This window comes from Bombella mellum (genome assembly GCF_014048465.1).
GTDB lineage: Bacteria > Pseudomonadota > Alphaproteobacteria > Acetobacterales > Acetobacteraceae > Bombella > Bombella mellum.
The window spans coordinates 344,065-390,284 of record NZ_PDLY01000002.1 but is presented as its reverse complement, the minus strand read 5'-3'; the positions used below and the strand labels follow the sequence as shown (position 1 = coordinate 390,284).

48 protein-coding genes, 5 tRNA genes and 1 rRNA gene are annotated in these 46,220 nt (G+C 59.4%); 44 read left to right on the top strand and 10 right to left on the bottom strand.

What is annotated here, in order from left to right; translation table 11 throughout:
- The 14 genes from rrf (at nt 1) to CPA56_RS04835 (ending at nt 12,404) form a co-directional block, all read left to right on the top strand.
- A 5S ribosomal RNA gene (gene rrf / locus CPA56_RS04900) occupies nt 1-114 on the top strand.
- Nucleotides 115-152: 38 nt separating this feature from the next.
- Nucleotides 153-229: transfer RNA gene (locus CPA56_RS04895), tRNA-Met, on the top strand.
- 786 nt (nt 230-1,015) lie between these two features.
- Nucleotides 1,016-1,771 (top strand): lytic transglycosylase domain-containing protein, encoded by a 756-nt coding sequence (locus CPA56_RS04890; protein ID WP_229707403.1) that lies wholly within the window; start codon nt 1,016-1,018, stop codon nt 1,769-1,771.
- A 10-nt stretch (nt 1,772-1,781) separates the two neighbouring features.
- Nucleotides 1,782-2,108 carry a pilin major subunit VirB2 gene (gene virB2, locus CPA56_RS04885; protein WP_182040900.1) on the top strand — a complete coding sequence of 109 codons (327 nt, stop codon included), beginning with the start codon at nt 1,782-1,784 and terminating at the stop codon, nt 2,106-2,108.
- Between the two features lie 3 nt (nt 2,109-2,111).
- Nucleotides 2,112-2,435, top strand: a complete 324-nt coding sequence (locus CPA56_RS04880; RefSeq protein WP_077395798.1) for a type IV secretion system protein VirB3 — start codon at nt 2,112-2,114, stop codon at nt 2,433-2,435.
- Nucleotides 2,435-4,807: a VirB4 family type IV secretion/conjugal transfer ATPase gene (locus CPA56_RS04875; protein WP_182040899.1), complete on the top strand. Its 2,373-nt coding sequence runs from the start codon at nt 2,435-2,437 to the stop codon at nt 4,805-4,807. Before CPA56_RS04880 ends, CPA56_RS04875 begins: the two co-directional genes overlap by 1 nt.
- A 10-nt stretch (nt 4,808-4,817) precedes the next feature.
- Nucleotides 4,818-5,504, top strand: a complete 687-nt coding sequence (locus tag CPA56_RS04870) for a type IV secretion system protein (RefSeq protein WP_326831294.1) — start codon at nt 4,818-4,820, stop codon at nt 5,502-5,504.
- A 121-nt stretch (nt 5,505-5,625) separates the two neighbouring features.
- Nucleotides 5,626-6,546: a type IV secretion system protein gene (locus CPA56_RS04865; protein ID WP_182040898.1), complete on the top strand. Its 921-nt coding sequence runs from the start codon at nt 5,626-5,628 to the stop codon at nt 6,544-6,546.
- Nucleotides 6,547-6,587: 41 nt separating this feature from the next.
- Nucleotides 6,588-6,755, top strand: a complete 168-nt coding sequence (locus CPA56_RS09605; RefSeq protein ID WP_182040897.1) for a type IV secretion system lipoprotein VirB7 — start codon at nt 6,588-6,590, stop codon at nt 6,753-6,755.
- Nucleotides 6,755-7,447 carry a type IV secretion system protein VirB8 gene (locus tag CPA56_RS04855; protein WP_182040896.1) on the top strand — a complete coding sequence of 231 codons (693 nt, stop codon included), beginning with the start codon at nt 6,755-6,757 and terminating at the stop codon, nt 7,445-7,447. Before CPA56_RS09605 ends, CPA56_RS04855 begins: the two co-directional genes overlap by 1 nt.
- Complete coding sequence (locus CPA56_RS04850; RefSeq protein WP_182040895.1) at nt 7,444-8,361, top strand: TrbG/VirB9 family P-type conjugative transfer protein; 918 nt, start codon at nt 7,444-7,446, stop codon at nt 8,359-8,361. The genes CPA56_RS04855 and CPA56_RS04850 overlap by 4 nt, the downstream gene beginning before the upstream one ends.
- Nucleotides 8,358-9,527 (top strand): type IV secretion system protein VirB10, encoded by a 1,170-nt coding sequence (gene virB10, locus CPA56_RS04845; protein WP_182040894.1) that lies wholly within the window; start codon nt 8,358-8,360, stop codon nt 9,525-9,527. The genes CPA56_RS04850 and virB10 overlap by 4 nt, the downstream gene beginning before the upstream one ends.
- Complete coding sequence (virB11, locus tag CPA56_RS04840) at nt 9,517-10,557, top strand: P-type DNA transfer ATPase VirB11 (RefSeq protein WP_182040927.1); 1,041 nt, start codon at nt 9,517-9,519, stop codon at nt 10,555-10,557. Before virB10 ends, virB11 begins: the two co-directional genes overlap by 11 nt.
- Before the next feature lie 14 nt (nt 10,558-10,571).
- On the top strand, nt 10,572-12,404 hold the full coding sequence (locus tag CPA56_RS04835; protein WP_182040893.1) for a type IV secretory system conjugative DNA transfer family protein: 1,833 nt from the start codon (nt 10,572-10,574) through the stop codon (nt 12,402-12,404).
- Between the two features lie 98 nt (nt 12,405-12,502).
- On the opposite strand, the gene CPA56_RS04830 is transcribed toward CPA56_RS04835, so the two are convergent.
- Both CPA56_RS04830 and CPA56_RS04825 read right to left on the bottom strand, forming a co-directional pair.
- Nucleotides 12,503-13,195: a hypothetical protein gene (locus tag CPA56_RS04830; RefSeq protein WP_182040892.1), complete on the bottom strand. Its 693-nt coding sequence runs from the start codon at nt 13,193-13,195 to the stop codon at nt 12,503-12,505.
- Nucleotides 13,156-14,190 (bottom strand): pesticin C-terminus-like muramidase, encoded by a 1,035-nt coding sequence (locus tag CPA56_RS04825; RefSeq protein WP_182040891.1) that lies wholly within the window; start codon nt 14,188-14,190, stop codon nt 13,156-13,158. The genes CPA56_RS04830 and CPA56_RS04825 overlap by 40 nt, the downstream gene beginning before the upstream one ends.
- A gap of 493 nt (nt 14,191-14,683) precedes the next feature.
- Between CPA56_RS04825 and CPA56_RS04820 the strand changes: the two genes are divergently transcribed.
- From CPA56_RS04820 to CPA56_RS04785, 8 genes are all read left to right on the top strand, one after another.
- Nucleotides 14,684-15,142 (top strand): hypothetical protein, encoded by a 459-nt coding sequence (locus tag CPA56_RS04820; protein WP_182040890.1) that lies wholly within the window; start codon nt 14,684-14,686, stop codon nt 15,140-15,142.
- A 110-nt stretch (nt 15,143-15,252) separates the two neighbouring features.
- Nucleotides 15,253-16,413: a homoserine O-acetyltransferase MetX gene (gene metX, locus CPA56_RS04815; protein ID WP_182040889.1), complete on the top strand. Its 1,161-nt coding sequence runs from the start codon at nt 15,253-15,255 to the stop codon at nt 16,411-16,413.
- On the top strand, nt 16,403-17,008 hold the full coding sequence (metW, locus tag CPA56_RS04810; protein WP_182040888.1) for a methionine biosynthesis protein MetW: 606 nt from the start codon (nt 16,403-16,405) through the stop codon (nt 17,006-17,008). The genes metX and metW overlap by 11 nt, the downstream gene beginning before the upstream one ends.
- 273 nt (nt 17,009-17,281) lie before the next feature.
- Nucleotides 17,282-18,598, top strand: a complete 1,317-nt coding sequence (locus CPA56_RS04805) for a DEAD/DEAH box helicase (RefSeq protein WP_182040887.1) — start codon at nt 17,282-17,284, stop codon at nt 18,596-18,598.
- Between the two features lie 113 nt (nt 18,599-18,711).
- On the top strand, nt 18,712-19,269 hold the full coding sequence (locus CPA56_RS04800; protein ID WP_182040886.1) for a DsbA family protein: 558 nt from the start codon (nt 18,712-18,714) through the stop codon (nt 19,267-19,269).
- A gap of 121 nt (nt 19,270-19,390) precedes the next feature.
- Complete coding sequence (locus CPA56_RS04795) at nt 19,391-19,894, top strand: 5-fold beta-flower protein (protein ID WP_182040885.1); 504 nt, start codon at nt 19,391-19,393, stop codon at nt 19,892-19,894.
- Nucleotides 19,895-19,929: 35 nt separating this feature from the next.
- Nucleotides 19,930-20,406: a 4-fold beta flower protein gene (locus tag CPA56_RS04790; protein WP_182040884.1), complete on the top strand. Its 477-nt coding sequence runs from the start codon at nt 19,930-19,932 to the stop codon at nt 20,404-20,406.
- A gap of 142 nt (nt 20,407-20,548) precedes the next feature.
- Nucleotides 20,549-20,812: a hypothetical protein gene (locus CPA56_RS04785; RefSeq protein ID WP_182040883.1), complete on the top strand. Its 264-nt coding sequence runs from the start codon at nt 20,549-20,551 to the stop codon at nt 20,810-20,812.
- Between the two features lie 211 nt (nt 20,813-21,023).
- On the opposite strand, the gene CPA56_RS04780 is transcribed toward CPA56_RS04785, so the two are convergent.
- The 3 genes from CPA56_RS04780 to CPA56_RS04770 form a co-directional block, all read right to left on the bottom strand.
- A tRNA-Ser gene (locus tag CPA56_RS04780) sits at nt 21,024-21,113 on the bottom strand.
- 551 nt (nt 21,114-21,664) lie between these two features.
- Nucleotides 21,665-22,975 carry a DUF2130 domain-containing protein gene (locus tag CPA56_RS04775; RefSeq protein ID WP_182040882.1) on the bottom strand — a complete coding sequence of 437 codons (1,311 nt, stop codon included), beginning with the start codon at nt 22,973-22,975 and terminating at the stop codon, nt 21,665-21,667.
- Between the two features lie 67 nt (nt 22,976-23,042).
- Nucleotides 23,043-23,795, bottom strand: a complete 753-nt coding sequence (locus CPA56_RS04770; RefSeq protein ID WP_229707402.1) for an NAD(P)H-dependent oxidoreductase — start codon at nt 23,793-23,795, stop codon at nt 23,043-23,045.
- A 213-nt stretch (nt 23,796-24,008) separates the two neighbouring features.
- Here CPA56_RS04770 and ffh point away from each other — a divergent pair, with 213 nt between their 5' ends.
- The 10 genes from ffh (at nt 24,009) to CPA56_RS04720 (ending at nt 33,244) form a co-directional block, all read left to right on the top strand.
- Nucleotides 24,009-25,430 (top strand): signal recognition particle protein, encoded by a 1,422-nt coding sequence (gene ffh, locus CPA56_RS04765; protein WP_182040881.1) that lies wholly within the window; start codon nt 24,009-24,011, stop codon nt 25,428-25,430.
- 54 nt (nt 25,431-25,484) lie between these two features.
- The gene (gene rpsP, locus CPA56_RS04760) at nt 25,485-25,838 is read left to right on the top strand and encodes a 30S ribosomal protein S16 (protein WP_043559767.1); all 354 of its coding nucleotides are present in this window, start codon (nt 25,485-25,487) and stop codon (nt 25,836-25,838) included.
- A 25-nt stretch (nt 25,839-25,863) separates the two neighbouring features.
- Nucleotides 25,864-26,406, top strand: a complete 543-nt coding sequence (gene rimM, locus CPA56_RS04755) for a ribosome maturation factor RimM (RefSeq protein WP_182040880.1) — start codon at nt 25,864-25,866, stop codon at nt 26,404-26,406.
- On the top strand, nt 26,403-27,107 hold the full coding sequence (gene trmD / locus CPA56_RS04750; protein ID WP_182040879.1) for a tRNA (guanosine(37)-N1)-methyltransferase TrmD: 705 nt from the start codon (nt 26,403-26,405) through the stop codon (nt 27,105-27,107). Before rimM ends, trmD begins: the two co-directional genes overlap by 4 nt.
- 23 nt (nt 27,108-27,130) lie before the next feature.
- Nucleotides 27,131-27,508, top strand: a complete 378-nt coding sequence (rplS, locus tag CPA56_RS04745; protein WP_182040878.1) for a 50S ribosomal protein L19 — start codon at nt 27,131-27,133, stop codon at nt 27,506-27,508.
- Nucleotides 27,509-27,538: 30 nt separating this feature from the next.
- Entirely contained in the window at nt 27,539-28,981 is a 1,443-nt protein-coding gene (gene leuC, locus CPA56_RS04740) for a 3-isopropylmalate dehydratase large subunit (protein ID WP_182040877.1), read from the top strand.
- Between the two features lie 2 nt (nt 28,982-28,983).
- Nucleotides 28,984-29,646, top strand: coding sequence for a 3-isopropylmalate dehydratase small subunit (gene leuD, locus CPA56_RS04735; protein WP_182040876.1), 663 nt, complete (start codon nt 28,984-28,986; stop codon nt 29,644-29,646).
- Nucleotides 29,643-30,752, top strand: coding sequence for a 3-isopropylmalate dehydrogenase (gene leuB, locus CPA56_RS04730; protein ID WP_182040875.1), 1,110 nt, complete (start codon nt 29,643-29,645; stop codon nt 30,750-30,752). The genes leuD and leuB overlap by 4 nt, the downstream gene beginning before the upstream one ends.
- 84 nt (nt 30,753-30,836) lie before the next feature.
- A complete protein-coding gene (locus CPA56_RS04725) occupies nt 30,837-32,039 on the top strand; it encodes a pyridoxal phosphate-dependent aminotransferase (protein ID WP_182040874.1) in 1,203 nt (400 codons plus the stop codon).
- Nucleotides 32,039-33,244: a pyridoxal phosphate-dependent aminotransferase gene (locus tag CPA56_RS04720; RefSeq protein ID WP_182040873.1), complete on the top strand. Its 1,206-nt coding sequence runs from the start codon at nt 32,039-32,041 to the stop codon at nt 33,242-33,244. The genes CPA56_RS04725 and CPA56_RS04720 overlap by 1 nt, the downstream gene beginning before the upstream one ends.
- A gap of 49 nt (nt 33,245-33,293) precedes the next feature.
- Here the strand turns inward: CPA56_RS04720 and CPA56_RS04715 are convergent, their stop codons facing one another.
- Nucleotides 33,294-33,809, bottom strand: coding sequence for a thioredoxin family protein (locus CPA56_RS04715; protein WP_182040872.1), 516 nt, complete (start codon nt 33,807-33,809; stop codon nt 33,294-33,296).
- 166 nt (nt 33,810-33,975) lie between these two features.
- Between CPA56_RS04715 and CPA56_RS04710 the strand changes: the two genes are divergently transcribed.
- Nucleotides 33,976-34,293 carry a hypothetical protein gene (locus tag CPA56_RS04710; protein WP_182040871.1) on the top strand — a complete coding sequence of 106 codons (318 nt, stop codon included), beginning with the start codon at nt 33,976-33,978 and terminating at the stop codon, nt 34,291-34,293.
- On the opposite strand, the gene CPA56_RS04705 is transcribed toward CPA56_RS04710, so the two are convergent.
- Complete coding sequence (locus CPA56_RS04705) at nt 34,290-34,718, bottom strand: DUF423 domain-containing protein (RefSeq protein ID WP_182040870.1); 429 nt, start codon at nt 34,716-34,718, stop codon at nt 34,290-34,292. The two genes, CPA56_RS04710 and CPA56_RS04705, sit on opposite strands and share 4 nt — an antisense overlap.
- A gap of 77 nt (nt 34,719-34,795) precedes the next feature.
- On the opposite strand from CPA56_RS04705, the gene CPA56_RS04700 reads away from it, so the two are divergent.
- From CPA56_RS04700 to CPA56_RS04690, 3 genes are all read left to right on the top strand, one after another.
- Nucleotides 34,796-35,350, top strand: coding sequence for a DUF4142 domain-containing protein (locus CPA56_RS04700; protein WP_182040869.1), 555 nt, complete (start codon nt 34,796-34,798; stop codon nt 35,348-35,350).
- Nucleotides 35,351-35,660: 310 nt separating this feature from the next.
- Nucleotides 35,661-36,203: an Atg14 domain-containing protein gene (locus tag CPA56_RS04695; protein WP_182040868.1), complete on the top strand. Its 543-nt coding sequence runs from the start codon at nt 35,661-35,663 to the stop codon at nt 36,201-36,203.
- A gap of 72 nt (nt 36,204-36,275) precedes the next feature.
- Complete coding sequence (locus CPA56_RS04690; RefSeq protein ID WP_182040867.1) at nt 36,276-37,379, top strand: glycosyltransferase family protein; 1,104 nt, start codon at nt 36,276-36,278, stop codon at nt 37,377-37,379.
- Between the two features lie 13 nt (nt 37,380-37,392).
- On the opposite strand, the gene CPA56_RS04685 is transcribed toward CPA56_RS04690, so the two are convergent.
- The gene (locus CPA56_RS04685; RefSeq protein ID WP_182040866.1) at nt 37,393-38,829 is read right to left on the bottom strand and encodes a glycosyltransferase family 2 protein; all 1,437 of its coding nucleotides are present in this window, start codon (nt 38,827-38,829) and stop codon (nt 37,393-37,395) included.
- 59 nt (nt 38,830-38,888) lie between these two features.
- Complete coding sequence (locus CPA56_RS04680; RefSeq protein ID WP_182040865.1) at nt 38,889-39,785, bottom strand: glycosyltransferase family 8 protein; 897 nt, start codon at nt 39,783-39,785, stop codon at nt 38,889-38,891.
- Nucleotides 39,786-39,870: 85 nt separating this feature from the next.
- Between CPA56_RS04680 and CPA56_RS04675 the strand changes: the two genes are divergently transcribed.
- Nucleotides 39,871-41,790, top strand: a complete 1,920-nt coding sequence (locus CPA56_RS04675; protein ID WP_182040864.1) for a glycosyltransferase family 2 protein — start codon at nt 39,871-39,873, stop codon at nt 41,788-41,790.
- Nucleotides 41,791-41,863: 73 nt separating this feature from the next.
- On the opposite strand, the gene CPA56_RS04670 is transcribed toward CPA56_RS04675, so the two are convergent.
- Nucleotides 41,864-42,466, bottom strand: coding sequence for a hypothetical protein (locus CPA56_RS04670; RefSeq protein ID WP_182040863.1), 603 nt, complete (start codon nt 42,464-42,466; stop codon nt 41,864-41,866).
- Between the two features lie 165 nt (nt 42,467-42,631).
- Here CPA56_RS04670 and ispH point away from each other — a divergent pair, with 165 nt between their 5' ends.
- The 7 genes from ispH to CPA56_RS04635 all read left to right on the top strand — a co-directional run bounded on the left by ispH (nt 42,632) and on the right by CPA56_RS04635 (nt 46,209).
- Complete coding sequence (ispH, locus tag CPA56_RS04665) at nt 42,632-43,654, top strand: 4-hydroxy-3-methylbut-2-enyl diphosphate reductase (protein WP_182040862.1); 1,023 nt, start codon at nt 42,632-42,634, stop codon at nt 43,652-43,654.
- A 6-nt stretch (nt 43,655-43,660) separates the two neighbouring features.
- The gene (locus CPA56_RS04660; RefSeq protein WP_182040861.1) at nt 43,661-44,611 is read left to right on the top strand and encodes a homoserine kinase; all 951 of its coding nucleotides are present in this window, start codon (nt 43,661-43,663) and stop codon (nt 44,609-44,611) included.
- Nucleotides 44,604-45,083, top strand: coding sequence for a ribonuclease HI (rnhA, locus tag CPA56_RS04655; protein WP_182040860.1), 480 nt, complete (start codon nt 44,604-44,606; stop codon nt 45,081-45,083). The genes CPA56_RS04660 and rnhA overlap by 8 nt, the downstream gene beginning before the upstream one ends.
- Before the next feature lie 58 nt (nt 45,084-45,141).
- A tRNA-Asn gene (locus CPA56_RS04650) sits at nt 45,142-45,217 on the top strand.
- A gap of 143 nt (nt 45,218-45,360) precedes the next feature.
- Nucleotides 45,361-45,436, top strand: a tRNA-Asn gene (locus CPA56_RS04645).
- Nucleotides 45,437-45,535: 99 nt separating this feature from the next.
- Nucleotides 45,536-46,051, top strand: a complete 516-nt coding sequence (gpt, locus tag CPA56_RS04640) for a xanthine phosphoribosyltransferase (protein ID WP_182040859.1) — start codon at nt 45,536-45,538, stop codon at nt 46,049-46,051.
- 81 nt (nt 46,052-46,132) lie between these two features.
- Nucleotides 46,133-46,209, top strand: a tRNA-Pro gene (locus tag CPA56_RS04635).
- Nucleotides 46,210-46,220: the final 11 nt, after the last annotated feature.

Sequence of the window (46,220 nt, the reverse complement as noted above, 5' to 3'; positions counted from 1 at the left end):
CTGGTGGCCATGGCGGAGGATCCATACCCGATCCCATCCCGAACTCGGCCGTTAAAGCCTCCAGCGCCTATGATACTGCTCCTTAAGGAGCGGAAAAGTCGGTCGCCGCCAGGTCCCCTCGCTCACCCACCCCCATAAAAACCACCCACCAACGCGGGGTGGAGCAGCCCGGTAGCTCGTCAGGCTCATAACCTGAAGGTCGTAGGTTCAAATCCTACCCCCGCATCCATCCATATACTCCCCCTCAAATATAAATCAGGTCGTCAGGCTCGAGCCAGAAATAAGGCTGCGTGGCATCACTCCACATATTCTCTAACCTATGCTATCCTCCCCACGTAGACCGATGGTGTTGAGAATGCCGTGGTTTCCCTACCGATTTGTCTATGGTAGCCTCTGAAGACCATCTGTTTCTGTTTATGACGTAAATCCTTTCCCTTGAGGGGAAAGTGTCAAGAAGGGATGGTTTTTATGAAAATGAGAAAGGTCATATGTGTGACCTTTCTCTATTATGCTTTTGTATCTCTTGTTATGGCTAAACCCTTTGTAAAAGAGTAAAGAGTTTCTTGATGAGGGAAAGACTCATCCTGTTCAGGTTAGTTTCAATGCGTCTACAACAAGATACAGGCTTTTCCATAGTCCTCTGATTTTATTGTCATATTCAAAAGTATTTTCTGAAAATAGATAGAATTTTCTTATAAAAACAAAGTAAATTTACAGATTTATCTTCCATTTCAACATAGAAAAATAACAGAATATTTATTTTTTCCTGATAGTTACCTTCCAAGGCAAATTCATCGTGTAATGCCATGCAAGGGGTTCTGACGTCTTGATGGAACCATCTTCAGTTTTGAAGAAGCAGACGGTTTCAGCCGGTTCCCAGGCTGCTCTTCCCATCCTTGTGGGGTGGGAAGCTGTGGGGAAGGCGGATGGCGTTCGTCGACCTTTTTCAGACCGGTCGTCATATGATGGGATGACTGCCCAAGCGGGACGTCTGACTTGGAGCGGGGCATTCAGGATGGTCGGCTTCGTCTTCATGGCTGGTGTGCTGTCATGGAAAGTGGGTGAAGCTGCTGCCCAACCACTGGCCATCAAGGATTTCGGGCAGCTTGCCTTGCGTTGTGGACCAAATGTGGCCCCTGTCACGCTTGCGTCGATTGCGCAGACGGAATCTGGTTTCGAGCCTTTCTTGCTGCATGACAATGATACGCAGAAAGTCTTCAGGGCGGCCGATGATCGGCAGGCTGCTGAAATGGCATCGACCCTGATCGCATCGGGTCATTCGGTCGATCTTGGCCTCATGCAGATCAATTCTCACAATCTTCCACGTTTTGGTCTGCAGGTCCGTGACGTTTTTGATCCATGCGTGTCGATAGGTGTGGCCTCCATCATTCTCTCGGATGCCTATGTGGGCGGCCAGACACATGAGGAGCAGCAGGCGGCCCTGCGTGTGACGATCTCCCGGTACAATACGGGGGATGCCCAACGTGGCTTCACAAATGGTTATGTGAAGAAAGTCGAGGCTTCTGCACGCAGGATGGTGCCCGCTCTTGATGTTGGTTCAGTGCCGGGTGAGGTGAAGGTCTCTTCACCAGCCCCGCAGGTTTCGGCTGCCGTCGATCCGGACGCTCCCCCTTCGTGGGATGTGTGGGGCAGCCCCGAATACAGCCCTGCATCTGATGCGAAAAAAAATGCGGACCAGCCGCGTGCATCTGATGCTGCGTTGTTTGTTCAGGCCACGGACAGTCCTGTGGTCTTCTCTTCTCTTCATTAAGGAACAAGACATGTTGACACTGTCAAAAGGCGTCGTGCTTCGTGAAAGGTCCATCCGGGCAGTCAGGTCCGCATGGGTGATGGGCCTTGTCGCTCTTCCGTCTGTCGCACGTGCAGCAGGCGTTTCGGGCGGTCTCTCTCCGGAAACGATGATCAACAACATCTGCTCATTCATCCTTGGAGCATTCGGGCAGAGCCTTGCCATCCTCGGCATCATTGCCGTCGGCCTCATGTGGATGTTCGGGCGTGCTTCGCTGATGGCCGTTTCGGGCGTTGTCGGAGGAATCATCATCATGTTCGGTGCTTCCTCTCTCGGGAAGATGCTCACGGGAGGCTGAGGCGTGGAAAAACTGGACGAAGACACTCTGTTCCTGGCCGCCACCCGGCCAGCACTGGTGGCGGGCGTGCCGCTGCCGCTGGCTGGGCTGTTTCTGATGATTGCCGGTTTCATCATCGTTTTTCTCAAGAACCCTCTTTATGAGGTCCTGATGGTGCCGCTGTGGTTCGGAGCAAAAGTGCTCGTCTCCCGTGATTATAACGCCGTCAATGTTGCCTATATTGCGATCAGGACGTCCGGGCGTGCGATCGACAGGTCGGTCTGGGGTGGGGCCTCGGTCAGCCCCAATCCCGTCAGGGTTCCGAAGCGTGGAAGAGGGATCGTCTGATGTTCGGAAGGTCCGGAGTTGTCGAGCGGTCTGGTGAAATCTACCTGCCTTATGTGGGGCATATCGCCAAGGATGTCGTGCTGCTGCGTGACGGGTCTGTCATGGCCATGGGGCATGTGCAGGGCGTGCCCTTCGAGCTGGAAGAAATATCGGTAAGGAATGGGCGCAAACGTAATCTCAATACGGTCCTGCGCAACATTGCTGATGACAATGTCACCGTCTACACGCATCTCATCCGGCATCCGGATGTGCCGGAGCTGCCTGACACCCAGTTCCGTTCGGAGTTTTCCCGTAACCTGCATCGAGCTTTCAACGAGCGTGTGCTGAAGGACCGTCTTTATCGGAATGATTATTTCTTTTCGGTGATCGTCTCTCCCCGGAATGTCCTGGGCAAGATGGGCAGCAAGATGATGCGCCTCGGCAAGAAGGCACCAGACGAGGGGAGCGGCGCAGTCGTAAGACAGCTTGAGGACATCTGGCAGGTCGTGTCATCTGCGCTGGACAGGTATGGAGTCCGCCGCCTTGGACTGCGGGAGGCCAACGATGTGGTGTTCACGGAAATTGGCGAGGCCCTGCGCCTCATCATCTCGGCCTGCTGGATGCCCGTCCCACTGGTCTCCGGGTCTCTTGGAGCTTCGCTCTATACGGATCGGGTCATCTGCGGAAAGCGGGGATTTGAGATAAGGTCGCTCGACCACAGCAAGGTGGGTGGCATTTTCTCCTTCCGTGAGTATCCGGCCAAAACCCGGCCGGGAATGCTCAATACGCTTCTGAGCGTCGAGTTTCCCATAGTGATCAGCCAGTCCTTCGGGTTTCTGACACGGGCGCAGGCCGATGAAAGACTGACGCTGAAGACCAACCAGATGGCGAGTTCCGGTGACAAGGCGTCCAGTCAGATGGATCAGCTGACGGACGCCGTGGACAGGCTCATTTCCAACGAGTTCGTTTTTGGAACGCATCATTTCTCGCTTGCCGTGTATGCGGACAATCTGGCCGATCTGGGTGAAAGAAGTGCCCGGGCACGGGCCCGTCTTACCGATGCCGGGGCCGTGGTCGTGCAGGAGATCATGGCACTGGAGGCGGCCTTCTGGTCGCAGCTGCCGGGCAACTGGGAGTTTAGGACGCGGGCCGGAAGCATAAACAGCACCAACTTTGCCAGCCTTTCCACGTTTGACAACTTCCCGGCCGGTGCTAGGGCAGGGCATTGGGGAACCGCCATTGCCCGGTTCAGGACTGATGGTGCGACGCCGTATGACTACGTCCCGCATGTGAAGGATGTCGGGATGACGGCCATTTTCGGTCCGATCGGTTCCGGAAAGACCACCATTCTCATGTACATCATGGCGATGATGGAACAGGCCCTTTCCACCGTGAATGGTGCCGTCGTGTTCTTCGACAAGGATCGAGGCGGACAGCTCCTCGTGCTGGCGACGGGGGGCACATATCTCGTGCTGAAACGGGGCGTGCCCTGTGGCCTTGCCCCGATGCGTGGCCTGAGCGGGGACGCAGACGATGTCGAGTTCCTGCGGCAGTGGATTACCGGTCTCATCGAAAGTGATGGCAAGGGCGGCATATCGTCGGAGGATGCCAAGCGGCTTCAGCGTGGCATTGCCCGTCAGATGAGCTATCCGGTTGAGATGCGGTCTCTGGCAGGGGTGCGTCAGTTCCTCATGCATGGTCCGGCGGAGGGAGCCGGGGCACGGCTGGAACGGTGGTGCCGTGGGGGAGCCCTGGGGTGGCTGTTCGATGGCGATGAGGACAGTGTGGACCTGTCCAGTGCCATCACGGGTTTTGACCTGACCGCTTTCCTTGATCATGAGGAGATATGTGCCCCTACGGCAGCGTATCTGCTCTACAGGATCGAGAAGGTGGTGGATGGCCGCCGGTTCCTCATGAGCTGTGACGAGTTCAGGGCCTATCTTCTGGATCCGAAGTTTGCGGCGGTCATCGACAAGTTCCTGCTGACGGTCCGGAAGAATAACGGAATGCTGATTCTGGCAACGCAGCAGCCGGAGCATGTGCTGGAATCAAAGCTGGGGGCGTCTCTGGTGGCGCAGTGCATGACCAAGATCCTGTACCCGTCTCCGACGGCAGACAGGATGGCCTACATGACGGGGCTGAGCTGCACGGAAGGTGAGTATGCTGCCATCCGTGAGGGGATGGTGGGAGACCCCAAACGCTTCCTCATGAAGCGTGAGAATGGCAGCGTCATATGCGAGTTCGACCTGTCCTCCATGCCGGAATATATCGCCGTGCTTTCGGGGCGGGCGAACAGGGCCAACTTTGCCGAGCAGCTGCGCATGAAATACGGCAACGATCCAGGCCAGTGGCTTGAGCATTTCATGAGCCGTTATCACGAGGCCAGAGACTGAGGAGAATAAGGTGGTGGGAAAGATTGTCAGTCTGGCTGCGGTCATGCTGGCCACGGTCATGGTTCTGACCGTCAGCGTGCGTCCTGCAAGAGCACAGATCATGGTGATGGATAATGGCAGTATTACACAGAGTATCGCCAATACGGCCAGGGAGGTTTTTCAGCTGACCCAGCAGTATAACATGTTCAAAAATGTGCCGGATGTGTTCAATGGCATGCTCAGCGATTTCAAGCGGCGAATCCTGCAGCATCCGCTCCCGAGTGCTGAGGAGATTGTTGATCAGATTACTGCGGATACCGGCAAGCTGAGTCAGTATGCCCAGCATTTTGCAGGTCTGAATCGCTATGTGGTGTCAGATCAGGACAAGGACCCGATCAGCCAGTTTCTGCGGCAGGGGACAGCGTCTCTTGCCAATATTCGGGGGCTTGCGATGCAGAACCTGACGTCACTCGACGAGCGGCTGAACAGCCTGAATGAGATGCAGGAGACATTGCGTGGCGCCACAGATATCACACAAGTTGCGGCCATAAATGGGCGGATTGCCGTCGAATCTCAGGCCGTTCAGGCGCAGATGGCGGAGGCGCAGAACCTGCAGACGCTGTCCCAGGCGCAGATGGCAAATCAGCAGATGCAGGAGAGGCTGGAGGGGCGTGCCGATGAGCTCAAGGCGGCCGACTGGTGGAAGAGGGGGAACTAACCACCAGGGAAAGGAACATGATGCCGCATATGGCGCAGGCAGGGTGTGCCTGGGCTAAGGGGGCGATGGGGCCGGACGGTGAGAAGGTTTCGTCTGGGGGCGTCGGGGGAGTGAATGGTCGATGAGGATATACGCAAGAGACGTTTTTGAAGCTGTCAGTGATCAGATCGTGGTGGATTTCGACAACAGGATGAATTCGCTCGTCAGCAACATGCTGGGGGCACTTGCTGCACCTTTCAGTGCGTTGATTGTCCTGTGGGTGATCGTGACGGGCATTCTTGTCATGCGAGGGGACATAGACGTGCGGCGTGGCATCACGCGGATCATTCGTGTCGCCCTCGTGTCGGCCTTCATCCTGGAGGCCGGTGTGTACAACACTTACGTCGTCCAGTTCTTCCGTAATGGACTGCCAAACTGGATTGCTTCCACCATCACGTCCGGTCAGGCCCTGAGCACCCCGGAGCTGCTGGATGACATCATGGCCAAACTCTCGGGAACTTCGGCTGCGATCAAGGCCCTTCTCTCCATCTGGCAGGTTTCCGACCATCAGAGGCTGGCCATAATTGATACCTGCAATGGTCTCATGCTCGGTGAGGTCTTCACCATCTATCTCTGCGCACAGGTGGTGATGGATGTCGTGTTGACCATCGGACCGTTCGTGATTGCTGGTTTCCTTTTCGAGGCAACGCGTGGTTTTGCGGAAAAATGGATCGGGCAGATGGTCGGCCTGATTCTCCTGTCGGCCATGGTGGACATCTCCGTGAAGGTCTTTGCGGATGGCATCAACGCTTACCTCTACAAGATCGCTCTGGACGAGTTCCTCAGTCAGGGACTGGGAGCGGTTGCGATCGGAGCCATGTTCAATGCGACGATTTTCGTGACGATCTGCGCTGCCATCGTCAATCTTCTTCCTGCCGTCGCCGCCATCATCGGTGGTGGGATAGAAGTCAGGTCGGCTGGGTCAGCAATGAGCAGTGTTGTTGGAGGTCCGTCTTCAGGAAGCAGGACGGCGAACAATATTGCCCGCAGGATGTTTAAGTAAAGAAAACTGGATACTTGTAGATCGGGAAGGGAGTTATCCTGATGTTGAACATCAGAACAGGGTCTGTCGTTTTCATGCTGCTGGCTCTGGCGGCCTGCAGCGGACATGATCCGGTTTCGAAATGTAAGGGGCCCGTTTTCCAGCTCAATACGGGACATTGGAAAGCACAGCCGGCAGATCTGACGAAACAGGAAAAGGTGAGCCGCTGATGAGCAAGGACCTGTTTGTTCCGCCCGTCCCGAAAGAGAGGCTCGCCGAATATTATGAAAAGGTCGAGACGTTTCAGGAGGCACGTGCACGGGCCGTCACCCGCATCAACAAGTTTCTTGTTGTCGGCCTGACACTCTCGATGCTGGCCAATCTTGGTCTGGTCTGGTCCGTGGTGGCTCTTTTCCCGCTGGAGAAGCTTGTTCCGATGCCGCTCTGGGTCCGCCCGGATGGTACCGTGGACAGCGAGATCTCCATGTCACGCCTGCCGAAGACCATGGATGATGCGGTCGTCAATGCTGCCGTCTGGCAGTACGTGCGGCTCCGTGAAGGATACACCTATGCGACCGCCCAGTATGCCTATGACACCGTATCGCTCATGAGCACGGATGCGGTGCGGGATGCCTACCAGAACTGGTTCAATTTCCCCAACCCGAGAAGCCCCCAGGTCACGGTGGGGCAGAGGGGCCAGATTGATGTCGAGGAGCTGTCGATGGCACCGATTGGCGGAAACGTCATTCAGGTGCGTTTCCGGCGGCGGGTGTCGATGGAGGGTGCCAAACCGGTGGAAACGACCTGGATCGCGACGGTGCAGATCATGAAGGTGCAGGACATCCCCCCCAAGGCCCGCCTGAGCAACCCGGGTGGTGTGATCATCTCGTCCTATCAGTCGTCAGAGGATGGCGTACAATGAAGAGTCTTGCTGTTGTTGTTCTGGGTCTTGTGGCTGGCCTGTCTGTCGTCCCGGCCCATGCGGAGCAGGACCCGCTGCCCAGCCGTCATGATACCAGAATGCGGTACGTGCCGTATGTCCCGGATCAGGTGGTGCATCTTTCGACGTCGGTCGGTGCGACGCTGGTCGTCGGCTTTGGGGCGCATGAGACCGTTGACCGGGTTGCCGTCAGTGACAGCATCCATCTGAAGGCGGCTCCGGCCGGCAGCTACCTGTTCTTCAAGGCGACAAACGGGCTGAGCCTCCAGCCGGTCATTGTCCTGACACGCAATGATCAGGGCCGCTCCCGTCGTTATGTTTTTGAGGTGGCCACCGTCCCGGCCGAAACACTCGCCAATTCGACGGATGGCATCTATTACAGCGTCCAGTTCACTTATCCGGGGGATGCGGCCGCCGCACGCCGGGCCGAGGTCGCCGCCCGTGAGAAGAGGGAGCAGGAAGAGGTCGAAGCCCGTACCCGTCAGCTCGAGATGCAGCTGGCGCATGAGCGGATGGAGCGTGAAACCAGAGACCCCAACTTTGGCATAAAGAACTGGAAGTATGTGGGGCAGGGTGACCGCTCCCTGCTTCCATTCGAGATGTGGGACAATGGCAATGTCACGGTGTTCCATTTTCCCGGCAATGTCCGGCTGCCATCCATCTTCTTCATTGGTCCTGACGGGCATGAATCCACGGCAAATTACAGTGTGAAGAATGATCCGGCGGGCTGGGGCACTCTGGTCATTGCGGATCATGTTGCGCCCCGGTGGCGTCTGCGTGATGGCAATACCGTCCTGTGCCTTTTCAACAGGGCGTTCGACCCTGTTGGTCATAATCCTGGAACAAACACGATCAGCCCGAATGTCAGGCGGGTGCTGAAGGAGGGGGCACAATGAGCGACAGGCAGGACAATCATGACAGCCCTGAATCCATCAATCAGGGCGGCTCCATGGTTTCCGACGAGACCCGTCGGGAACTGACGTCGTGGCAGAAGGTGGGTATCGCCGCCCTGGTTGCGGTGATCATGCTGGGTTTTGTCTGGCTGCGGGCCGGTGACGGACCGAAGAAGACCGAGCAGGTGGCTGTCCAGCGGGCCACGGTGTCGACCGGGTACCACCTGCGCAGTGCTCCACCAGCCCCGCCACCGCCGCCAGCACCTGCGCCCGTGCCCATGCCCGTTCAGCCTCAGCTGCAGCGGATGCCTCTGGTAGCTCCCCGCTCGACCCGCCATGAAATGAACCCGGCTGAAAGTCCGATTTTTGCGGCCTCAGGCGAAGCGGGAGGGGCAGCTTCTGCGCCTGCCGCACCTGCCGCTGCTTCGTCGGCTGCGGGTGGGCAGCAGGTACCGGCTTCAGGGGGACAGTTCCAGCAGCAGGCTGGTGGAACCGGGAGTAGCCCTCTGGCCGCCAATTTGAAGCCGACCCTGCTTGCAGGTTCGCAGGCGCACATGCTTCCGCATCCGGATTTTCTCATCACGAAGGGGACGATCATTCCCTGCATTCTGCAGACCCGCCTGAACACCCAGCTGGCAGGCTACACGAAATGCGTGGTCCCGATGGATATCCGCAGCACGACAGGCAATGTCGTGTTGCTCGACAAGGGAACTCTTGTGACAGGCGAAATGCAGCATGGCCTGTTGCAGGGTGAGGATCGGGTTTTCGTCGTGTGGGATCGTGCCGAAACACCTGAACACAGCGTCATCGAGCTTGATTCTCCGGCTACGGATGAACTCGGACAGAGTGGTGTCGGCGTGACGGTGAACAATCACTGGTGGAAGCGTTTCGGCAGTGCCATTCTCCTCAGCGTGATTCAGGGTGCGCTTGATGTCGGCGTGGAGGCGGCGTCACGCATTGGTGCCTCTGGCAGCAACGGCGGCTCCTATTTCAATTCGTTCCAGTCGAACGGACAGACGGTTGCGAACTCCGCACTCCAGGCCGGTCTCAATATCCAGCCCACGGGTGAGAAGTCTCAGGGCAAGACCGTGGCGATCTTTGTGGCGCGTGATCTGGATTTCTCGGGAATTTACGAGCTGCGGACAACGGTAGGTGGTTATGGTCAGTGAGGCGGCAGTCCAGCTCCGCTGGCTGATGAAGCCACTGGCGGTATGGCTCGAGGACCCGGCAACGGAGGAGATCTGCATCAACCGGCCGGGTGAGGTGTTCGTCCGCCAGAAGGGCACGTTCACCCAGTACGAGATTCCACTCTCATATGAGGACCTGGAAGACATTGCCATTCTGGCCGGGGCCCTGCGTAAACAGGATGTGGGGGAGCGGCACCCGTTATGTTCGACGGAACTGCCCGGTGGTGAACGCCTTCAGATATGTCTGCCTCCATCGGTACCGGCCAGGACGGTCAGCCTGACCATCCGCCGGCCGAGCAACAGGGTGGCCGAACTCGCTTCAGTGACGAAACGGTATGACATCTCACGGTGGAACCGCTGGCAGAACAGGACGGAAGCCGAAGAAAAACGGCATGAGGAAGTTCTGGGCTATTATGACAGTGGAGATATTGAGGCCTTTCTGGCGGCCTGTGTACGCAACCGCCTGACCATGCTGCTGTGTGGGGCCACGGGCTCTGGCAAGACCACGATGAGCAGGACGCTCATTTCGGCAATACCTCTTCATGAACGGCCGATCACGATTGAGGATACACCGGAACTCATCATTCCGCATCCGAACCATGTGCGGCTGCTCTATTCAAAATCGGGCACGGGCATCAATTCCGTCAGTGCGGAAGATCTCCTGCATGCCAGCCTCCGCATGAGGCCAGACCGTATCCTGCTGGGCGAGATGCGTGATGATGCAGCCTGGACATACCTCAATGAGGTCGTTTCCGGTCATCCGGGCTCCATCTCCACCATTCACGGGGCCAATCCGGTTCAGGCCTTCAAGAAGCTGTTTTCACTCATCAAGGGGTCGCCGCAGGGTGCAGCTCTTGAGGACAAGACTCTCGTGGACATGCTGTCCTCGGCCATTGATGTGATCGTGCCATTTGAAACGACGGGTGAGGTCTATTCCATCGGGGAGGTCTGGCTCGCTGCTGATGCACGCCGCAACAAAGAGACCGTGGCCGATCTGCTGACACGGTACTGAAGGGGGGATAGGGCATGGCTTTCGCAAACTGGTCTCCTGCTATGACCGTCCGGATCATGGCTGGCATCGTGCTGGCGTTTGTGGGATGGACGGTTGTCGCTTCTCTTGTCTTCCTTGCAGGGACGGGACTTTTCAGCTCGTTTGATTATCCATTCTATCAATGGTGGCTCTACCTCTATTATGGGCGGGACAATCCGGTCGTCGTGCACTGGCTGAAGATCGGGGCGGGGGCAGGCTGCGCCGCCATTCTGGTGATGGCCGTGATCATCGCCGCCGCTGCCCGCCGTAGCATGGCCCAGCTGTTTCGGCGGTCTTCCCTGTCCGGCGGTGGCGTGCGTGCGTCGGTCAGGGGTGTGACGGGAAATCATGGTCATGCGGAATGGATGACCATGAAATTCGCCCGGATGCTCTTCCCGGGGCCGTCTCCTGAATATGGTGGTGTCGTTGTGGGCGAGGCCTACCGTGTGGATGAGGACAGGGGGGCACGGCTGCCGTTCATGCCCAAGGATTCCAAGACATGGGGGATGGGGGGACGTGCACCGCTTCTGATTGATCCATGTGAGAGTGGTTCGACACACAGTCTGGTTTTCGCCGGGCCGGGGTCCTTCAAGTCAACGTCGGCGGTCACCACGCTGACGACCTGGACCGGGTCCGTGGTCGTGCTTGATCCCAGTACGGAACTGGGGCCGATGCTGAGGCCGTTCAGGGAATCGCTCGGCCATCAGGTCCATGAGCTGAACCTCGGCGGGGGAGTAGGTTTCAATGTTCTTGACTGGATTGACATCAATTCCCCGGAGGCCATCACGAACATTCAGGACGTCGTGTCCTGGATATGTCGGGAGAGTGGTGGAGGCAAGAAGGATTCCAGCAGCGATTTCTTCGACCGGCAGGGACGCAACCTGATAACATGTCTTCTGGCGCACATGCTGTATGATCCGGACCTGCCAGCGGAGCGGAAAACGCTGCGTACGCTTCGCAGTGGCCTCAGCATGCCACAGGATGACGTGCGGGCCCTTCTGAAGATCATTCATGAGACCAGTGTCTCCACCTACGCCCGTCAGATAGCAGGGGCTATCATGGGTCTTGTGGAAGAGACATTCTCAGGAGTGTATGGCAGTGCGGATGACAAGACGTCGTGGCTGTCAAACCCGGCCTTTGCCGAGCTGGTATCCGGCAGCAGTTTCCGGTCGTCAGACATCATGAATGGCGGGATGGATGTTTTTGTTCAGCTGCCCCTGCGTGCGCTGGAAAACACGCCGGAAATTGGCCGTACCATCATAGGGGCGTTGCTCAATTCTGTTTATGAGGCGGATGGCCGGATCAAAAACCGCGTGCTGTTTCTGCTGGATGAAGTGGCCCGCCTTGGGCCCATGCGCATTATGGCGACAGCCCGTGATGCGGGGCGGAAATACGGCATAACGCTGCGTCTCCTGTACCAGTCCGTCGGCCAGCTTGAAGAACAGTGGGGGCGTGAGGGGAAGCGGGCCTGGTATGATGCGGCGGTGCACCGCACGTATGTGGCCATTTCCGACCTTGAAACAGCCAAGGAGCTGGAAGAGACGTTCGGGAATTATGGCGTCGTGGCGACATCAGGCGGCAGCAACAAGGGCAGCTCCGGCAAGGGGCTGGGTGGCGGCAGCAGGTCTCATGGAACGAATGTCAGTTACAGTGAAATGAGCCGTCCGCTCATTCGTCGTGAGGAGCTGCTGAACAATACCCGTGTTGATGAGGCGTTTGTCGTCGTGCGGGGGGCCAGTCCCCTGCGGTGTGGCGTTCCCATCTATTTCAGGCGTCCGGAAATCCGGGAAAAGATTGCGGCCAGCAGGTTTGGAAAATCTTCAGGGTGACATGGTGGAAGCCGGTACGCTACCGGAGAAAAAAATCTTTCTCGGTTGGCGTGACCGGCTTCCGTTGTGGTGGTGCTCAACAGTGGTCTCGTGGTTGGTCAGTTCGAGATGTTGTGAATATCAAGGAGTGTCGTGCGACTGTTTCGCCTGAAGTAAGGAACGGCATCTGTGATGAAGTCGCGCAGTCCTGGTGTGTCATATCCCCTGCGGATGAAGACCCAGGCTTCAAGGGGATAGTAGTTTATGGAATGTCTGCCCCTCAGCACGTCGGCGATGGCCTGTCCCGCTGCCCCGCCTTCGGCGTCGGATGGATACTGGTAGAGGATCACGCTGACCATGTTCCCATCCTTGTCGAAGATGTCGGTGTGGACATTGGTGACACAGGCGTGAGGCTGGCATGATGAGAACATCAGGAAATCACCCTTGCGGAAATCGCCTCCTTCAATGCCGACGCCAGAGATTGACGCTTTGTAGTTTTCCATCAGGTATGACTGAAGCTTCCTGTTGAGAGCATGGAATCTGGCGGAGTTTTTGAAGCTTTCCTCGCATTTCATGAATCTGTCGCTATCTTTTTTGCTAAATTCCTCCAGCCAGAATGTATATTTTGGATAATCCAATGGGAGTCTCAAGTCGGAGAGGCCTTGTGCTGCGGCTACTTTGTAGCGCATGCGGTCTGGATGCTCGAAGCGACATGAGAGCTGTGTGTCTGCGGCTTTTGCTGTGACATTGGCCAGACCGAGAAGAGCGGTTATTACAAGGAGCGTTTTGGAGCGATGGATGGTGTGCTGCATACGTTTTCTCCTGATTCTTTGCGTAGAAGACTGATGTCGCCTCGTAGGACTTGTGCATCGTTTTTGGCCCTTTGCTTCCCAATGATGTTCGGGAAATAGCGTTCTAAGTCATCGGCTGCTTTGGTGATTCTCCCTTCCAGAAATTCCTGATAGAGATCCTGTTTTTGCTTATTGCTGCTGGGTTGCCCAAAGTTTGAGCCCATGATGTAAGACAGATCTACCAAGACCGTCTTGACAGGTTCAGACAGATTATCGAAGGCATGAGGAGTCTGACTGTTTCTGTCAAACCGTTTTTGGGCTTGGGTTGTAATCTGGTTGAAGGTGATATTGGACAGACAGTCCACTTCATCATGTCTGAGGTTTAGGGCATTCGTATCTACGCTCATGTAACGAGAAACTTCTTTGCCGTGGAGGCCCTTATGATCATGGCCTGTCGCAAAAAGTACATCAGGTATTCTGTCGAGTACCTTCTCTACTCTCGTACGCAACTCTTCAGGAACATCTTTCGCGGCCCTGACGGCTCTTTTAAATTCTTCCCGTGTATGCTGTGCCAGATCCACGCCATGGCCGACTGTTACACCGGAGTTGCCGCCTCCAGGATAATAACCATTCAATTGCATACTCGGTAGACCACCTTCGTTATCGTAGACGTATCCACGATCTCCTGTAGTCAGGCCGTGCTTAGGTTGCGGGGATGAAGAACATGGATATTCGGCAAGCTGTTCCTGCCGAGGCTTTTCTCTTACATGAGGCTTATCTTCTGGTTGTCGGTCTTTGGCTTTTACCTGTTTCAAAAAGTAATCTTGCGCATGTTCATAGACGAACCCATGATCCCTTGTGGTCAGACCGTGCTCAGGTTGCGGAGGGAAAGAATGTGGATATTCGGCAAGCTGTTCCTGCCGAGGCTTTTCTTTTATATGGGGCTCATCTTCTGGTTGTTGGCCTTTGGTTTTTACCTGCTTTAAGAAGTAATCATGTTGTGCGTGGTCTGACATCTGAACCCTGCCTCATTCGGAGGACAGCAGCTTAGGTTCTATTCCGTTAAAATAGGGATAACAGGATGTTGCTTTTGCCGTTGCGTGAGGTCGCCGTTCTGTCTGGTGACATGACAGTATTAGGGGGCAACGGGTAATACTGTCTGTAATATCAGTACACCTGTATATTAATGTCACTGAACAGAAGGCAGAGGTACCGGAGCCGGGGATGAGGTTCATGACGGAAAAGCTGCCCGAGGGAGGAAGCTTCGCAGAAGGGAACGACATCTTGTGTGAGTCGCTCAAGAAAACCACAGGATATTGTGTCTCCTTCTTCTCAGAGTCGACGGCTTATAAAAAACTTTAATAACAACAATAATCCGCTGTTTTCTCGGCTCTTTATGTGTCCCGTCAGGAGAAGGGCGGCATTGTTCATGATCTTTTCATTGAAAGTGAGAAGTGTTCTCATCTAACGTCATTCATGAAGCAACTCGCAGAGAGAGGGAGAGGCCTCATGAGCATCATTCAGATTGCAGAACAGCGTAACGGTCATGGCACGTCCATGAATACACTGGCCCGGGAAGAACAGACGGCTCTGTGGGCTTTGCGCTATCTGCTGGGGCCGAGCTGCTGGCGGCGTTCCATGTCCCTGACCGGTCTGCTGGGAAGGGAGGCCGAACGCCTTCAGGAGCGTTTCAAGGCCCTTTTCCTGCATGCCGTCTGCGGTACGGCGTCGCTGGAATGCTCCACGACGGAGGCCCGCCTTCTGGACATTCTGGCCGACATGCAGAATGCCCCTGAGGAACAGACGCTGCATTCAGAACTGGGTGAGGCCCTGATGCATCTCGGTCTGGCTCTGGCCGCCTATGGTCACTGGCTGCCCGTACGCAGGAAGGAGGCGGTCGTCGAGAGAATGCCGATGCCGGCCCTGGCGCAGGACAACTATCCGGAGATGATGGAAGCGGCTGAATGAGCTGGACGGAAGGGCGTATTTATCTGGAATATCGTGCTGTTTCGGCTTGAAACCACGGCAGTGGCGGTGTTCTTATACGGCCTTCTTGTTACAGATCGCCGGAGCTGAAGTTGGAAGCCCAGTCCATAACCTTCCCCGAGGGGATCACCCTTCAATGTGGGGAGACGATTGCTCCGCTGGAGGTTGCTTACCAGACATATGGAACCCTCTCCCCCAGGAGGGACAATGCCATCGTCATCTGTCACGCCTTTACGGGGGATCAGTACGTAGCCAGCCCTCATCCCGTCACGGGAAAACCGGGCTGGTGGTCCCGCATGGTAGGTCCCGGCCTGCCGGTTGATACGGACCGCTTCTTCGTCATCTGCGCCAACGTGCTGGGTGGCTGCATGGGGACCACAGGCCCCACGACGGTGCGGGCCGGGACGGGCCAGCCGTGGGGCAAGGAATTCCCCCCGATCACCATGCATGACATCGTGGCGGCCCAGGTGAAGCTGGTGGATCATTTTGGCATCGACAGGCTCTTTGCCGTCATTGGCGGGTCCATGGGGGGAATGCAGACGCTGACATGGGCCACGGACTGCCCGGACCGTGTTTTCGCCGCCATGCCGATCGCCACGTCACCCTTCCAGTCGGCACAGAACATCGCTTTCAACGAGGTCAGCCGTCAGGCCATCTATGCGGACCCGGACTGGCATGGCGGGGACTATCAGGCTCATGGCGTCATCCCGGCCCGTGGTCTGGCCGTGGCCAGAATGGTGGGGCACATCACCTACCTGTCCGAAGAGGCCCTGACCCGCAAGTTCGGTCGTGAAATCCGGCCTGGAACCATGCCGGGACCCAACGATCCGCTGGCAGCCCTGCCATTTGGCGGGATGTTCCAGGTGGAAAGCTATCTGAGGTATCAGGGGTCCAATTTCACGCGCCGTTTCGATGCCCATTCCTATCTGAGCATTTCCCGGGCCATGGATTTCTTCGATCTGGGCAGTGAACATGAGGGCAGCCTTTCGGCAGCCTTCCGAGGGGTGAAAACCCGCTTCTGTGTCGTGTCCTTCAGTTCGGACTGGCTTTTCCCGACCTCCCGGTCCCGCACTCTGGTGCGGGCCATCAATCAGGCTGGCGGGCATGTATCTTTTGTGGAAATTGACAGCGACCGGGGGCATGACGCCTTCCTGCTGGAAGAACCTGATTTCGACCGGACCGTGCGTGGCTTCCTGAATGGTGCGGCCCGCCATGCCGGTCTGCCGGAGGGGAGGCAGGCCAATGCGGTTTGACCAGGAACTGATTGCCAGCATGGTTGCCCCCAACAGCCGTGTGCTGGATATTGGCTGTGGAGATGGCAGCCTGATCGGTCATCTCTCGCAGGAGAAAGGCTGCGATGCCCAGGGGCTGGAGCTGGACATGAAGGCTGTCACGCAGTCCGTGGCTCATGGGCTGCCCGTCATGCATGGTGATGCTGATGCCATGCTGGCTGACTATCCGGATGACACGTTTGATTATGTCGTGCTTCAGCGGACGCTTCAGGCCGTGGAACATCCACGGGATGTCCTGCGGCACATGCTGCGGATCGGCCGTTCGGCTCTGGTGTCGTTTCCCAATTTCGGGCACTGGCGTCTGCGCTGGCATCTGCTGCGGACGGGTCGGATGCCCATGACGTCCGTATGGCCGACCCCCTGGTATGAGACGGCCAACATCCATCCCTGCACGATTTACGACTTCTTCGCCCTGTGCGAGGAAGACGGGTATGAGGTCTGCCGGTGGATGGTTGTCAACGGCAACAGGCAGTCTCGTCTGGCAGGGTGCTCACCTCATCTTGCCAATCTGTTTGGTGAGCAGGGCCTGTTCCTCCTGCGCCGCAGGACACGATAGAAAGAGCCGGATTACAGAGACTTCATGGAACGGGCCGTCATCATGTAACGACCTGTTTTTTCGTCTTTTTGGAACGGTCATGGGGCGATCTGTCTGGCGTGGGAAAGGGGTCATCGGGGGAGCAGGACGATTTTCCCCTTGTTATAAGACAAACATAGTCCTATTTGTGGGCAGGACGAGCAGGAACCTCTTATCAGTGGGAGGCTCGAACGTCCATTTTATGCGGTGTTGCCAGATGGATTGCTGGAGTGACGCCGGTTTTGAGGAAAAATCATGAGCAGTTTTCAAGCTCTCGGTCTGGCGGCCCCCATTTTGCAGGCCCTAGATGGAGAAGGCTACACAACGCCAACCCCCATTCAGGCCGGGGCAATTCCCCATCTTCTGAAAGGGAAAGATCTTCTGGGGCTTGCCCAGACAGGGACAGGGAAAACGGCCGCCTTTGCCCTGCCGATCCTTAACCATCTTCTGGAGCATCCCCGCCGGCCGTCCCCCCGGGGTGCCCGTGTGCTGGTTCTGGCACCGACCCGGGAGCTTGTGGCGCAGATTGGTGACAATTTTGCCGCCTATGCCCGGCATATGAAGTTCTCCCATGCCGTGATCTTCGGTGGCGTGGGGCAGAACCGGCAGGTCGAAGCGATGAAGCGTGGCGTGGATGTCATGGTTGCCGCTCCCGGCCGTCTTCTGGACCTCGTGGGGCAGGGACATATCGACCTTTCCACGCTGGAGATCGTGGTGCTGGATGAGGCGGACCGTATGCTGGACATGGGCTTTGTCCATGACATCCGGCGCATCGTGGCCCGCCTGCCGGAGAAGCGGCAGACCCTGCTGTTCTCCGCCACCATGCCGCCCTCCATCCGTGATCTGGCCCATTCCCTGCTGAAGAACCCGGAAACGGTGCAGGTCACGCCGGAATCCAGCACGGTGGACCGCATCCGGCAGGCCGTCCTGTTCGTGGATTCAACGGCGAAGAAAGAAGCCCTGATGATGCTGGTCAATAATGACCGGGTCGTGCGGGCTGTGGTCTTCACCCTGATGAAGCATGAGGCCAACAAGGTGGCCGAGTTCCTGAACAGGAACGGCATCCCGGCAGCGGCCATTCATGGCAACAAGTCCCAGGGGGCACGGGAACGGGCCATGCAGGGTTTCCGTGATGGCACGATCCGTGTGCTGGTGGCGACGGACATTGCCGCCCGTGGCATCGACGTGGATGAAGTGTCGCATGTCTTCAATTACGACCTGCCGAACGTTCCGGAAGCCTATGTCCATCGCATCGGCCGTACGGCCCGTGCCGGTCGTGAAGGCTGGGCCGTGTCGCTCTGTGATGCCGAGCAGCGTGCCTGGCTGCGGGAGATCGAGAAGCGGATCAGCAAGGCCGTGCCGGTGATCACGGACCATCCCTACCATTCTGCGGAGGCGCAGAACTCCACCCTGCCGCCGCCCGTTCTTGGTGGTGGACGGGGCGGTCGTGGTGGCCGTGGCGGCGGTGGCCATGCAGGCGGGCGGGGGCGTTCGCCCCGGCCGCAGGCTGCCTCCCGTCCAGCCGCATCAGGTCAGGGAGCTGCCAGAAACAGGAGGCGGCGTTCTTCCTGAACGGTCTGGCAGACATGCCCGCACGGACAGACAGCCCCGCATCATGCGGGGCTGTTTTCGTATGAAGTCTTCCATAAAGTGGGTGAACGGATTTCTGGAAGAGGAGCGATTTCATGAATGATGCAGACAGGGCGAAACCGGCCGAACTGGTCTGGGGACATGGGCCGCAGAAACTGGAGGTTTTTCTGGAGCCGACATGCCCTTTCAGCGTCCGGGCCTCACGCAAGCTTATGCCGCTTCTGGCCCATGTGGGGGAGGAGAGGCTGACACTTCAGGTCCATCTCCATTCCCAGCCGTGGCATCTGTTTTCGGGGATTCTGACACGCTGCATTCTGGCTGCCGCCGCCCTGCCGGACGGACGGGACAGGGCGTGGCATACCCTGCGGACGATTGGTGATCACAGGGAGGAGTTCGAGTTCTCCCAGCACTGCGAGGGGCTGAACATGCAGACCACGCCAGATGAACTGATCGTCCGTCTGGAAGTATATGCCCGGCTTGATCTGGCACGGCCCTTCCGGCTGTCGGGCGTGACGGAGGCGATGAAGGCACATGCCCGCCATGCAAGGGAGAATGGCATCCATGTCTCCCCGACCGTCATGCTGGATGGGGCCGTGGATGACCGCTTCCAGAGCGGACAGTCCGTCGAGGAGTGGGCCGCACTGCTGGGGTGAGGCTGGTCCGGTAACGGATCATGCATGATCATTACGCACTCTTCATGGGGTGGCAACATGCGCCTCATGTGGAGTGCTGTAGTGAGGGAAAGAGACAGTCATTTGTTCAGGGGAGCAGACAATGAGCCGTGCGGGTATCGTGATGGTCATGGGATGGCTGGGGGCCGTCGGCATGGCGGGTTCCGCAGGGGCGCAGGCCGTGGCCGGTGATGGCGGGCTAGGTCTTGCCGCTCACATCTGGCAGGCCAGTGACGTACGGGACCGGGACGGGACTCTCGTGGGGAGCATCGACGGGGACGGCACCCTGCGGGACCGTGATGGTTCGTCTGTCGGGCGTCTTGATGATGGAACCGTGCGGGACCGTAACGGGTCTTCGGTCGGCAGCATGGACAGGGACGGGATCGTGCGGGACCGTGATGGCTTGTCTGTCGGGCGTCTGGAGGATGATGGAACCGTGCGGGACCGTGATGGGTCTTGGGTTGGCAGAATCGACAGTGACGGCACCCTGCGGGACCGTGATGGCTCATCCATCGGCCGTATCGATCAGGACGGTCCGGGGGGGCGGCTCTCCGGCACGGACCGGATGACGGGTGCGCTTATCCTTCTGCACCGCCTGCCACGCTGACTGATTTTCATATGGTCCATGTCAGGGAGTCTTTCATGAAGTATTTTGGAGTGCTGGTGATGGCGGCCTGGCTGGGCGTCGTGGGCCTGCCTTTTCACGATGCCGTTGCGACCACGTATGATTACCAGAACCCTGCGGAGGCCGGGGCGGAGCGGGCCGGTGACGTTTATGGTGTCGGAGGCAGGACAGTCGGCTATGTGAGCCGGGACGGTTATCTCACCGATGGTCATGGCAGGATGGTCGGCCACATGGACGAACATGGGGGCCTGTATGACGTGCGTGGGCGGTCTGTCGGGCATGTCAGTCGGGACGGCCGCCTGTTTGATGCCCGTGGCGACGTCATTGGTTCGATTGATGATGGCGGGCGTGTCTATGGTCCCGCCGGTAATTCGGTCGGGTCCATTGCCCGGGATGGAACCCTGACGGATGTGACCGGGCGTGTTGTGGGCCGTGTGCCACCAGCAGACCGTACGGCAGGGATGCTCACGCTGCTTGGCCGGATGCCCGGCTGAAACGCAGGTCAGCCCTGCATGAAGTGCGCTTGCTGTCTGGATGGCAAACTTTCACCGTGGAGGTGGGACTGATGATGTCTCTCTCCAGCAGGGGATAACGGACCCTGTTCCGGCAGGGTCTTCATGATGAAAGGCTGAGACCATGCCGACAACAGCATCTCACGAGCACAAGGCACCTCATGCCAGCAGCTCCCTGCATGAACTGGCCCGCAAGGCCATCCATACACCGAAGCTGCTGACGAAGGATGAGGTCATCCGACTGGCGGACCATGTTCTGAAGAGTGGCGAACACGCCACGGATGAGGAACGTGACATTGCCCGTAAGGCCCATCACAACCCCGACGGGCTGGAAGCCTCCCACATCACGGCTCTGGGCAGACGGGCCGAACACGATCACCGGGGCTGACTGGTTCCATACATGAAGACTGTCACGGGCCTGCCATCCCCTGAGGGAGGGCAGGCTTTTTGATGCTTTCAAGGTGCAATCGAGGCCCCCGGCTGAGCCTCCGTAGTGCCTGCCTGACCGGCCTCAAAGAGGAGGTCAGCACGAAAGGCACGCCCCAGCGGGCCAGTTCTCATCAGCGGTGAAAAGATGATCTTGTGAGAAGTCTGCCTTGTGGCGGATGGGGTGGGATTCGAACCCACGGTACGCTTCCACGCACGCTGGTTTTCAAGACCAGTTCCTTAAACCGCTCGGACACCCATCCGTCGTCTGTTCCCCAAGCAGGGGCACCGTCTACCTTCCCGTAAGAATGTGCAGACGGTTCCTGATACTGATTCAGCTGTAAGGCGTCAAGCGGTGGAGCAGCGATTGATGCTGATGGCGGGTCGTGAAAAGGAGAGGCCGCCCCATTGGTGGAGCGGCCCTTTCTAATCCCCGCTAGGGCGAGGAACAGTTTCTAGCTAACCCGATAGAAACAGTGTTCAACGGGCCATCCCCGCAAGGGCGGGGTAAAGACAGTTTAGAGATTTAGCGTGACGGTGATGGGAAGATTAATCCATACAGCTGGATGCGGTGGTTCCCACGAAAAATGGGTAGGAAGCAACATTAGCATTATTATGATGAAAGTGCTCGCTGTATGCTGGCGTGGTGTGCTAGGTGTGGGCATGTAGAGTGTTCCTCACGTTGGCAGGCTAGGAAGTACCAGTTCCTAGCCTGCCGTTTTTTTCAGCAGGGTCGTTGTCTGAATTCGAGGTATACAACCTAGCTTGAGAGAAGGCAAGTTCTGAAACAGTGTTCAACTTCTTGTTTGTGCTTTCAGGGGGTATCAAGGGCTTTGAAAGCTCTTTTCATCGTCGCATTTCCCCGGGTAAGCCGCTTGATTGTGACGTCCTGGGCCTTGTCGTTGGCCAGTCGCAGATTGTTGCCTGAACTGAGCAGGTTCTCCTTGATTTTCTGGAGATGGGAGATGGACTTGTCGATCTCCTCGATGGCCTTCCCGAACTGCCGCTGGGCGAGGTCATAGTTGCGGGCGAAGCCGGTCTTGAACGTCTCCAGCTTCTCCTCAAAGTTGGTCACGTCGATATTCTGCTGGCGTGTCAGCTCCAGTTCCCGCTTGTAGGACAGCGCATTGGTGGAGGCATTGCGGAGCAGGGAGATGATCTGAAGGAAGAACTGCGGGCGGATGACGTACATCTTCGGATAGCGGTGTGACACGTCCACGATGCCCGTATTGTACAGCTCGCTCTCGGGTTCCAGCAGGGAGACAAGCACGGCATATTCGCACTTCTTCTCCGTGCGGTCCCTGTCCAGCTCCTTCAGGAAGTCTTCGTTCTTCTTCTTGGTGGCGGTGCCGTCAGCCTCGTTCTTCATCTCGAACATGATGGAGATGATTTCCGTTCCGCCTTCATCCGCATCCCGAAAGATGTAATCCCCCTTGCTGCCGGAGCGGGCGTCATTGTCCTTCTCGAAATAGGCCCGTGGGAAAGCCATCGCCCGTGCCCGGTTGAACTCCACCTCGCAATGTTGCTCCAGCGTCTCACCAACCATCTTGGTGGAGAGGCGGGCTTTCATGTCTTTCAGCCGTTCGATGTGCTCATCACGGTCCTTCAGCTGAAGTTCGTAATGCTCTTTCAGCCGGGAGGCGGCGAGAGTATTTTTCAGTTCCGCCTCTTTCAGCGTGTTTTGCAGGGTGTCCCGCTCCTTCTGGACAGCCTCAACCGCTTTGGTGACGGCCAGTTCCTTTTCCGCCGTACCGGCCGCCAGCCGGGCCTGAAGCTGGTGGATCTCCGTCTCCTTGGCCTGCATGGCTTCCTGTAGCTGGGCTTTCCTTTCAGCTTCGGCGAGGCAGGCGGCGGCCTGCCGGTCCGCCTCGTGCCGCTCGATCTGATTTTTCAGGGCCTGTATTTCAGCGTCACGGGCGTGGAGGGCCTGATGCATTTCCTGTTCATGGGCAAATTTGGCCCGTTCTGCGGCAAGCTGCTCTTCCTGTGCCGCCGCCTCCAGCTTTTCCTGAACCTGCCGGGCGAACTCCCTGTCCCGGACCTGCCTGACGATGTCGGCATAGCCTGCATTGTCGAGCGAGAATGACTTGTGACAGTGGGGGCAGGTGATGTCGTGTTTGTTCACGCTGGTGCCTTTCGGGAAGAAGCGGGAAGGAAAGAGTGGCTCAGGAGGCGGATTCAGGGCGTCGTTTTCAGATGCAGCCTGAAGCCGTCCGTGTTCGGAGCCTCCAGGCCGGGCGCAGCTCTCTCGTCCTGAGGTCGTAGTCGCCACTGGCGGCCGAACGGAACGGGATGGGGGCTGTTGTCTCCAGCGTGGCAAGACGCTCCCGGTAGCGGTCCACAAGCTCCGAGAAGCCTTCGCCACGTTCTTCCAGCCGGTCGGCACTGTACACGAGGAAAGAGGGCAGGGTCGCAAAGCCGGTATAGAAGAGCGTGCCGTGCGTGAGGGGGAAGAGGAGGTCTTCAATGGGGCCGCAGATGCCCCGGGCGGAGTAGTCATGCTCCGTGCCGCCGATCGTCACGCTCAGCATGGCCCGTTTGCCTTTCATGCAGCCATCGCCGTAGCTTCTGCCCGTGCCGTAGGCGAACCCGGCTGAGAAGACGCGCTCGATCCAGCCTTTCAGGATGGCCGGGGCCGAGAACCACCAGAGGGGAAACTGGAAGATGACGGTATCGGCCCAACGGAGTTTTTCCTGCTCCGCCTTCACGTCATCCGTCAGCTGTCCCGTTTCATAGGCCCGGGCGGAGGCGGCGGCGACATTCAGGGGGTCGGTCGCACCATGCGGAAAATCGGCCTGGTCGACGGTCGCCTTCCAGTCCATCCGGTACAGGTCGGAAAGCTGGACGTCATGACCGAGGGAGGTCAGCTCACGGGTGGCGATGTCCACCAGGGTTCCGTTGAGGGAGTGGCGTTCAGGATGGGCGAGGACGAGAAGGACATTCATGGCATGGACCTTTCTGCTTCGTTCGGCAAAACCGTTTCCCGGCAGGCTACGCTCCCGTGCGGGAGGAGGCAACGGCCCAGGGCCTGGTTCCGTTTCCGCACAATCTGCTTGACGGAGGGCGGTGGAGGCCGTAAAGGCGTAGGGAGTTTACGGACACGTCACTCCGCGAGGGTTCGCGCAGTGGCGCGTTTGTCATGGAATTAAGGATAGCCCGTGTTCGAGCAGCTCTCTGGCAGAATGTCGAAAGTTTTCGAAGGTCTTTCCCGTGGGGAGAGGCTTTCGGAGGGTGACGTCACCGAGGCCATGCGCGAGGTCCGTCTGGCCATGCTGGAGGCCGACGTGGCCCTGCCGGTGGTGCGCAGCTTCGTCAGCAAGGTGAAGGAGCGTGCTGTCGGCGGTGAGGTGCTGGATGGCGTCTCGCCCGGTCAGGCCGTGGCGAAGATCGTCAATGATGCGCTGATCGAGGCTCTGGGCGGTGCTGGTGCAGTGCCGCTGAACCTGTCGGCTCCGGCACCTGTTCCTTATCTTCTGGTCGGCCTTCAGGGGGCGGGAAAGACCACGACCGCTGGCAAGCTGGCCCTCCGTCTCGCCAGCCGTGAGCGGAAGAAGGTGCTGCTCGCCAGTCTGGACGTGCAGCGTCCGGCGGCCCAGCTCCAGCTCCAGCAGATCGCCGAGCAGGTGGGTGGACGCACGAACGGGCTGGTCACCTCCCTGCCGATCGAACAGGGGCAGGGGCCGGTCGAGATCGCCCGCCGTGCGCTGGATACGGGGCGTCGTGAAGGCTTCGACATCGTCATTCTCGACACCGCAGGGCGTCTGGCCATTGACGAGGCCCTGATGGATGAGGTCCGTCAGGTCCGTGACGTGGCGAAGCCTGTGGAGACGCTGCTGGTCGTCGATGCCATGACCGGGCAGGACGCCGTCAATACCGCACAGTCCTTCAAGGACCAGATCGGCCTGACCGGCGTCATCATGAGCCGCATGGATGGTGATGCCCGCGGTGGTGCCGCCCTCTCCATGAAGGCCGTGACAGGGGAGCCCATCAAGTTCACCGGGTCCGGTGAGAAGATGGAGGCTCTCGAAGAGTTTCATCCCGAGCGTGTTGCCGGGCGCATTCTGGGGCTGGGCGATGTCGCCGGGCTGGTGGAAAAGGCGTCCGAGCAGCTCGATCAGGAAGAAGGTGAGCGTGTTGCCAAGCGGATGCTCGCCGGCAAGTTTGATCTGAATGACTATGTCTCGCAGATCAATCAGATCAATCGCCTTGGCTCCATTTCCGGCATTCTTGGCATGCTGCCGGGCATGGGCAAGCTGAAGGATAAGCTGGCGGGGAAGGATCTGGACACGTCCATCTTCAACCGTCACAAGGCGATCATTTCCTCCATGACGGCACAGGAGCGCAGCGCACCGGAGATCATCAAGGCGTCACGCAAAAAGCGTATCGCCCTTGGGTCCGGCACGAGCGTTCCGGAGGTCAACCGGCTGCTCAAGCAGTTCAGTGAGATGTCCACCATGATGAAGCGGCTCAACAAGATGGGCGGCCTGTCTGGTCTGATGCGTGGCATGGGGGGTGCCGGTGGTCTGGGCGATATGTTCAAGGGGATGGGAGGTCCGGGAGGCCGTCCACCTTTTGGCTGAGTGTCCTCTTGGCTGTCTGTCTTTTTGTAATGTTCTGATGATGCAGGAGTTGTTATGAGCCTGAAGATCCGTCTGTCCCGCGCAGGTGCGAAGAAGCGTCCGTACTACCACATCGTGGTTGCCGACAGCCGCAGCCCGCGTGATGGCCGCTTTGTTGAGAAGGTGGGTGCCTACAACCCGATGCTGCCGTCCGACCATGCCGACCGCGTGCGTCTGAACGACGAGCGCATCAAGCACTGGCTGGAGCAGGGTGCCCAGGCAACCGACCGTGTGGCCCGTTTCCTCGGCCATGCCGGTCTGGCACCGAAGCCGGCCTTCCGTGAGCAGCCCAAGAAGTCCGCTCCGAAGAAGAAGGCTCAGGAGCGTGCTGCCAAGGCTGCTGAAGCCGCCAAGGCAGCCGAGGCCTGATCAGGCCTGAGCGGGAGATTTCTTCTTGTCACACCGTCCTTCACATCAGGATGTTCTGGTCGCCACGATAGGGCGTCCGCATGGCGTGCGGGGGCTCGTGCGCCTGCACCCGGCAACGGAGCATCCCGAGACGCTCGAGGAACTCGGGCCTCTTCATGATGAGACGGGCAGCGTGTGGCAGATACGCTGGAAGGCACCCGGCATCGCTGCCGTCCTGGGACAGGATGGACAGCCCCTGCCGGACCGGACAGCGGCAGAAAAGCTGGTGAACCGTAAGCTCTATGTTGCCCGTGAGGCTCTGCCGGATGTGGAAGAGGACGAGTTCTATCATATCGACCTGATCGGTATGGAAGCCGTCCTTGCTTCCGGGGAGACTGTGGGGCGTGTTGTCAGTGTCCATGACTATGGGGCTGGCACCAGTCTGGAGCTGGAAGCGGGGCAGCTGGTTCCTTTCACCATGGCCTGCGTGCCGGAGGTGGACATGAAGGCGAAACGCCTCGTGGTCGTCCCGCCGGAAGCCGTGGAAGTGGAAGGGGATCTGGCTGGTGAGGTGGAAGTCCGCTCATGACATGGCAGGCTGACATCCTGACCCTCTTTCCGGAGATGTTCCCCGGTCCGCTGGGCTGCTCCCTTGCGGGACGTGCCCTGGAGCGGAACCTGTGGGCCTGCAGGCCGCATGACCTTCGTCCGTTCGGGCGGGGTGTGCACAAGGCCCTGGATGATGCGCCATTTGGCGGGGGCGCAGGGATGGTCATGCGGCCGGACGTGCTGGATGATGCCCTGACCAGCGTGAGGCAGACAGATGATGACCGCCCGGTGATCTATCCGACACCACGGGGCCACCGTCTGGAGCAGAAGGATATCGCACGGTACGTTCAGGGAGAGGGCGTTGTCATTCTCTGTGGACGGTTTGAAGGGGTTGATGAGCGGGTGCTGGAGAAACATGCGGTCGAACAGGTCTGCATGGGGGATTTTGTCCTCTCCGGGGGCGAGATACCGGCACTGGCACTCCTTGATGGCTGTGTGAGACTTCTGCCGGGTGTGATGGGGTCAGCCCTGAGCGGGGAGGAGGAAAGCTTCTCCGCCGGACTGCTGGAATACCCCCAGTACACGCGGCCTGCCACATGGGAGGGGAGGGATGTTCCGCCCGTCCTGCTTTCTGGCAATCATGGGGAGATCGCCCGCTGGCGAGATGAGAAATCCATCGCTGTTACCCGTACACGCCGCCCGGACCTCTGGGCCATGTATGAACAGCAGCAACAGAGTTGAGTTTTTTTTCGGGAGTTTGAAGCATGAACATCATTCAGCAGTACGAGGCGCGCGAAATGGAGCGTCTTTCCGCCATCCGCAGCGTTCCTGAGTTCGCCGCCGGTGATACCGTGCGTGTCGGCGTGCGCGTCGTTGAAGGTACACGCGAACGTGTACAGGTCTTCGAGGGCGTGGTGATTGCCCGCTCAAATCGTGGTCTGGGTAGCAGCTTCACGGTGCGCAAGGTCTCCAACGGTGAGGGCGTGGAGCGTGTTTTCCCGCTTTTCTCTCCGGCGATTGCTGATATTACGGTTGTTCGCCGTGGTAAGGTTCGCCGTGCGAAGCTATACTACCTGCGTGGCCGCTCCGGTAAGTCCGCCCGTATTGCCGAGCGTCCGCGTGATGTCAAAAAGGAGGGCTGATTTTCAGCTCTCATAAGGAGATGAGAGAGAATGCAGAATCCGGTTACCCCTAGAACCTTGTACGACAAGATCTGGGACGATCATGTGGTGAAAGCCCTTGAGGACGGAACAAGCCTTCTCTACATCGACCGCCACCTCCTTCATGAGGTGACCAGCCCGCAGGCTTTTGAGAGTCTGCGGGCCGCAGGCCGCCCGGTGCGGCGTCCTGATGCCACGATGGCCGTGGCAGACCACAACGTCCCGACCTCCGACCGCTCCCAGCCGGTGGAAGACCCGCAGAGCCGCCTCCAGATCGAAACGCTGGAAGCGAACGTCAAGGAGTTCGGCGTTCCCTATTTCCCGTTGCGTTCCCGCCAGCAGGGCATCGTGCATGTTGTCGGACCGGAGCAGGGCGTCTCCCTGCCGGGCATGACGATCGTCTGCGGGGACAGCCATACCTCCACACATGGGGCCTTTGGCTCGCTGGCGTTCGGCATCGGCACGTCCGAGGTGGAGCATGTCCTGGCTACCCAGACCCTGCTCCAGAAGCGCAGTAAGAATATGCGTGTGCGGGTCGAGGGTGAGATCGCTCCCGGTGTGACGGCCAAGGACATCATGCTCAGCATCATCGGCCGTATCGGTACGGCAGGCGGCACCGGTCATGTGATCGAGTTTGCCGGTTCGGCCATCCGCAGGCTGGACATGGCCGGGCGCATGACGCTCTGCAACATGTCCATCGAGGCCGGTGCCCGTGCTGGCATGGTGGCTCCGGATGAGACGACGTTCGAGTATGTCAGGGGTCGTCCTTTTGCGCCGCAGGGTGAGGCTTTCGAGCAGGCCGTGGCGTACTGGAAGACCCTCGCCACGGATGAAGGTGCCCACTTTGATGAGGAAGTGGTGCTGGATGCCGCCGAGATCAGTCCGTCCGTCACATGGGGCACCAGCCCCGAGGATGTCCTGCCCATTACCGGCACCGTGCCCCGTCCCGAAGATTTTGCTGACCCGGCCAGGGCCGAGCGCATCCGCCGCACGCTGGCCTATATGGGGCTGGAAGCAGGTCAGAAGATTGCCGGTACGCCGGTGGATGTCGTCTTCATCGGGTCCTGCACGAACAGCCGCATCGAGGACCTCCGGGCCGCTGCGGCCGTGCTGAAGGGGCGCAAGGTGGCGGATGGTGTACGGGCCATGGTCGTGCCGGGGTCCGGTCTGGTCCGTCATGCGGCGGAGCAGGAGGGGCTGGACAGGATTTTCCGTGATGCCGGCTTTGAATGGCGTGAGGCGGGCTGCTCCATGTGCTTGGGCATGAATCCTGACAGGCTGAGTGCAGGACAGCGTTCCGCCTCCACCTCCAACCGCAATTTTGAGGGGCGTCAGGGGCCTGATGGCCGCACCCATCTCTGTTCTCCGACAATGGCCGCTGCCGCTGCCGTGACGGGGACGCTGTGCGATGCACGGGACCTGCTGGAGTCGACAATGGCAGAAGGAGCCGCCTGATCATGGAAAAATTCACCCGTCTGACAAGCGTCGCCGCTGCCCTGCCGCAGGAGAACGTGGATACGGACCAGATCATCCCGGCCCGTTTCCTCAAGACCATCCGCCGTACCGGTCTGGGCGAGCATCTTTTTGCAGGCCAGCGTTACGATGCTGATGGCCGGGAGAATCCGGACTTCGTGCTCAACAAGCCGGCCTATCGCAAGGCCGGCATCCTGATCACGCTGGACAATCTCGGCTGCGGTTCATCCCGTGAGCATGCCCCCTGGGCCTTGCTGGATTTCGGCATACGCTGTGTGATTGCGCCCAGCTTTGCGGATATTTTCTATAATAACTGCTTCAAGAACGGCATCCTGCCCATCCGTCTTCCCCGTGAGCAGTGTCTTGCCCTGATGGAGGATGCCAGCCACGGCGAGAATGCCCGCCTGACGGTTGATCTGGAAAAGCAGGAGATCCATCGCCCGGATGGTGAGGTCATGTCTTTCGAGATGGACCCGTTCCGTCGCCAGGTTCTTCTGGAAGGGCTGGATGATGTGGCCCAGACACTGAAGAACCATGAGCAGGCCATCCGTGAGTTCGAGGCCCGTCCATCCCGTGCCTGGGTGCCGTCCACGAAACAGCCGGGTCGCCCGCAGAGTGTCATTGGTGGCAAGGGAGAGCAGGCATGAGCGCAAGACAGAAAATCCTGCTGCTGCCGGGTGACGGAATCGGTCCGGAGATCATGGAGCAGGCCGTCAGGATCATCGACTGGCTGAAGGCCGAACGTGGCCTCGATGTTGACCTGTCGGAAGACCTCGTCGGTGGGGCCTCATTGGCGAAGCATGATGTGCCCATCCGGGATGAGGTGATCGCCAAGGCCAAGGCTGCTGATGCCGTACTGTTCGGCTCTGTCGGTGATCCTGCGTGGAAGGACGTGCCGTTTGACCGTCGGCCGGAGGTGGCCATCCTGCGCCTCCGCAAGGAGCTGAACCTGTACGCCAACCTGCGTCCGGCCAAGCTGTTCGACCCGCTGCTTTCCGCCTCTGCGCTGAAGCCGGACGTCGTGCGTGGGCTGGACCTGATGATCGTACGGGAGACGGTCGGTGGCGTCTATTTCGGGGAGCCTCGTGGAATCGAGACCCTGCCGGATGGCACGAAGCGTGGCGTGAATACGGAAGTCTATACGACCGCCGAGATCGAACGTGTGGCCCGTGTGGCTTTCGACCTCGCCCGTCTGCGCAGTGGCCGTGTCTGCTCCGTGGAGAAAGGCAACGTCATGGAGAGCGGCCTGCTCTGGCGTGAGGTGGTCACGGACCTGCACAAGCGTGAGTATTCTGATGTGACGCTGACGCACATGCTGGCGGATAACTGCGCCATGCAGCTCGTGCGTGATCCTCGCCAGTTTGACGTGATGATCACGGGCAACCTCTTTGGCGATCTTCTGTCAGACCTCGCCTCCATGCTGACCGGGTCTCTGGGGATGCTGCCTTCTGCCACGTTGGGCACGCCGGAAGGGTCGGACAGGCAGGCTGCCCTGTATGAGCCGATTCATGGCAGTGCGCCGGATATTGCCGGGAAGGGCATTGCCAATCCGCTGGCGCAGATCCTGTCTCTGGCCATGATGCTGCGTTACTCGCTGGATCGTGGTGCGGATTCCGAGCTGATCGAGCAGGCCGTTTCCAACGTTCTGGCTTCCGGGCTGCGGACGGCGGACATCGCTGCTGCTGGTGAGAGCCGTGTCAGCACGGCGGAGATGGGAGAGGCTGTGCTGAAGGAACTTCAGAAACTCGCCTGATCTCCGGGTGATTGTGCTATGAACTGCCATGCGCCCGCCTGTGTCTCACGGGCGGGCGTTTTTTTGAGATGTAAGAGGAACGACATGTCACTCGCTGCCGAACGGATGGGGCGTATCCTGCCAAGCCAGACCATCGCCATCACGCAGAAGGCCAGAGCATTGAAAGCGGAAGGGCGGGATGTCATCAGCCTGTCTGCTGGTGAGCCGGATTTTGATACGCCTGATTTCATCAAGAAGGCAGCGATCGAGGCCATCCAGCGTGGCGAGACGAAATATACCGACGTTGCCGGCACGCCGGCTCTCCGCAAGGCCGTGGCAGAACGGCTGAATGCTGATTTCGGTCTGGATTACCGGCCGGAGGAAATCTGCGTGTCCACGGGGGGCAAGCAGGTCATCTATAATGCGATGGTGGCAACGCTGAATGCGGGGGACGAGGTTGTCATCCCCGCTCCGGCCTGGGTGTCCTACCCGGATATCGTGCAGCTGGCGGATGGCAAGCCGGTCATCGTGCCGACCACGCCCGAGACGGGCTTCCGCCTGACAGCCGAACAGCTCCGCAGGGCCATCACGCCCCGGACCCGCTGGCTGGTGCTGAATTCTCCCTGCAATCCGACAGGCAGTGCCTATTCCCGGGATGAGCTGAAGGCCCTGACGGATGTCCTGCTGGAGCATCCGCAGGTCTGGATTCTGACGGACGACATTTATGCGAAGCTGACCTATGAGGGGCGGGAAGCCTGCACGGTCGTGCAGGTGGAACCCCGCCTGCGGGAACGGACCCTGACGATGAATGGCGTCAGCAAGGCCTATGCCATGACGGGCTGGCGCATCGGCTTTTCTGCCGCCCCCGTATCCCTGACAAGGGAGCTGATCAAGCTTCAGGGGCAGAGTACGAGCAATGCCTGCTCCATCGCCCAGGCCGCCGCTCTGGCTGCCCTGTCCGGTCCGCAGGATTTCATTGGCGAGATGGTGGCTGTTTATCAGAAGCGGCGTGATCTCGTGGTGGATGCCCTTTCTGCGGTTCCGGGTCTCTCCTGTGCCCGGCCGGAAGGGGCTTTTTATGTGTTCGTGTCCGTACAGCAGCTTCTGGGCAGGCGCACGGCAGGCGGGCATGTGCTGGAAAGTGACGAAGATTTCGTCAAGGCCATGCTGGAGGAGGTCGGGGTGGCCGCCGTTCATGGCACGGCCTTCCTGCTGCCGGGTTATTTCCGGGTGTCCTACGCCACCAGCACGGAGCTTCTGGAAGAAGCCTGCCGCCGCATTGCCCGTTTCTGTGGAGGGCTGGCCTGATGTTCAGACCGTCCCGGCGTCTCGCCACATTGCCCACGCCAGCGACGATCGCCATGGCGGCCCGTGCCCGTGAACTGAAAGCGCAGGGCAAACCGGTCATTTCTCTGGCTCTGGGTCAGCCCGATTTTCCATCTCCTGCGGCGGCTCTTGATGGAGCCGTGGCGGAAGTGAAGGCTGGTCATACCGGCTATCCGCCCATTCCGGGGCAGAAGCCGCTGCTGGAGGCCGTTGCCGGGAAGTTCCGGCGGGACAACGGGCTGGACGTCTCGCTGGACCAGATCATGGTCTGCAATGGTGGCAAGCAGGCCATTTTCAACGCGTTCATGGCCTCGCTTGATGATGGGGATGAGGTCATCGTTCCGGCACCATACTGGGTCAGCTATCCGCTCATCGCCCGGATGTTCGGTGGCGTGCCGGTGGAGATCGCCTGCCGGGAGGAGGACGGTTTCCGGCCCCGGGCCGAGGCCATCCGCAAGGCCATCACGCCCCGGACCCGCTGGCTCGTGCTGAATTTCCCCAACAATCCGACCGGTGCCATTCTGGAGCGGGACGATCTGGAGGCCATTGCTGCCGTCCTGCGGGAAGCTCCGCATGTCATGGTGATGAGTGATGAGATTTATGAGCACCTGACCTTTGATGGCAGGCATCATCTCTCCCTGCTCAATGTCGCCCCGGACCTTGCCGACCGTATCCTCATCATCAATGGCATGAGCAAGGCTTATGCCATGACAGGCTGGCGGGTCGGGTTTGCCTGCGGCCCGGTGCCCCTCATCAGGGCGATGATCAAGGTGCAGGGCAATACGACATCAGGCATCTGCACGCTGGCGCAGGGCGGTGCTGTGGCAGCTCTGAAAGAGGATGTTGCCGCGGTCCGGGCCATGCGTGAGACCTACGAACGGCGGCGTGGGCTTGTGGTTGATGCCTTGAGGCGGATCGAGGGGCTGAGCTGCGCCCTGCCGCAGGGTGCCTTCTATGCCTATCCGGGGCTGTCTGCCCTGATCGGGCGGAAGTCTGCCGGGGGACGTCTGCTGGGTGATGACGTGGCCTTTGCGGAGGCCCTGCTGGAGGAGGCTCATGTGGCGACCGTACCGGGTTCAGCCTTCGGTTATGGGCCGCATCTGCGTCTGTCCTTTGCGGCATCTGACGAAGAGCTGGAAGAAGCCTGCCGACGGCTGGCAGGCTTCGTGCAGGGAATCACGGACTGACAGAGACGGGAGCCATTCCTCCTCTGGCAAAGAGTGGCTCCCTTCATTTTCAGGGACGCTGGTTCCACTCATTCAGCAGGGTGATGACGGATTGTGGAGCCATCTGGCGGGCCGAACCGAGGGCGAGGGTGCCATCAGGGTTCAGCAGGCGGCCCTGGGGCGTGAGGATCAGGACCGTCGGGACGGCCTTGATGGTCACGCCGTACTGCTGGGCCAGCTCCATGTTGGTATCAAGATGCCCGACATTGACGGGGACGATCACGAAATGCTCGTCCAGCCACTGGCTGACGGAGGGAACGGCAAAGATGCCTGCAAGAATGCGGCAGTCCGGGCACCAGTTCCCTCCGAAATCCAGAAGGACACGCCGGTTGGTTCTGGCAGCGGTCAGGAAGGCTTCATGAACCTGTTTGGCGGCCAGGTCAGCCGGTGGGTAAGGCTCATGGGCGGGAGTGATGGTGGTCATTCTGCTGATGTCCGGCAGGGGAGCGGGTGCTGTCGGGGCCGCCCTGGCGGGCAGGCAGGTCATCAGGCCGATGAGGGCAAGGGCGGAAAGAGGAAAACGCATGAGGCATGTCTCCTGTGGGATGGATTGCGGAAAAGATTTCTTTCCATCATTAGCTGAAAGGTAACAATATGACGTTAAAAGAGGCACACTGAGTGAGCTGTTCTTGATAACCGGCAATCTCCTGATTAGGGTATGCACTCGATCTAAGAAGGATGGTGTGCTTGTGGTGAAACGGAAACGGCCAATTTTTTCCAACTCTTCACGGAAGGAGATATCAGTCCTGTCGACGCTGGGACGGATGGTCGTTCTGCTCGGGCTTACGTTCATCTTTCTCGTGCTGGTCCGATTCTATCCTCCGGCCACCCGCCTCATGCAGCATGTCGTGGGCACTTCGGTCTGGCAGCGGCTTTATGGCCTGTTCCATGTCGAGACGGCCTTGGGACGTGAGCAGCTGATTCTGGTGGGCATTGTCCTGTCCTGCTTCTGTCTGGCCCTGCTGATCCAGATTCTGGGGCTGTGGTTCCTGCGGCAGTTCCGGCGTTAAGGCCGGGACCGCCGGGAGCGGAAAAGGGCCGCCGAGGCGACGCAGAACCATGACAGGATGATCAGGGTGCCGCCGGAGGGAGCCAGCCGGGCCGGGAACAGGATGCCGAATCCGTGCAGTGTGACGGGAATGCTGAAAAGGGCCGTGCCCGTGGCCAGCCCGATGCAGCCGATGACGAGGCGCAGGGGGTGGAGCTGTCTGCTCCCCAGGGTCAGGGCGCACAGGGCGATGCCGTGCCAGAGGGCGATGTCGGCGGCCATGTGCATCATCTGCCGACCACCGGGGACGGGAAAATGGACGTCCGGCAGGTGCGTGGCGGCGGCCTGACAGGCCACGGCCAGACCTGCATAGACAGCCCCGAGGGCAAAGAGGGCTTTCAGGCAGGTGCCCGTGCGGGAGGAAACTGGTCTGTCATGGGGCAGCATGTTGATCATAACCCGGCTTGGTGAAAGTCGGGGGTCATTGTTCCAGTTGTCTGGGAAGATGAGAAGAGGGAAGCCGTATGAAAGTGCGTTATGTGGCCTGTGCCGTGTTCCTGTCCCTGGGAGGCTGTGGTCTCACCCCGCCACCGGCACCACCGGTGCCGCCGCTGCCCAAGGGGCCGGTCTCTCCGCCGACGCCGAAACTGGCGGCCGGGGATGCGTGCCTTCTGCAGCAGATCAGTGCCCGTTCCGCCTACATGAAGGCCATGACCGATCTGGCGGCCCTGCATAGTGATGATGGGCTGATCAAGGGATTTGCGGCCCAGCAGGTCAAGGATTACGACAAGACATATACGGCCGCCCAGAAGATGGCAGGCATCTATACGCTTTCACTGGCGGACACGCAGTCTGATGCCGAGAAGAAACAGCTGGCGACACTGGGCAGACTGTATGGCCGTTCTTTCAACAGGAAGTTCCTGTATGCGCTGATGCATGCTTCTACGGTCAAGGAAAGAACTGCACTGGCGGATGCAAAGAAAAATGGAAGCACGGCAGATATGAAAACTCTGGCGGGAGCCATGCTCGAGCTGCTGGAGCGGAGCCGGGTGCAGGGAAATGGGCTAAAGAATCATTGAATTTCAGAAGGATAAACAGAGATAAAAAGAACAGTTCTTCATGGACCATGCTCCTGTCATGATTTTGACGGTTTCTTGATAGTGTGATACAGAACATAGTCATCGGGAGTAAAAAGCCTGTCATTCTGTCTTTTTCTACAAATATCCTCTCCATTTCATTTTCATGGTGAAAGAGGAGAGGGTGTTCGGGAGCAGAAGAGAGTCAGGTTTCGTGTTGTGTCGCTTTGTTACGATTGTTGAATTATAGAAAATGCAGGATGAGTCTTATCTGAATGAACATTCCCTCCGTGAAGCATTGGACAGGATGGGAATGGGCAGCAGGAAGGGAGTGGCGGCCGGTGATGGCCTGAACGCTCCGCCACATCATGGCCAGGGTGGCAGGGGGCGTTCCGCCACCCGTGGAAGGCCCCTCCAGCCAACGGTTCGTCGCCGTCGTTTTGCCGGAGATGACACGGTCGTCGTGGAGCATCAGTCTCTTGGCCGTCCCTCCCAGAAGAGGAATGCGGGCCGGGCGGTCGTCACGGCGGAGGTCGGGCAGGAGCAGGAGAGGCTGAAACAGAGCCTCCAGAGGGAGCGGCGTCGGGCGCATGATGCGGAAACTGAACTGGCGGTCCTGAATGAGCGCATCCGTGCCGTGAATACGCAGATGACCCATCTGCGCCTTCAGGTGGAAGAGGGCAGGAAGGCCATCCAGCAGCGTGATGACAGCATCCTGCGCCTTCGGGCGGAGCTGCATCAGGTCCGGGAGCAGAAGAGCCGCCGTGTGGCTGCCTCCGCCAGACTGAAGACGGTGGCCGCCGATGCAGATGATGATGGTCAGGAGCCGACACCTGTGCAATGGTGGACGGACTGACCGGCAGCGTACCGACGGCGGCACTCCCGGTCATGGAAAGGATCTGACAGCAGGGATGGCGGGGTGTCCGGAATGGTTGATGGTCTCTGGCATGGGAGAGAATGGCAGACATCCCGCCCGCTGAAGATCGTTCATGTCGGGGACTTTTTCTTCAGCCTGAAGAGGAAGGCTCCAAGCCAGTTCAGCGTGGGAGGCAAGCTCTCCAACGGGCTGATACGGAATGGCCATCACGTCATTGATTTTTCCTACAGGGACGTTGCCCGTGCCGGTAGCCTGTTCGGCAGCCGCAACATGGGGCGTCATCATCTCTTTCGTGCCCTGAAGGAGTTTCTGGCGTTCACTGCGCCGGATATCCTGCTGCTGGGGCATGGCTACATGATTCCTCCTTCCGTCATCGAAGAGCTGCGTCAGCAGCAGCCGGGCATGACCGTTGCCCAGTGGAATGTTGATGCCCTGTTTGTTGAGGAGAATGCGGCGGATTTTGCGGCCCGCCATCAGGTCGTGGACATCAGCTTCATTTCCACGGCAGGGCCGGTCGTGCGGCAGGTGGTGGGAGACAGGGGGCGGGTGGCTTTCCTGCCCAACCCCGTGGATCGCAGCGTCGAGAGAGGGCAGGTGTTCGCCCTGGCCTGTCCCGAGGCCGACATTTTCTATTCCTGTGGAAACCCGGTCCGTTTGAGGACCATCTGTGGGCAGGAATGGCACATGGACGAATTCTGTGAGCTTCTGGAGGAGCGGCTCCCGCCTTCGGTGCGTTTTGCTTATGCCGGGGTGAGAGGGCAGCCTTATGTCAGCGGGGCCGCCTATGCTGCCCTGCTGGAGCAGACGGCCATGGGCCTGAACATCAGCCGCCGGGCGGATCATTATCTGTACAGTTCCGACCGTCTGGCCCAGATGATCGGGAACGGGCAGCTCGTCTTCATGGAGCGTCAGACGGGGTATGACTGCCTGTTCTCCGATCAGGAGATGGTCTTCTTCAGCAGTCTGGATGAACTTGTCGAGCTGATCGGCCAGTATCACAAGGCCCCGAAGGCCCGCAGGGAAGCCGCCCGGGCGGGGTGGCAGCGTTATCACGCCCTGTTCAATGAATGTGCCGTGGCGCATTACATCGTGGGCCAGATGCTGGGGACCCTGTCAGAGGACGTTCATGCGTGGCGTCATCTGACGGGTCTTTAGGATCGGGTGTTTCTCAGGTGTGCAGGCCGATCCTGTAGGTCGAGAACAGGCGGCTCCATCCGGCCAGTTCCTCGTCCCTGGGGCATGTATCCGGGGTGTCCGTATTGGCGAACATCATGCGGCTGTCGGTCGCATGGGCTTTGCCGAAATTGACGAACATGACCCTGAAATCCAGCGAGGGATAACGGGCCGCCAGGGCATCCACCAGAGCCTGGAAGTCGACACTGGCGACATGGGCGGGGCGGTGCTGCCCGGCATACAGGAAGCCGTCCCGCCAGCTGCGGACAAAGAGGACCCGCCGTGACCGGTGACAGAGGCTGTCAATTTCCTGGATCATGGTGTGGAAACGGTGGCGGAGAAGAGGAAGCTGGGCGTGGAACATTTCCACGGACGCATGTTCTCCGGGCTGTTTTTCCAGACAGTTATGGTAGATGAGCAGCGTGTCACGGCAGCGCAGGGCATCATGATAGCCGTAGAGGCAGTTCGTGGAGAGCAGGCCGGAAAAGTCATGCCGGAACAGTGAGACCAGCGTGTGGAACGGGGCGATGAACTGGTCAAAGAGACCGGGGCCGGGGCGTCCGAAATGGTTCCTGATGGCCTGATTGACAAGCTCGTCGCCGCCCAGCGAGATGATGCTGTCAAAGAGCTGCGGCTCGCCTTCCGGCTCGGGAGCGGGACCGGGCAGGACCCGGGCGATCTCTTCCCGGAACTCGAACATCTCCTCATCATTCCGCCAGGGGTGGCGGTAGAGCGGTTCGTGGCGGATGGCGTCGTGTATGGTCTTGTTGCGCATGGCCAGCTCATGGCTGCCGTGGCTGTGGGAGGGCAGGGTATCAAGCCCGCCTCTCAGGTAGAAAAGCTGCCCACGCTCGGGGCTGAGATGCTGGGACAGTCCGCCATAGCCGGCCCGCAGGAAACGCTGTGTGTGCTCGACATGCTCTTCCCCGTATTTTTCAAACCGGGTGTCCAGATACCCGACATAGGAGAGGGCCTTGGCGTGATACCCGATGCAGAAGGCCTGATGCATGGGAGCGATGAAAGGGTCCTCGGGGGTGCCACGGCCGGAGGAGATGTCATTGTCGATCTCGATGGTGAGTTCCGGCATGAAGTTGACATGGCCGTAACGCTCGATGGCGTCGATCCAGGGGCGTTCCCAGCCGAAGACGGTAGGGAAGCAGTCATCTTCCAGAATGATGATCCAGTCGCACCGCTTCTCTTCCTTCAGGTACCAGAGGATGCGGTTGCGGTTCCATGAAATGCCCTTGTTGCGCCCGGTGATGCAGGGGACATTCAGCTGTCTCAGCAGGTCGGGCGTGCCATCCGTGGACCCGTCATCCGCCACGACAAACTCAAAATCCGTGCTGGTGTGGCGCAGGATGCTGTCAACAACACCTCTGAGAGTGTCCTTGCGGTTGTAGGTGATGATGCCGATGCCCAGTGTCCCAGCCATGAAATGCCTCGCCAGATGTGGATTGCAGGTGAATGGATGATGAAAATATGGTGAGGGGCTTATGGAAAAGCTTTCAGGACCTCATTGAGCAGGCGGCGGAAATCTTCCGTATAGGGGCCGTCCCAGCCGGTCCACGGTTTGGGGAAGCCGGTGAAGTGGACCGCAAAGGGGTTGGACAGCCCGTCATCGTAGATTTTCTTCCATTCGGCTGGCAGGGCCTCGCTGGCCTCGACACAGCCGGGGCCCCAGCAGACGTTCCAGTTCTGATGGATGAAATGGACATGACCGTAGAAGATGCGGTTCAGGATGTCCTGGTCGTTCATCCAGAACAGCGTGTTGCAGAGCTGGCCGCATTCCTCTGCCTGGGAGGGCGATATCTTGGCGATGTTGAAGACCAGCACGCCATCCTGGAAATAGTTGTTGGAATCAAGAACCCCCAGGGCACCACGGTGATAGTCCACCAGCTGGGCACCACCGGCGATGGACTGGGGAACACGGAAGCCGTTCGTCTGTGCCGGGATCAGGAGCAGGTCCCGTGTCGTGCCGAGCTGGGCCGTGTTGGGGATGCTGTAATAGAGCAGGCTGGGGCAGGCCCGCAGGAGGATGTCGTCATTCAGGTAGACGACACGGGGAAAGCTGGCAAAAAGTGTCGGAATGGCCAGCCGGTAGAATGTCGTGCGGTCCGTCGTTTCGAGATGGGTCGGATCATGGGCCTGCATCCATTCCGACACGTCAACGAAGTGTATCTGGGACCGCCTGCCGTCAAAGAGCCGACGGCCTACGTCCTTCGTTGTCTCTGGCAGGGTTTCATGCAGCATGTAGAGGGCAAGCCTCACGCCCGGCAACAGGTTGTTGAGCCCCGAAAGGATGGTAGCGTAAGCGTTGGGTGCGTTATGCTCGGTAAGGGGCAGAACAAGCGGTATGAAACCTGCAGGCGGTGGAGGAACGATTTGCATAAACAGGCCAGATTATTTAACAGATGTTCGAGGATTATAGAAGGTTCCGGGGAGGTAGGCAACATTATGCAGGAGAGGCGCAGAGATGGCTGAAGCCACTTTTCATTATCTGGAAACAGGGCACCAGGGGTGGCTGGCCGTCCGGTGTGAGGACCATGGGGTATGCCATGTCCGTTCTGACGAGATGGCCCGTCGGGACGAAGAGAACGAGCCTCTTTATGTTCCCCTTCTGGCCATGACCCTGGCCGGGCAGCCTGACTACGTGTTCCTGCTGGCTGCCCCACGGGCGGGGGAGACGGAACCTCCCGCCCTCTGGGTCAAGCATTTCTCCTACAAGGGGGCCGTGCTGCCGTTCCGCCGTGTTGACATCCTCGGATATGAGGGGCGCATCGGTCTCCGGAACCTTCTGCGGCCAAGTCACTGCTGCACGGCCCAGCCCTGGAACAGCAGCAGCGGTGTCAACGAATTCATCGGTGACTGTAGCCACATGCTGGGCTGGGAGCAGTTCCAGCTGCACGAGGTTGCGGCCACCGAGGAGCTGCGCCAGTTCGGTGAGGACATGGCCACATTCTTCACGGCCTTCCCGTCCGTTGAGCATTTCGAAAACCTGATCAGCCGTCACGAGGGGCCTTATCTGGGCTGGCTGCTGGACGCCATGGTGCCCGTGGCCGCATGGTCCGTCATCCGGGACATGGGCCGGAGGCTTCTGGAGGATGCGACGCTGCGTGAGACCTTCCTCCGTCGTGCCGGGAAGGCCCCCTGGCGGGATGGCTGGGACTGTCTGGCCCGCTGGGTGGAAGACAGGGACAGCTACCCGGCGGAGGAGCGGGGCTGCCCTCTGGGGGATGCCGTCCTGACCTACGGGCAGCTTGATGCCCCTGCCGGCTTTGCCCAGGCAACTTTGCATACGGCCCGGGCCAGCGTGAAGCCACGCAGGAAGGTCTGCCTGATGTCCACCATCCGCAATGAGGGCATCTACATTCTGGAGTGGCTGGCCTATCACCGGAGCATCGGGGTCGAGCATTTCTTCATCTACAGCAATGACAACAACGACCGCTCCGACCTGCTGCTGAAGGCCCTGCATGACGAGGGGATCATCACCTTCATCGAGAACCCGGTCGAGCCGGGCATGTCCGCCCAGACGAAAGCCTACGGACATGGGCTGAACATCCTGCCGAACATTCTGGACTATGAATGGTGCTTCATTCTGGATGGCGACGAGTTCATCACCCTGTCACCGTCCTACCGCACCGTGGGCGACTACCTTCAGGCCTTTTCCCGCTGGGAGAGTGACGCCATCGCCCTGAACTGGAAGTTCGTGGCCTCGGAGGTCAACAGGGGCGGGCTGGCTGACCTGACCATGCCGCTGACACAGCGCAACCAGAAGATCGTCTCGCAGGGGGGGATCGGCGAGGGCTGGCGTCTCGTCAAGTCGGCGGTCCGTCCGGGGCGTGCCATCCAGTCGCGGCCTCATCACCCGGTCTGGGTGGGTGCGGAGAGTTTCACCTACAGGCTGACCGACGGGGCCGTTCATGGGTACCGCAATCCGCCGCCGGGCATCGGGGCTGATCCGGCCTTTGCCGACCATGGTAATTATGAGGACATTTACATCTCCCATTATTACTACAAGTCGATCATCGAATGGGTCTGGAAATATGCCCGCAACAGTGGGCTGGACGGAGCCATGTCCTTCGGTGTGGAACGCTACGCCGATTACTGGGCCAATGCCTTCATTTGCCAGATGAATGACCCGCATGAAGGGCGGAATGACAGGATCATGAGCCGCTCCGAGGACCTGCTGGATGAACTGACCAGACTGCGGAGCATTGACAGCATCGCCCGGGCCGAGAACGTCGTGCGTGAAACCTGGCAGGAACGTCTTCTGGCCCTGCTGGACATGGTGGAGGAAGCTGATGTCGCCTCCCGTCTGAAAGAGGAATGGCGTTACGTGCTTGATCCTCTGGTCGAGGAGAAAAAAGGCAGCATTCCCCTGCATCAGATATGACAGAAGAAAGGCCCCTCCATTTCGGAGGGGCCTTTTTCATGTCGGGGACAGGCTTCACCCCGCAGGGGTGGACTTACTGCACATGCTCGTGGAACTGGGCCGTGCGCAGGTGGCTGCGGTTGTAGTCCAGTTCGGAATGGTTGAGCTGGAGGCCGATCTCCATCGTATAGGGGCTGATCTGCGGGTTGTTTCCGGTCGGCACGTCGATGAAACGCAGGGGCGTGCTGCTGTGGCTGATGGAGACGGTCGGTGGCAGCCTGATGGTCTCCGTGAAGATTTTCTTGTCGACGATGGCCCCATCCTGAAGGATGGCGACGAAATAGGGAACCGTCACCGTGTCCGCACTGGCGGCAGGGCCACGCTCCAGCTGGAGGTTCAGGCTGACGCGGACACGGGTCATGGGGCGTTTCTGCTCGTCCCTCGGGCCGTTGCGGCAGTCGCCCTGCACGCCCAGTATGTGGGTCGAGGTCAGGCGGTGGGCGGCATCAAGTCCTTTTCCATCATAGGTGATGCGGTCCGCCACCTGGCCGGGGACGTCAAATCTGGGACAGGCGGGAGCAAAGGTGTGCGTGGTGTCCGCCTCTTCACATCCGCTCAGCAGACCAGCCAGCATGAGGGAGCCGAGGCCCGCTGCAAGGCGGGAAAAGATGCGGGGGGAGAGGGAGAATGCGGGCATCGGACTCAGAAAACTCCACAAGAAAATGGTGCAGGACATTGCAGCAGACGGCAATACGGACGATATAGAGGCCCAGAGCGGTGATGCGGAAGAGGCCATGGCCTTGCATGGAGCATCACCGGACCGTTCAACATCGTATCGTTCATCGCCTGCCTGGGGAAGATTATGTCAGAACAGACGACGCCTGTAACCTCCAACTCTGCCGTCCCCGGAGCAGATTCAGCAGCCGGGAAGCAGCCGCTGAAGATTCTTCTGGCGGGGCCGCGTGGTTTCTGCGCCGGGGTCGACAGGGCCATCCGAGTGGTCGAGGAGGCACTGCGCCGTTATGGGGCACCCGTCTATGTCCGCCACGAGATCGTGCACAACCGCACGGTCGTGGAAGGGCTGGAAGCCAAGGGGGCCATTTTCGTGGAGGAGCTGGACGAGGTTCCGCCCGATGGTCATGTGGTGTTCTCCGCCCATGGCGTGCCCAAGTCCGTTCCGGCCGAGGCGCAGCGGCGCAACCTGCTTTATCTTGATGCCACATGCCCGCTCGTCTCCAAGGTCCATAGGGAGGCTGAACGTCATTTTGCCGGTGGTGGCCCGGAGCAGCGTCACATCCTCATGATCGGCCATGCCGGACATCCCGAGGTGGTCGGCACGATGGGGCAGCTGCCGCCGGGAGCCGTCACGCTGATCAATGATGCGAAGGAGGCGTCCGAGGTCCAGCCGAAGGACGTGGACCGTCTGGCCTTCATCACGCAGACGACCCTGTCCGTTGATGACACGGCGGAGATCGTGGACATCCTGCGTTCCCGTTTCCCCAACATCGTGGGACCACGCCGGGAAGACATCTGCTATGCCACGACCAACCGTCAGATGGCGGTCAAGGAGCTGGCGGCCGAGTGTGATCTGGTGATCGTCATCGGCTCGCCGAACTCGTCCAATTCCCAGCGTCTGCGTGAGGTGGCCGAGCGGTCTCTGGCCAAGCGTGCCCTGCTGGTGCCCAAGGTGTCGGACATGGATTGGAGTGAGCTGGAAGGGGTCAGGACGCTGGGCATGAGTGCTGGGGCCTCCGCCCCGGAGAGCCTCGTGCAGGAAATGATCGAGCAGCTTTCCGTCCGCTATGACGTCACGATCGAGGAGCGTATCGTGAAGGAGGAAAACATCAATTTCCGCCTTCCGCACCCGCTCTCCGATGCGGTCTGACCTGTCATGGCCGTTTATACGGACCTGAAAGAGGAGGCTCTGAAGGATTTCCTCTCCCTGTACGAGGTGGGGGAACTCCGTTTCTTCGCTGGTATTGCGGAAGGGATCGAGAACAGCAATTTTCTTGTCGAGACGACCCGGAGCCGTTTCATCCTGACGCTGTTCGAGAAGCGCATGGACCCTGCGGAACTTCCCTGGTTCCTCGGTCTCATGGCGCATCTGGCGGAGCAGGGCATCACCTGTCCCGAGCCGGTCGTGGCGAGGGATGGCGTGGCCCTGCGTCATCTGGCGGGGCGTCCGGCCATCATGGTCAGTTTTCTTGAGGGCCGTTCCCTGAATGAGGCCACGCCGGAAGCCTGCGAGCAGGTCGGGCGTCATCTGGCACGTCTGCACGAGGCGGGGCGCAGTTACCGTGAGGAGCGGGCCAATGCTCTGGCACCGGCGGGCTGGGTCGAGCTGTTTTCCCGCTGCACGGATGGGGGGGATGACAGGGTGGCCGCCCTGATCGCCGAGACGGAAACGGCCCTGACCTCCATCGTGAAGGCATGGCCTGCCGCTGACAGCCTGCCCCGTGGGCAGATCCATGCCGACCTGTTCATGGACAACGTGTTTTTCGATGAAGGCCGTCTCTCCGGCATCATCGACTTCTATTTCGCCTGCACGGATTTCCTCGCCTATGATCTGGCCATCTGCCTGAATGCCTGGTGCTTCGAGCAGGACCGGCACTATCGGCAGGACATGGCCGAGGCCCTTCTGAGGGGGTATGAGCAGGTCCGCCCACTGACTGTGGCGGAGCGTGAGGCTCTGCCGCTTCTCTGCCAGGGAGCTGCCATGCGTTTCCTGCTGACCCGTCTCTATGACTGGGTGCATACTCCTGCAGGTGCCCTTGTGACCCGGAAGGACCCGTGGGCCTATCAGCGGCGGCTGCTCCATTTCAGGAAGGTGTCTCATGTCTGAGGCCGTGGAGGAAGAGGAGCGGGAACCCACGACACAGGTGGACATATGGACGGATGGCGGCTGCAAGCCCAATCCGGGTCCGGGGGGCTGGGGCGTCCTCTTCCGCTGTCGGGGACATGAACGGACCATGAAGGGCGGTGAGGCCGAGACGACGAACAACCGGATGGAGCTGACGGCAGCAGCCGTGGCTCTGGAGACGCTGACACGTCCCTGTGTGGTCAATCTCTATACGGACAGTGCCTACCTGCGGAATGGCATCACACGCTGGCATACGGGCTGGGTGCGCCGCAACTGGCGCAACACGGCGGGTGACCCTGTGGCCAACATGGATCTGTGGCGACGGATTCTGGAGGCGGCCAAGCGGCATAGGGTGGAGTGGCACTGGGTGAAGGGGCACTCCGGTCATGAAGAGAATGACCGTGTGGACCGGCTGGCCACCGAAGGACGGGAAGAGCTGGAAGCGGGGATGTAGATTCCTGAAAAAGGGGCTTTACGTTTTCGGGGAGTTTGGGTAGACAGTGCCCAGCTGATCCCGAATAGCTCAGTTGGTAGAGCAAGCGACTGTTAATCGCTGGGTCGTAGGTTCGAGTCCTACTTCGGGAGCCAGCCCTTTCTGCAAGTCCGGCCATCATGGTGCGGGCTTTTTTTTATGCTTTTCGTCTGTCAGGGACGTGCGGGCATATTTTTCCGTTTCCTGAAAAAAGGGGCTTTACGTTTTCGGGGAGTTTGGGTAGACAGTGCCCAGCTGATCCCGAATAGCTCAGTTGGTAGAGCAAGCGACTGTTAATCGCTGGGTCGTAGGTTCGAGTCCTACTTCGGGAGCCAGCCCTTTCTGCAAGTCCGGCCATCGTGGTACGGGCTTTTTTTGTGTCCGCTTCATGGGGGCGGGAGAGCGACGGTCTCGGAGAAGGAAACGGACAGGTCATGACAGACGGTACACCGGCACGGGGTACGGAGAGCATCAGTTACGCCACGGTGACATGGGACCAGATGCACCGGGATGCCCGCCTTCTGGCAATGGAGCTGATGCGGAGCCATCGGCCGTTCCGTGGCATCGTGGCCATCACGAGGGGCGGGCTGATTCCGGCGGCCATTCTGGCGCGGGAGCTGGGCTGTCGGCTGATCGAAAGTATTTCCGTTGCCAGCTATGAGGGCGAGGCGGGGACACAGCGGGACCCCGAGCTGCTGAAAGCGGCCGAGGCTGCCGGTGATGGTGAAGGGTTCCTCATCGTGGATGATCTCGTGGATTCAGGCGTGACGGCGCAGTATGTGCGCAGCCTGCTGCCGAAGGCCGTCTTTGCCTGCCTGTATGCCAAACCGAGGGGGCGGCCCTGCACGGATCATTTCGTGACTGAATTTCCACAGGATACATGGGTCCTGTTTCCGTGGGACATGGCCCCGCAGTTTATTGCGCCACTGAGCCGGAGAGAAGAGGCGTAGTTTTTTGAAAAAACTCTTTTTCCCCGGGAGAAAGAGACTTGCCTGAAAGGGGGAGTCCCTTTAAGAAGGGCCTCACGTCGTCGGGGCGTGGCGCAGCCTGGTAGCGCGCCTGTTTTGGGTACAGGAGGCCCCCGGTTCGAGTCCGGGCGCCCCGACCACGTTGCACAGC

What these genes read in the sequence shown, in the direction of transcription:
- CPA56_RS04890 (WP_229707403.1), top strand. Translation starts at nt 1,016, where the DNA reads ATGGTCGGCTTCGTCTTCATGGCTGGTGTGCTGTCATGGAAAGTGGGT.
- virB2 (WP_182040900.1), top strand. Translation starts at nt 1,782, where the DNA reads ATGTTGACACTGTCAAAAGGCGTCGTGCTTCGTGAAAGGTCCATCCGG.
- CPA56_RS04875 (WP_182040899.1), top strand. Translation starts at nt 2,435, where the DNA reads ATGTTCGGAAGGTCCGGAGTTGTCGAGCGGTCTGGTGAAATCTACCTG.
- CPA56_RS04865 (WP_182040898.1), top strand. Translation starts at nt 5,626, where the DNA reads ATGAGGATATACGCAAGAGACGTTTTTGAAGCTGTCAGTGATCAGATC.
- CPA56_RS09605 (WP_182040897.1), top strand. Translation starts at nt 6,588, where the DNA reads ATGTTGAACATCAGAACAGGGTCTGTCGTTTTCATGCTGCTGGCTCTG.
- CPA56_RS04855 (WP_182040896.1), top strand. Translation starts at nt 6,755, where the DNA reads ATGAGCAAGGACCTGTTTGTTCCGCCCGTCCCGAAAGAGAGGCTCGCC.
- CPA56_RS04850 (WP_182040895.1), top strand. Translation starts at nt 7,444, where the DNA reads ATGAAGAGTCTTGCTGTTGTTGTTCTGGGTCTTGTGGCTGGCCTGTCT.
- virB10 (WP_182040894.1), top strand. Translation starts at nt 8,358, where the DNA reads ATGAGCGACAGGCAGGACAATCATGACAGCCCTGAATCCATCAATCAG.
- virB11 (WP_182040927.1), top strand. Translation starts at nt 9,517, where the DNA reads ATGGTCAGTGAGGCGGCAGTCCAGCTCCGCTGGCTGATGAAGCCACTG.
- CPA56_RS04835 (WP_182040893.1), top strand. Translation starts at nt 10,572, where the DNA reads ATGGCTTTCGCAAACTGGTCTCCTGCTATGACCGTCCGGATCATGGCT.
- CPA56_RS04830 (WP_182040892.1), bottom strand. Translation starts at nt 13,195, where the DNA reads ATGCAGCACACCATCCATCGCTCCAAAACGCTCCTTGTAATAACCGCT.
- CPA56_RS04825 (WP_182040891.1), bottom strand. Translation starts at nt 14,190, where the DNA reads ATGTCAGACCACGCACAACATGATTACTTCTTAAAGCAGGTAAAAACC.
- CPA56_RS04820 (WP_182040890.1), top strand. Translation starts at nt 14,684, where the DNA reads ATGAGCATCATTCAGATTGCAGAACAGCGTAACGGTCATGGCACGTCC.
- metW (WP_182040888.1), top strand. Translation starts at nt 16,403, where the DNA reads ATGCGGTTTGACCAGGAACTGATTGCCAGCATGGTTGCCCCCAACAGC.
- CPA56_RS04805 (WP_182040887.1), top strand. Translation starts at nt 17,282, where the DNA reads ATGAGCAGTTTTCAAGCTCTCGGTCTGGCGGCCCCCATTTTGCAGGCC.
- CPA56_RS04800 (WP_182040886.1), top strand. Translation starts at nt 18,712, where the DNA reads ATGAATGATGCAGACAGGGCGAAACCGGCCGAACTGGTCTGGGGACAT.
- CPA56_RS04795 (WP_182040885.1), top strand. Translation starts at nt 19,391, where the DNA reads ATGAGCCGTGCGGGTATCGTGATGGTCATGGGATGGCTGGGGGCCGTC.
- CPA56_RS04790 (WP_182040884.1), top strand. Translation starts at nt 19,930, where the DNA reads ATGAAGTATTTTGGAGTGCTGGTGATGGCGGCCTGGCTGGGCGTCGTG.
- CPA56_RS04785 (WP_182040883.1), top strand. Translation starts at nt 20,549, where the DNA reads ATGCCGACAACAGCATCTCACGAGCACAAGGCACCTCATGCCAGCAGC.
- CPA56_RS04770 (WP_229707402.1), bottom strand. Translation starts at nt 23,795, where the DNA reads ATGAATGTCCTTCTCGTCCTCGCCCATCCTGAACGCCACTCCCTCAAC.
- rpsP (WP_043559767.1), top strand. Translation starts at nt 25,485, where the DNA reads ATGAGCCTGAAGATCCGTCTGTCCCGCGCAGGTGCGAAGAAGCGTCCG.
- trmD (WP_182040879.1), top strand. Translation starts at nt 26,403, where the DNA reads ATGACATGGCAGGCTGACATCCTGACCCTCTTTCCGGAGATGTTCCCC.
- rplS (WP_182040878.1), top strand. Translation starts at nt 27,131, where the DNA reads ATGAACATCATTCAGCAGTACGAGGCGCGCGAAATGGAGCGTCTTTCC.
- leuC (WP_182040877.1), top strand. Translation starts at nt 27,539, where the DNA reads ATGCAGAATCCGGTTACCCCTAGAACCTTGTACGACAAGATCTGGGAC.
- leuD (WP_182040876.1), top strand. Translation starts at nt 28,984, where the DNA reads ATGGAAAAATTCACCCGTCTGACAAGCGTCGCCGCTGCCCTGCCGCAG.
- leuB (WP_182040875.1), top strand. Translation starts at nt 29,643, where the DNA reads ATGAGCGCAAGACAGAAAATCCTGCTGCTGCCGGGTGACGGAATCGGT.
- CPA56_RS04725 (WP_182040874.1), top strand. Translation starts at nt 30,837, where the DNA reads ATGTCACTCGCTGCCGAACGGATGGGGCGTATCCTGCCAAGCCAGACC.
- CPA56_RS04720 (WP_182040873.1), top strand. Translation starts at nt 32,039, where the DNA reads ATGTTCAGACCGTCCCGGCGTCTCGCCACATTGCCCACGCCAGCGACG.
- CPA56_RS04715 (WP_182040872.1), bottom strand. Translation starts at nt 33,809, where the DNA reads ATGCGTTTTCCTCTTTCCGCCCTTGCCCTCATCGGCCTGATGACCTGC.
- CPA56_RS04705 (WP_182040870.1), bottom strand. Translation starts at nt 34,718, where the DNA reads ATGCTGCCCCATGACAGACCAGTTTCCTCCCGCACGGGCACCTGCCTG.
- CPA56_RS04700 (WP_182040869.1), top strand. Translation starts at nt 34,796, where the DNA reads ATGAAAGTGCGTTATGTGGCCTGTGCCGTGTTCCTGTCCCTGGGAGGC.
- CPA56_RS04695 (WP_182040868.1), top strand. Translation starts at nt 35,661, where the DNA reads ATGGGCAGCAGGAAGGGAGTGGCGGCCGGTGATGGCCTGAACGCTCCG.
- CPA56_RS04690 (WP_182040867.1), top strand. Translation starts at nt 36,276, where the DNA reads ATGGTTGATGGTCTCTGGCATGGGAGAGAATGGCAGACATCCCGCCCG.
- CPA56_RS04685 (WP_182040866.1), bottom strand. Translation starts at nt 38,829, where the DNA reads ATGGCTGGGACACTGGGCATCGGCATCATCACCTACAACCGCAAGGAC.
- CPA56_RS04680 (WP_182040865.1), bottom strand. Translation starts at nt 39,785, where the DNA reads ATGCAAATCGTTCCTCCACCGCCTGCAGGTTTCATACCGCTTGTTCTG.
- CPA56_RS04675 (WP_182040864.1), top strand. Translation starts at nt 39,871, where the DNA reads ATGGCTGAAGCCACTTTTCATTATCTGGAAACAGGGCACCAGGGGTGG.
- CPA56_RS04670 (WP_182040863.1), bottom strand. Translation starts at nt 42,466, where the DNA reads ATGCCCGCATTCTCCCTCTCCCCCCGCATCTTTTCCCGCCTTGCAGCG.
- ispH (WP_182040862.1), top strand. Translation starts at nt 42,632, where the DNA reads ATGTCAGAACAGACGACGCCTGTAACCTCCAACTCTGCCGTCCCCGGA.
- CPA56_RS04660 (WP_182040861.1), top strand. Translation starts at nt 43,661, where the DNA reads ATGGCCGTTTATACGGACCTGAAAGAGGAGGCTCTGAAGGATTTCCTC.
- rnhA (WP_182040860.1), top strand. Translation starts at nt 44,604, where the DNA reads ATGTCTGAGGCCGTGGAGGAAGAGGAGCGGGAACCCACGACACAGGTG.
- gpt (WP_182040859.1), top strand. Translation starts at nt 45,536, where the DNA reads ATGACAGACGGTACACCGGCACGGGGTACGGAGAGCATCAGTTACGCC.